The 53,465-nt window shown below is 38.7% G+C and carries 53 protein-coding genes; 35 read left to right on the top strand and 18 right to left on the bottom strand.

Annotated elements, in window-relative coordinates:
* Positions 1 to 10 precede the first annotated feature (10 nt).
* From ADHAQ_RS24050 to ADHAQ_RS0100615, 5 genes are all read left to right on the top strand, one after another.
* Positions 11 to 454: an FMN-binding negative transcriptional regulator gene (locus tag ADHAQ_RS24050; protein ID WP_084523674.1), complete on the top strand. Its 444-nt coding sequence runs from the start codon at positions 11 to 13 to the stop codon at positions 452 to 454.
* Positions 455 to 532: 78 nt separating this feature from the next.
* The gene (locus ADHAQ_RS0100635; protein WP_026461287.1) at positions 533 to 1,159 is read left to right on the top strand and encodes an FMN-binding negative transcriptional regulator; all 627 of its coding nucleotides are present in this window, start codon (positions 533 to 535) and stop codon (positions 1,157 to 1,159) included.
* 896 nt (positions 1,160 to 2,055) lie between these two features.
* Positions 2,056 to 2,331 (top strand): hypothetical protein, encoded by a 276-nt coding sequence (locus tag ADHAQ_RS0100625; RefSeq protein WP_026461286.1) that lies wholly within the window; start codon positions 2,056 to 2,058, stop codon positions 2,329 to 2,331.
* A 304-nt stretch (positions 2,332 to 2,635) separates the two neighbouring features.
* Positions 2,636 to 4,960 carry a TonB-dependent receptor gene (locus ADHAQ_RS0100620; RefSeq protein WP_034256399.1) on the top strand — a complete coding sequence of 775 codons (2,325 nt, stop codon included), beginning with the start codon at positions 2,636 to 2,638 and terminating at the stop codon, positions 4,958 to 4,960.
* 39 nt (positions 4,961 to 4,999) lie between these two features.
* A complete protein-coding gene (locus ADHAQ_RS0100615) occupies positions 5,000 to 5,815 on the top strand; it encodes a DUF4249 domain-containing protein (protein WP_026461284.1) in 816 nt (271 codons plus the stop codon).
* On the opposite strand, the gene ADHAQ_RS0100610 is transcribed toward ADHAQ_RS0100615, so the two are convergent.
* Positions 5,802 to 6,041 carry a hypothetical protein gene (locus tag ADHAQ_RS0100610; RefSeq protein WP_026461283.1) on the bottom strand — a complete coding sequence of 80 codons (240 nt, stop codon included), beginning with the start codon at positions 6,039 to 6,041 and terminating at the stop codon, positions 5,802 to 5,804. The genes ADHAQ_RS0100615 and ADHAQ_RS0100610 overlap by 14 nt on opposite strands.
* Positions 6,042 to 6,884: 843 nt before the next feature.
* On the opposite strand from ADHAQ_RS0100610, the gene ADHAQ_RS0100605 reads away from it, so the two are divergent.
* The 10 genes from ADHAQ_RS0100605 to ADHAQ_RS0100555 all read left to right on the top strand — a co-directional run bounded on the left by ADHAQ_RS0100605 (position 6,885) and on the right by ADHAQ_RS0100555 (position 16,419).
* Positions 6,885 to 7,190, top strand: a complete 306-nt coding sequence (locus ADHAQ_RS0100605) for a hypothetical protein (protein WP_026461282.1) — start codon at positions 6,885 to 6,887, stop codon at positions 7,188 to 7,190.
* A gap of 138 nt (positions 7,191 to 7,328) precedes the next feature.
* Positions 7,329 to 8,033 (top strand): class I SAM-dependent methyltransferase, encoded by a 705-nt coding sequence (locus tag ADHAQ_RS24045; protein ID WP_051359612.1) that lies wholly within the window; start codon positions 7,329 to 7,331, stop codon positions 8,031 to 8,033.
* Positions 8,034 to 8,173: 140 nt separating this feature from the next.
* The gene (locus tag ADHAQ_RS0100595; protein ID WP_051359611.1) at positions 8,174 to 8,944 is read left to right on the top strand and encodes a LuxR C-terminal-related transcriptional regulator; all 771 of its coding nucleotides are present in this window, start codon (positions 8,174 to 8,176) and stop codon (positions 8,942 to 8,944) included.
* A 74-nt stretch (positions 8,945 to 9,018) separates the two neighbouring features.
* Positions 9,019 to 11,355: a TonB-dependent receptor gene (locus ADHAQ_RS0100590; RefSeq protein WP_026461280.1), complete on the top strand. Its 2,337-nt coding sequence runs from the start codon at positions 9,019 to 9,021 to the stop codon at positions 11,353 to 11,355.
* Between the two features lie 363 nt (positions 11,356 to 11,718).
* The gene (locus ADHAQ_RS27920; RefSeq protein WP_157433302.1) at positions 11,719 to 11,889 is read left to right on the top strand and encodes a hypothetical protein; all 171 of its coding nucleotides are present in this window, start codon (positions 11,719 to 11,721) and stop codon (positions 11,887 to 11,889) included.
* Positions 11,890 to 12,381: 492 nt separating this feature from the next.
* A protein-coding gene (locus ADHAQ_RS0100575; RefSeq protein ID WP_425393671.1) for an IS3 family transposase occupies positions 12,382 to 13,481 on the top strand; the annotation gives its coding sequence in 2 pieces (ribosomal slippage) (positions 12,382 to 12,643 and positions 12,643 to 13,481; 1,101 coding nt in all).
* A 50-nt stretch (positions 13,482 to 13,531) separates the two neighbouring features.
* Positions 13,532 to 14,338 (top strand): alpha/beta hydrolase, encoded by an 807-nt coding sequence (locus tag ADHAQ_RS0100570; RefSeq protein WP_026461277.1) that lies wholly within the window; start codon positions 13,532 to 13,534, stop codon positions 14,336 to 14,338.
* Between the two features lie 3 nt (positions 14,339 to 14,341).
* Positions 14,342 to 14,941 carry a hypothetical protein gene (locus tag ADHAQ_RS0100565; protein WP_026461276.1) on the top strand — a complete coding sequence of 200 codons (600 nt, stop codon included), beginning with the start codon at positions 14,342 to 14,344 and terminating at the stop codon, positions 14,939 to 14,941.
* Positions 14,942 to 15,190: 249 nt separating this feature from the next.
* Positions 15,191 to 15,559 (top strand): nuclear transport factor 2 family protein, encoded by a 369-nt coding sequence (locus ADHAQ_RS0100560; RefSeq protein WP_026461275.1) that lies wholly within the window; start codon positions 15,191 to 15,193, stop codon positions 15,557 to 15,559.
* Between the two features lie 113 nt (positions 15,560 to 15,672).
* Positions 15,673 to 16,419, top strand: a complete 747-nt coding sequence (locus tag ADHAQ_RS0100555; RefSeq protein WP_034256398.1) for a CPBP family intramembrane glutamic endopeptidase — start codon at positions 15,673 to 15,675, stop codon at positions 16,417 to 16,419.
* 213 nt (positions 16,420 to 16,632) lie between these two features.
* Here ADHAQ_RS0100555 and ADHAQ_RS29005 read toward each other — a convergent pair whose 3' ends face one another.
* Entirely contained in the window at positions 16,633 to 16,878 is a 246-nt protein-coding gene (locus tag ADHAQ_RS29005; RefSeq protein WP_281172301.1) for a recombinase family protein, read from the bottom strand.
* A 106-nt stretch (positions 16,879 to 16,984) separates the two neighbouring features.
* On the opposite strand from ADHAQ_RS29005, the gene ADHAQ_RS0100545 reads away from it, so the two are divergent.
* The 3 genes from ADHAQ_RS0100545 to ADHAQ_RS28995 all read left to right on the top strand — a co-directional run bounded on the left by ADHAQ_RS0100545 (position 16,985) and on the right by ADHAQ_RS28995 (position 18,303).
* Positions 16,985 to 17,317, top strand: a complete 333-nt coding sequence (locus ADHAQ_RS0100545; protein ID WP_157433301.1) for a hypothetical protein — start codon at positions 16,985 to 16,987, stop codon at positions 17,315 to 17,317.
* Between the two features lie 414 nt (positions 17,318 to 17,731).
* A complete protein-coding gene (locus tag ADHAQ_RS29000; RefSeq protein WP_084523671.1) occupies positions 17,732 to 18,061 on the top strand; it encodes a DUF4386 family protein in 330 nt (109 codons plus the stop codon).
* Positions 18,062 to 18,093: 32 nt separating this feature from the next.
* On the top strand, positions 18,094 to 18,303 hold the full coding sequence (locus tag ADHAQ_RS28995; protein WP_071781071.1) for a DUF4386 family protein: 210 nt from the start codon (positions 18,094 to 18,096) through the stop codon (positions 18,301 to 18,303).
* On the opposite strand, the gene ADHAQ_RS0100530 is transcribed toward ADHAQ_RS28995, so the two are convergent.
* Complete coding sequence (locus ADHAQ_RS0100530; RefSeq protein WP_051359610.1) at positions 18,262 to 18,879, bottom strand: Crp/Fnr family transcriptional regulator; 618 nt, start codon at positions 18,877 to 18,879, stop codon at positions 18,262 to 18,264. The genes ADHAQ_RS28995 and ADHAQ_RS0100530 overlap by 42 nt on opposite strands.
* 305 nt (positions 18,880 to 19,184) lie before the next feature.
* Between ADHAQ_RS0100530 and ADHAQ_RS0100525 the strand changes: the two genes are divergently transcribed.
* Positions 19,185 to 21,617, top strand: coding sequence for a TonB-dependent receptor (locus ADHAQ_RS0100525; RefSeq protein ID WP_026461271.1), 2,433 nt, complete (start codon positions 19,185 to 19,187; stop codon positions 21,615 to 21,617).
* Between the two features lie 387 nt (positions 21,618 to 22,004).
* On the opposite strand, the gene ADHAQ_RS28990 is transcribed toward ADHAQ_RS0100525, so the two are convergent.
* Both ADHAQ_RS28990 and ADHAQ_RS0100515 read right to left on the bottom strand, forming a co-directional pair.
* Complete coding sequence (locus ADHAQ_RS28990) at positions 22,005 to 22,220, bottom strand: alpha/beta hydrolase-fold protein (protein WP_157433303.1); 216 nt, start codon at positions 22,218 to 22,220, stop codon at positions 22,005 to 22,007.
* A 643-nt stretch (positions 22,221 to 22,863) separates the two neighbouring features.
* The gene (locus ADHAQ_RS0100515) at positions 22,864 to 23,655 is read right to left on the bottom strand and encodes a hypothetical protein (protein WP_026461269.1); all 792 of its coding nucleotides are present in this window, start codon (positions 23,653 to 23,655) and stop codon (positions 22,864 to 22,866) included.
* Positions 23,656 to 24,218: 563 nt separating this feature from the next.
* Here ADHAQ_RS0100515 and ADHAQ_RS26980 point away from each other — a divergent pair.
* The 13 genes from ADHAQ_RS26980 to ADHAQ_RS0100445 all read left to right on the top strand — a co-directional run bounded on the left by ADHAQ_RS26980 (position 24,219) and on the right by ADHAQ_RS0100445 (position 38,478).
* Positions 24,219 to 24,788, top strand: coding sequence for a Crp/Fnr family transcriptional regulator (locus ADHAQ_RS26980; protein WP_051359609.1), 570 nt, complete (start codon positions 24,219 to 24,221; stop codon positions 24,786 to 24,788).
* An 83-nt stretch (positions 24,789 to 24,871) separates the two neighbouring features.
* Positions 24,872 to 25,459 carry a hypothetical protein gene (locus ADHAQ_RS0100505; protein ID WP_034256397.1) on the top strand — a complete coding sequence of 196 codons (588 nt, stop codon included), beginning with the start codon at positions 24,872 to 24,874 and terminating at the stop codon, positions 25,457 to 25,459.
* 828 nt (positions 25,460 to 26,287) lie between these two features.
* Positions 26,288 to 26,989 (top strand): MBL fold metallo-hydrolase, encoded by a 702-nt coding sequence (locus ADHAQ_RS0100495; RefSeq protein ID WP_026461266.1) that lies wholly within the window; start codon positions 26,288 to 26,290, stop codon positions 26,987 to 26,989.
* Between the two features lie 136 nt (positions 26,990 to 27,125).
* Entirely contained in the window at positions 27,126 to 28,091 is a 966-nt protein-coding gene (locus tag ADHAQ_RS0100490) for an NAD(P)-dependent alcohol dehydrogenase (protein ID WP_026461265.1), read from the top strand.
* Positions 28,092 to 28,216: 125 nt separating this feature from the next.
* Complete coding sequence (gene bla / locus ADHAQ_RS0100485) at positions 28,217 to 29,125, top strand: class A beta-lactamase, subclass A2 (protein WP_026461264.1); 909 nt, start codon at positions 28,217 to 28,219, stop codon at positions 29,123 to 29,125.
* 139 nt (positions 29,126 to 29,264) lie between these two features.
* The gene (locus tag ADHAQ_RS24035; protein WP_051359608.1) at positions 29,265 to 30,770 is read left to right on the top strand and encodes a serine hydrolase domain-containing protein; all 1,506 of its coding nucleotides are present in this window, start codon (positions 29,265 to 29,267) and stop codon (positions 30,768 to 30,770) included.
* 335 nt (positions 30,771 to 31,105) lie between these two features.
* The gene (locus tag ADHAQ_RS24030) at positions 31,106 to 32,317 is read left to right on the top strand and encodes an alpha/beta hydrolase-fold protein (RefSeq protein WP_071781074.1); all 1,212 of its coding nucleotides are present in this window, start codon (positions 31,106 to 31,108) and stop codon (positions 32,315 to 32,317) included.
* 297 nt (positions 32,318 to 32,614) lie between these two features.
* Positions 32,615 to 32,995 carry a nuclear transport factor 2 family protein gene (locus tag ADHAQ_RS0100470; protein ID WP_026461263.1) on the top strand — a complete coding sequence of 127 codons (381 nt, stop codon included), beginning with the start codon at positions 32,615 to 32,617 and terminating at the stop codon, positions 32,993 to 32,995.
* 160 nt (positions 32,996 to 33,155) lie between these two features.
* Entirely contained in the window at positions 33,156 to 34,358 is a 1,203-nt protein-coding gene (locus ADHAQ_RS24025) for an alpha/beta hydrolase-fold protein (RefSeq protein ID WP_034256393.1), read from the top strand.
* A gap of 207 nt (positions 34,359 to 34,565) precedes the next feature.
* A complete protein-coding gene (locus ADHAQ_RS24020; RefSeq protein WP_169727969.1) occupies positions 34,566 to 35,615 on the top strand; it encodes a serine hydrolase domain-containing protein in 1,050 nt (349 codons plus the stop codon).
* Between the two features lie 204 nt (positions 35,616 to 35,819).
* On the top strand, positions 35,820 to 36,209 hold the full coding sequence (locus ADHAQ_RS24015) for a hypothetical protein (protein ID WP_245590556.1): 390 nt from the start codon (positions 35,820 to 35,822) through the stop codon (positions 36,207 to 36,209).
* Between the two features lie 56 nt (positions 36,210 to 36,265).
* Complete coding sequence (locus ADHAQ_RS0100450; RefSeq protein WP_026461262.1) at positions 36,266 to 36,766, top strand: GNAT family N-acetyltransferase; 501 nt, start codon at positions 36,266 to 36,268, stop codon at positions 36,764 to 36,766.
* Positions 36,767 to 37,008: 242 nt separating this feature from the next.
* Entirely contained in the window at positions 37,009 to 38,478 is a 1,470-nt protein-coding gene (locus ADHAQ_RS0100445) for an ArnT family glycosyltransferase (protein WP_342667251.1), read from the top strand.
* A 902-nt stretch (positions 38,479 to 39,380) separates the two neighbouring features.
* Here the strand turns inward: ADHAQ_RS0100445 and rnk are convergent.
* From rnk to ADHAQ_RS27910, 4 genes are all read right to left on the bottom strand, one after another.
* Positions 39,381 to 39,785, bottom strand: a complete 405-nt coding sequence (gene rnk, locus ADHAQ_RS0100440; RefSeq protein ID WP_026461260.1) for a nucleoside diphosphate kinase regulator — start codon at positions 39,783 to 39,785, stop codon at positions 39,381 to 39,383.
* Positions 39,786 to 40,802: 1,017 nt separating this feature from the next.
* Positions 40,803 to 41,207 (bottom strand): hypothetical protein, encoded by a 405-nt coding sequence (locus ADHAQ_RS0100435; RefSeq protein ID WP_026461259.1) that lies wholly within the window; start codon positions 41,205 to 41,207, stop codon positions 40,803 to 40,805.
* A 244-nt stretch (positions 41,208 to 41,451) separates the two neighbouring features.
* Positions 41,452 to 41,757: a hypothetical protein gene (locus ADHAQ_RS0100430; RefSeq protein WP_026461258.1), complete on the bottom strand. Its 306-nt coding sequence runs from the start codon at positions 41,755 to 41,757 to the stop codon at positions 41,452 to 41,454.
* Positions 41,758 to 41,777: 20 nt separating this feature from the next.
* Entirely contained in the window at positions 41,778 to 41,936 is a 159-nt protein-coding gene (locus ADHAQ_RS27910; RefSeq protein WP_157433300.1) for a hypothetical protein, read from the bottom strand.
* Between the two features lie 301 nt (positions 41,937 to 42,237).
* On the opposite strand from ADHAQ_RS27910, the gene ADHAQ_RS0100425 reads away from it, so the two are divergent.
* The gene (locus ADHAQ_RS0100425; RefSeq protein WP_026461257.1) at positions 42,238 to 42,606 is read left to right on the top strand and encodes a GIY-YIG nuclease family protein; all 369 of its coding nucleotides are present in this window, start codon (positions 42,238 to 42,240) and stop codon (positions 42,604 to 42,606) included.
* A gap of 372 nt (positions 42,607 to 42,978) precedes the next feature.
* Here the strand turns inward: ADHAQ_RS0100425 and ADHAQ_RS0100420 are convergent, their stop codons facing one another.
* Together ADHAQ_RS0100420 and ADHAQ_RS0100415 are read right to left on the bottom strand one after the other, a co-directional pair.
* On the bottom strand, positions 42,979 to 43,893 hold the full coding sequence (locus tag ADHAQ_RS0100420) for a hypothetical protein (RefSeq protein ID WP_026461256.1): 915 nt from the start codon (positions 43,891 to 43,893) through the stop codon (positions 42,979 to 42,981).
* A gap of 138 nt (positions 43,894 to 44,031) precedes the next feature.
* Positions 44,032 to 44,403 carry a winged helix-turn-helix transcriptional regulator gene (locus ADHAQ_RS0100415; protein ID WP_026461255.1) on the bottom strand — a complete coding sequence of 124 codons (372 nt, stop codon included), beginning with the start codon at positions 44,401 to 44,403 and terminating at the stop codon, positions 44,032 to 44,034.
* Positions 44,404 to 44,526: 123 nt separating this feature from the next.
* Here ADHAQ_RS0100415 and ADHAQ_RS0100410 point away from each other — a divergent pair, with 123 nt between their 5' ends.
* Positions 44,527 to 45,321 (top strand): SDR family oxidoreductase, encoded by a 795-nt coding sequence (locus tag ADHAQ_RS0100410; RefSeq protein WP_026461254.1) that lies wholly within the window; start codon positions 44,527 to 44,529, stop codon positions 45,319 to 45,321.
* 48 nt (positions 45,322 to 45,369) lie between these two features.
* Here ADHAQ_RS0100410 and ADHAQ_RS28985 read toward each other — a convergent pair whose 3' ends face one another.
* Together ADHAQ_RS28985 and ADHAQ_RS0100400 are read right to left on the bottom strand one after the other, a co-directional pair.
* Positions 45,370 to 45,561: a glutaminyl-peptide cyclotransferase gene (locus tag ADHAQ_RS28985; RefSeq protein WP_026461253.1), complete on the bottom strand. Its 192-nt coding sequence runs from the start codon at positions 45,559 to 45,561 to the stop codon at positions 45,370 to 45,372.
* Between the two features lie 220 nt (positions 45,562 to 45,781).
* Positions 45,782 to 46,726 carry an alpha/beta hydrolase gene (locus ADHAQ_RS0100400; RefSeq protein WP_026461252.1) on the bottom strand — a complete coding sequence of 315 codons (945 nt, stop codon included), beginning with the start codon at positions 46,724 to 46,726 and terminating at the stop codon, positions 45,782 to 45,784.
* A 651-nt stretch (positions 46,727 to 47,377) separates the two neighbouring features.
* On the opposite strand from ADHAQ_RS0100400, the gene ADHAQ_RS27530 reads away from it, so the two are divergent.
* Positions 47,378 to 47,536, top strand: a complete 159-nt coding sequence (locus ADHAQ_RS27530; RefSeq protein WP_084523669.1) for a DUF4113 domain-containing protein — start codon at positions 47,378 to 47,380, stop codon at positions 47,534 to 47,536.
* 49 nt (positions 47,537 to 47,585) lie between these two features.
* On the opposite strand, the gene ADHAQ_RS0100385 is transcribed toward ADHAQ_RS27530, so the two are convergent.
* The 5 genes from ADHAQ_RS0100385 to ADHAQ_RS27905 all read right to left on the bottom strand — a co-directional run bounded on the left by ADHAQ_RS0100385 (position 47,586) and on the right by ADHAQ_RS27905 (position 52,759).
* Entirely contained in the window at positions 47,586 to 50,744 is a 3,159-nt protein-coding gene (locus ADHAQ_RS0100385; protein WP_157433299.1) for a fibronectin type III domain-containing protein, read from the bottom strand.
* Between the two features lie 197 nt (positions 50,745 to 50,941).
* On the bottom strand, positions 50,942 to 51,787 hold the full coding sequence (locus tag ADHAQ_RS0100380) for a DNA/RNA non-specific endonuclease (protein ID WP_026461250.1): 846 nt from the start codon (positions 51,785 to 51,787) through the stop codon (positions 50,942 to 50,944).
* Between the two features lie 139 nt (positions 51,788 to 51,926).
* The gene (locus ADHAQ_RS0100375; protein WP_026461249.1) at positions 51,927 to 52,352 is read right to left on the bottom strand and encodes a hypothetical protein; all 426 of its coding nucleotides are present in this window, start codon (positions 52,350 to 52,352) and stop codon (positions 51,927 to 51,929) included.
* A 33-nt stretch (positions 52,353 to 52,385) separates the two neighbouring features.
* Positions 52,386 to 52,604 (bottom strand): response regulator, encoded by a 219-nt coding sequence (locus tag ADHAQ_RS28980; RefSeq protein WP_425393673.1) that lies wholly within the window; start codon positions 52,602 to 52,604, stop codon positions 52,386 to 52,388.
* Between the two features lie 11 nt (positions 52,605 to 52,615).
* A complete protein-coding gene (locus ADHAQ_RS27905) occupies positions 52,616 to 52,759 on the bottom strand; it encodes a response regulator (RefSeq protein ID WP_157433297.1) in 144 nt (47 codons plus the stop codon).
* Positions 52,760 to 53,465: the final 706 nt, after the last annotated feature.

Below are 53,465 nucleotides of genomic sequence, written 5' to 3'. Positions count from 1 at the left end.
GTATTAAATTATGTACATTCCAAATCAGTTTGCTGTGACAGATAAGGCAGAAATTATTGAATTTATGAAAAGGTTTAGTTTTGCCACGATTATTACTGCAAAAGACGGATTGCCAATAGCAACACACTTACCTGTTATCGTAACCACCAAAGACGATAATATTATTCTTACTTCACATATGGCCAAGGCAAACGAACAATGGAAAGACTTTGAAAACAATAAAACATTGGTAATTTTCAGTGAACCTCACGCTTATATTTCGCCTAAGCATTACGACAAAGGATTAAATGTACCTACCTGGAATTACATTGCTGTGCATGCTTATGGACAAGGTACCCTCATCACGGATGCGGACAAGGTAAAAGAATGTTTAAATTATGCTCGGCTGACGTGCTTCTCGACGTTTTATGCCTTTTGTTTACTTCAGTGCAGCTCAATATGGAAGTGCTTTTAAGCGGGCACAATATAAACGCTTAACGTTACCTGCCAATTTATAATTAAATAAAATAATACCATTTATAGGTATAAAATTATGTACATTCCAAATCAGTTTGCTGTGACAGATAAGGCAGAAATTGTTGAATTTATGAAGAGGTTTAGTTTTGCCACGATTATTACTGCAAAAGACGGATTGCCAATAGCAACACACTTACCTGTTATCGTAACCACCAAAGACGATAATATTATTCTTACTTCACATATGGCCAAGGCAAACGAACAATGGAAAGACTTTGAAAACAATAAAACATTGGTAATTTTCAGTGAACCTCACGCTTATATTTCGCCTAAGCATTACGACAAAGGATTAAATGTACCTACCTGGAATTACATTGCTGTGCATGCTTATGGACAAGGTACCCTCATCACGGATGCGGACAAGGTCATTGAAATAATTGAAAGAACCATTAATACCTACGACCTTTCCTATAAACAACAATGGGATAATTTCCCAACCGACTATAAACTAAGACTTATACAAGGTCTTGTAGCTTTTGACATTATAATAACGGACTTACAAGGAAAGAAAAAGCTGAGTCAAAACAAGAATGATAATGAACAGCAAAAAATTATTAATGCCCTTTCAAAAAGTGAAGACACAAATGAGCAATTGATCGCAGATTATATGAAAAATAATGCACAAAATAAAAACAGCAGGTAACGGTTTTTATATGCAAAAGTACTTTTTGGGGGCGGTAAGTATATTATTCCTCTTCTACGCGACGAGAATGGAAATTTAGCGGTGGACCCGGCTAATAATCAATTCTGGGATAAAGAAAAAGCTTACGAAACTTCCCTGGGCGCCCTCTCTAGATTTACACTATCGGCTAGTTACAAATGGAATAAAGCCCGGACCCCCTATTAACTATTCCTGAACCTGGAAAATCTTACCAATACGCAAGGCCAGCTTACCGAATACTACGACCCAAATAAAGCTGGCTCCGTGGGACACACCACGCAACGGGGTTGGCTTCCTAATTTGATGTACCGGTTATATTTTTAAAATGAACCAGGAAGCTTGTAAAGGTTTTCTTTTAATTAGGAACCGAGGGAATCTCCTCGGATTGGCCTAAATGGACGCTAACTTGTCCTTTCAGGCCCTGATCTTAAGCCTTACATTTGCATCATACCTAGCAAAGGAATTCCATTAAAGTTGGTTTACATAGCTTTACAGAAATCTTAATAATACATTTTTAACAAAAATTAAAATGAATAAAGGATAAAAATAATTTGGCATTGGGTGCCTAGCTTCTTTTCAAATAAATTCTAATATACTTTAGTTGGCAAATAAAGGTAAATCCAGCTAACACTTCACACCCAATGAATTTTCCCGGGAAGCTGATTAAATAATATTAATTTTTACCTCCCCCTGAAAAATTTCATCATTGTTGATATAGTTGTCATCAGCTCACTTATAGATTGTAAAAAGTAGGAGGCCCGGAGAAATAGTATCCTTAACCCCGGCCGAAACAACCTTTTTTGATCATTCAACCAGTAAATATCTTAAAATAATCTAATATAAAAATACCTCTTTAAACCATTTTATATAATAAAACTATGAAAAATTTAATTTTATCTATCGCCCTTTTAGTAAATGTCACATTTTTATTCGCTGCGGAAACCAAGTCTAAAATTGTAAATGTACGCCACGAAAATGTCAAAATGTATCGTCAATCCAGCACTTCAACCGAAATTTTAAAGTCACTAAAAAGCACCGACGAAGTGGTTTTAGTACGCAAGCATAATGAATTGTGGTCTATTGTAACTGTAAATGAAACAGTTGGTTATGTATTAACCAGTGAATTGGTTAAGCCCAAACGCAAAGTAAATTAAGAATTAAATAATAGTTTGGGTTCTACTGCCCAAACTATTATTTAATCGGTTTTGGTTAATCAAATTCAGTTTTTAGCTAACCTGACACCAAGAAGACTACTCCCAAATAGATTAATAAAAGTGTTTTAATAAATCAGCTTTCATCAAAACCTGATTTAACGCCTTCGTTACACTGCATCCGGTGCCTAATATTATTTACTCCAAGCCCTCACCCCTCAGCAAACTATACTTAAAATTTAATAGGCTATAGTCCACCTTTGTTTAGCTAAATTATTTATAACCAGAACCTAACTCGCTTAAAAATATGAAAAAAATATTTCTAATCCTTCTGCTTTTTTTCCCGCTGGTCCTATTCGCCCAGCAGCGGTTTACCATTAGTGGCAATATTACCGATGCTAAAAGTGGTGAAGACCTGATTGGCGCTACTGTTGGGGTTCAAGGTACTACAACTGGCACCGCTACTAATTCCTACGGCTTTTATTCCCTCACTTTACCTGCCGGAAAATACACGCTGGTTTACACTTATGTGGGTTATGCCAACAGCACTCAGGAAATAACCCTGAACAAGAATTTAACCTTAAACCTGGAGTTAGCGCCAAATAATAATACCCTGCAGGAGGTACTAATCACCAGCAAAAAGGAAGACGCCAATATCCAACAGAACAAAATGAGCAGCGAGGTGCTTTCTATGGAGGTGGTTAAAACCTTGCCGGCTTTTATGGGTGAAGTAGACGTGCTGAAAACCATCCAGATGCTACCTGGCGTGGTATCGGGCGGCGAAGGCACTTCGGGTTTTTACGTACGGGGTGGCAGCATCGACCAGAATTTGATTCAGTTGGACGAAGCCCCGGTTTACAATGCTTCGCACCTGCTGGGTTTTTTCTCGGTGTTTAATGCTGATGCCATTAAAGACGTGGAAATTTACAAAGGCGGTATTCCGGCAGAATACGGCGGCCGACTGGCTTCTTTGGTGGATATCCGGATGAAGGAAGGCAACAGCAAAAAATTTAATGCTGCCGGAGGCATTGGCACCATTGCCAGTCGCTTAACCCTGGAAGGCCCCATTGTAAAAGACAAAAGCTCTTTTATTATTTCAGGTCGCCGCACTTACGCCGATGTTTTTCTGAAGTTGAGCCCCAACGAAAATATTAGCAAAAACAAGCTTTATTTTTACGACCTCAACACCAAATTAAATTATAAACTCGGCCGGAAAGACCGCTTATTTATTTCGGGTTATTTTGGTCAGGATTTGTTTCAATTCAAAGAATTAATACGCATGGACTGGGGCAATGCTACGGCTACGGCCCGGTGGAACCACCTGTTCTCCGACAAACTGTTTTCTAACTTTACGGCTATTTACAGCAACTTCAACTACGAGATTGGGATGCCCAGCGGTAACACCGCTTTCAGCTGGAAATCCTATATTCAAGATTTTAGTTTAAAAGCCGACTTCTCGTACTTTCCGAATAACCGAAATACGGTAAAATTTGGGGGCAGTTCTATTTACCATACATTTAAACCTGGCATAATTAAGCCGCAATCAGAAGAATCAATAATAAAGGATTGGATTCTTGATGAAAAATACGCTCTCGAGAATGCCTTATACATTAGCAATGAACAGGAAATATCGTCACGCTTTTCTTTGACTTATGGCTTGCGATACTCTTTCTTCCAGAATATGGGTGGCCGTGTGCAAAACTACGATGCTGCTGGCCAACAAACCCATGTAGATATATACAACCGTACGCACATTTACAATACGCAGGGCGGTTTAGAGCCTCGGTGGGCGGCTCGTTTTGTGGTTAACGAAAAAAGTTCGGTTAAAGCTTCTTACAACCGGACCATGCAGTACCTGCAACTAGCCTCTAATGCTACTTCTTCTACGCCGTTCGATATTTATGTACCATCCGGTAAATATATAAAGCCGCAATCGGCCAACCAGGTAGCCTTGGGTTACTTCCGCAACTTCCGCCAGAATAGCTTGGAGGCTTCGGCAGAAGTTTATTATAAGGATATGAAAAACCAGATTGATTTCCGCGACAATGCCGAACTACTGCTGAATAATAACATTGAAGCCGAAGTATTGACCGGAACCGGAAAGGCTTATGGTCTGGAATTAATGGTTAAAAAACAAACCGGCAAATTAACTGGTTGGGCCAGCTATACCTTGTCGCATACCGAACGCACCATTACCGGTATTAATAATGATAGGCCTTATTCCGTACGGCAGGATAAACCGCATAACCTGGCGGTAGTAACATCTTACCGGCTATCCGAACGCATGACTTTGGGTGCGAACCAAGTGTATAGCAGTGGCAATGTGGTTACCATGCCCTCCGGCTCTTTCCGCAACAGCAATATTATTGTGCCTATCTACACCGAGCGCAATGGCCACAGGCTTCGCGATTACCATCGCCTGGATTTATCCTTAACCCTGGACGCTAAAAAACGGGTGGGCCAAAAATATGAATCAAGCTGGAACTTCTCAGTATTTAATGCTTACGGCCGCAAAAATGTATTCTCGGTGCAGCTAGCCCAAACCGAAGATACCCCCTCCCGCATTGAGTCGAAAGAGATATCTATTGTTGGCTCGGCCATTCCGGCCGTTACTTATAACTTTAAATTTTAATTAAGCCCACACCATTACTCAACCTGATAAAGTAAAACCATGAAAAATTTCTCAACCTTATTATTTTTATTCCTGGCGCTGGTATTTATCAGTTGCGAAACAGAAGTAGACCTGGACCTGGAACAAAGTAAGCCGGTATTGGCTGTAGAAGCCATTGTTACCGACCAAATTAATATGAACTACGTGCAACTGAACATGTCGGCACCTTATGCCAAAAATGTAGAGCCCGCAGCCGTAACCAGTGCACAGGTAACCTTAACTGATAATGCCGGCACCAGCACCTCCTTTTTGCATGACGCTTATGGTACTTATAAACCAACTACCGACTTTAAAGGAGTAGCCGGGCGAACCTATACGCTCATAATCCAGGCCAATAGCCAAACGTATACCAGCACCTCGGTGCTGAACCAGGCACCAACATTAGATAAAGTAACCTATGAATATGTAGATGGGAAAAACGACGATTATGGCCGCGAAGAGGGATATTATATTACAACAGCCTTCCAAGATATAGTCGGTGTAAGGAATTACTACAAGCTGAATATATGGGTAAACGGCCAGCTAAAGCAACAAAAATCTGAGGACATCATGGTGACGGAAGACAAGTTATACGATGGCGCTTACCTGAATGATTTAAAGATATTCACTCCATTTAAAAAGAATAACCAGCTGGAAGTAAGCTTGTTGTCGCTAACGAAAGAAGCTTTCGATTTTTATTCGGCTTTAAGTAGTTTATCTAGCCAGGGTGGTTTCTTGGGTCGCAATCCGGCCAACCTACCCACTAATATCAGTAATGGCGCGGTGGGTTTTTTCTCCGCCAGTGCCGTCTCTACCAAGTCTGTTATAATTGAATAACTTTACTCCTGAAAAAACAACCCATGGTAGGTACCTGAAAATACTTTAACAGCCAGGTTTTATAATACCGGCGGTTCCAATCTTGTAAGATAGATACTGAAACCTGGTATTGGTTTGTACATTGCCGGATCGTCAGCATCCCAGAACGAAACTCTTCGACAATATTTCTTTTCTTTGCAGACGGGAAATTTCTTTTTACGGTTCCTTTTAACTCTCTATTTTTCATACCTTTACACTTAAAGCGTAAAGGTATTTCAGGAGTTTACCAAAAGTCTTATAATTAACATTATGTTAAAAACCTTTTACTAGAGGTGCTTCCCTGTCACTTAAAACATACTGAACTGATTAGAACTTTTTTCATATGTTATAGTTCTGTTTTCGCTACCTAAAATAAGTATAAATTAATAATTAACATCGATCTACGCTTTTTTTTTAGGTACCGGACATATAACGGGCAAGCTCATGATTAAGATGAAATATATGATTTTTAATAAACTATGATTTAAAGTCTATGTCAAAATAATTTATCATAAGCTGGTAATTATATAGTAGCTCAAAAATTATAGGTTCGTAAAAAACAGTGCACCCATTAATTTGATCAAAATTTTCAACTATCAGGAATGAACCTTTATAGTATTAGTCCTACCAAAATCAAGTACCTTATCTAAGAATTATTACTGTCTATTTAGGCTGCATGTAGGACTTAAAAGTGGAATCCGTTCCTTGAACCTAGGTTTGATTGGATACCTTAAAATATACTAACGCACAATCCAGTAGACGGCCCCACCAGCGATAGCTGATGGGGAGCTCCTTTCACACCAATTTACGTAAGGGTCTCGTATACAGCGGTTCATTCAGTTGTGGGCTACCTTGTGGTAATAATCGAGCAACGGTTCATAACCTCTCTTTACCAAACGCTTCAGCGAGATAGCTGTAATAAGAAACTAAAATAATTCCTAAACGTCGGATTCAAATGAGAATTAAATAAATTCATTTGAAAGACACTGAGACTAAATAACTCTTGAAGAATTTTAATTAACGCTTTTTAACCAAAATCCGAGCGATAACAATGATATATATCACGCAATTAATTTACATTAAAGAAGGCCAAGAAACTGTATTCAATCAATTTGAAAATATTGCCCTTCCAACAATTCTAAAATATAACGGGCGACTCTTGCTAAGAATTAGACCTGAGGAAGGTACCTTTATTGAATATCATATTGACAAACCTTATGAAATACACCTTGTAGAGTTTGATACAGAGAAAGATTTTGAAAACTTTAAAGAAGACGAAGAACGAAAGAAGTTCTTACATTTAAAGGAACAGTCTATCAAGGCATCAATCCTAATTCAAGGGGTAAAACTACAATAACTAGAAAAATGCCAGCAGGCAACATTGTGCATAAGTCATGCTACGGCCTACGCCGCCGTTTATACTAACCATTATAGCCAATGTTAAACATAAAATAAAGATCACTGATTGTACAGATTTAAGTGTAAGAACTAAATAATGAAGAAGCAGCAAAACTGGATGATTGATGAAATAACTTGTGCAGGCAGAGAGAACTTAGATGTTGTTCATGTAGAACGCTATGATAAAAAGGAAGATGCTAAGGCAGACAGGGAGGTCAATCTACTACAGAAGATGGGGTTTAACAGTCAGTCAGAGATTGTTGAGATTGGGGCTGGGACTGGACAATTTGCTTTGATTGCGGCTACAGTATGTGCACGAGTAGTTGCAGTAGATGTATCGCCAGTAATGCTAAAACAGTTAAGGTTAAAGGTAGAAGAATCAGGGTTATCAAACATAGAAGCTGTACAGGCAGGATTTTTGACTTACGAACACAGTGGTAAGCAAGCCGACTTTGTGTACTCCAGGCTTGCTCTACATCACCTTCCTGATTTCTGGAAAGTTATTGCCCTTAAACGTATCCATCGGATGATGCGAACTGGTGGCATATTCCGCTTATGGGATGTTGTTTACGACTTCAATCCTGATGAGATAGACAAACGTATAGAATTGTTTTGCAATACTTTAGGAGAAGACATTAAAAAAGAATGGGTTAGAGAGGAGATGGAAGAACATATTCGAGACGAACACTCTACATTTCGATGGCTTCTTGAAGCTATGATTAAGCAATGTGGGTTTGAAATAGAAGATGTAAACTATTCCCCAGATGGTTTCTTCGGCAAATATATTCTTCGTGCAATCTAAAGAAACACAGGCTATAACATTGTATAGACCTCATGCGTCGGCCGACGGGCTTGCCCGTTGTTTATACTACCCGTTGATAGCAAGTGGAACTAAAGAGAGTACCCCCTGCAACAAAAACAGATCAACCAAACAAATAGAATATGACAGAACAGAGCAGCATTGAGGAAATATTTTTCAAATACCTCTTACAATATAAATTTGAAGAAGAGGATCTGGATTATTCGGTATTACAGAAACATACTGCTGCACTACAGGCATTATCAGATATTGGTAATTCAGGAATAAGTATTTTTGATATATCCAAAAGGCAGATTCTCTTTTATTCTTCCAATTATGGTAAGCTTTTAGGTTACAACCCATCAGATTATGAGAGAAAAGGTCAACATTTTTTTGATGCTAAGATTCATCCCGATGATAAACTTAAGTTAAGCTACAATAGCATAACCACTTTTAAGCTGTTCGATAATTTTACCAATGATGAAAAACTGAATCACAAACAAATTAATGAATACAGAATTTTAAACGCTCAAAATCAATACATCCGCCTTGTGGAGCAACATCAAATTTTGGAATTAGATAAAAAGGGACAGATCTGGTTATTAATGAGTGTTGTTGATATTTCTCCCAATCAGGATGATTTTGAGGGGATTAACAGCCAGATTTTTAATTTTAGGACCGGGAATATAATTTCCTTGGAAACTCCCCAAAAAGCGCAGATTGGGCTAACAAAAAGAGAAACAGAAATTTTGCAACTCGTAAAAGGGGGGTATTTAAGTAAAGAAATCTCGAATAAGCTATCCATTAGTTTGCATACTGTAAATACACACCGGCAACGGTTTTTAGAAAAACTCGGGGCTAACAATTCTATTGAAGCCGTAATTTTTGCTTCCAAACTGGGATTATTAGGATAAACATACTGATAGATCAGTATTTTATAAAACAGGGATTAGAAAGACTTTTGTACTTCTTAATTCCTTTATAGAATATGTTACGATTCATCTTTGTTTTCACCTTAGTGTTTTTTACAACACAATCATTCGCCCAACCCACCCAAACTATTAGAGGCACGGTTATAGATAATGCTTCCAACCAACCCATTCCTTTTGCCTCAGTAATGGTTATTAATACTAATCCTACCCTTGGTTCAACTACAGATAAGGAAGGCAATTTTGTAATTTTAGATGTGCCTGTAGGACGGTACGACATTCAGGCATCATTTATTGGTTACGAACCTTTTATAGTTCGGGAAGTAGCGGTTAGTTCGGCAAAAGAACTTGTTTTGACAATCCGGCTAAAAGAGAATGTTCTTTTGCTTAATGAGGTTGTTATAACCCCTAATGTTAACAAAGAACAGCCCCTCAATTCAATGGCAACTGTGAGTGCAAGAATGCTGAGTGTGGAAGAGGCTAGTCGCTATGCCGGTGGCTTTGATGACCCTGCCCGCCTGGCTTCTTCATTTGCCGGTGTATCAAGCAATACTGAACAAAATGGAATTATTGTAAGAGGAAATGCTCCTAAATTTTTGCAATGGAAAATGGAAGGGGTAGAAATACCTAATCCTAGTCATTTTGGTGACTTAATATCTTTTGGGGGTGGGACCCTTACCGCCTTAAGTAGCCAGATGTTGGCAAATTCTGATTTCTTCACAGGGGCATTTCCCGCTGAGTATAACAATGCGTTGTCTGGAGTTTTTGATATTGCTTTGAGAACAGGCAATAATCAGAAACGGGAACATACCTTTCAGGCAGGTCTCATTGGCATAGATGCCTCCTCAGAAGGTCCCTTTAAAAAAGGGAGCAAAGCTTCTTATTTATTTAATTACCGCTATTCAACGCTCGCGCTCCTGGCTCCTTTGCTGCCAGAGGATGCCAGTGGTTTAAAGTACCAGGATCTGTCGTTCAAGCTGAACTTTCCTACTGAAAAGGCTGGCATTTTCTCCGTCTGGGGCATAGGGCTAATGGACAGAGCATCTGACAAGGCTAAGACTGACCCCGAAGAATGGGTGTATTACAACCACAGTGAAGAAAATAACATCAGGCTACATATGGGCGCGGCAGGCATAAGACATAGCTATTTTTTCCAAAACAATGCTTTTATAGAATCAACTCTGGCTGCAACAGCAAACGGTACTAACTGGTCAACGCAAAAACTCAATCCAGACCTAATTTTAAACCCGCACAGCGAGATCAAAAACAACAATTATAATTTTAGTTTCTCTTCTTTTTATAACCAGAAAATTAGTTTACGGCATACAAATAAAACCGGAGTTTTAATTACGGGAATGATGTATGATATGCTTTTAAAGAAATCGCCGGAGATGAACGTTCCGCCACAAGAAGCTGTCAATGCAAAGGGGTTTAGCACCTTGATGTCGGCTTATAGTAGTTCATCGGTCAACCTTACCTCCAGATTATTAATGAACATTGGTATCAACAGCCAGTTTTTCACACTGAATAAGAAGTATACCATTGAACCAAGACTTGGCTTCCGGCAACGGATAAAAGAAAATCAATCCCTGGGGCTGGCGTATGGATTGCACAGCCGTTTAGAGCGGTTAAATTTTTATTTCAATAACTCACTTTCAACAGGAGAAACCGCGGTTAACAAAAAGCTTGATTTTACCAAAGCGCACCATCTTGTATTAAGCTATAATCGTAAGCTCACAGACTTAATCATTTTAAAAGTTGAGCCTTATTATCAGCACTTATTTTCTGTGCCTGTAACTGCTGATAATTCTTTTTCACTTATCAACCTTCAGCGTGATTGGTTTTTTGCTGATAAACTTCAAAACACAGGTAAGGGGAGAAATTATGGGTTGGATGTGACACTTGAGAAATATATGTCCAGAGGTTTCTATTATTTGGTTACTGGGTCAGTGTTTAGTTCAGAGTATAAAGGGGGAGACGGCATTTGGCACAACACAAGGTTTAACCGGAACTATGCCTTTAATTTTTTAGCTGGAAAGGAATGGCAGCTAGGTGCCAGCAATCAAAATGTGTTGAGTTTGAATTCTCGCTTGACTTATCAGGGTGGTAACCGTTTCTCTCCGGTAAATGAATCAGCATCTCACGCAGCGAGCGCTGTTGTGTATGACGAAACAAGGCCTTTCACTGTGCAGGCAGATCCATCATTGAACGTTCATTTTACTGCCAGCTATAAAATGAATAAGAGCAAATCGTCACGTGAAATAGCGCTGAAAATATTAAACCTGACAGGACAGCCTGACTCTTATGGATATAAATATAACCAGGTAAAAAAAACAATTGAAAGGGATTTGGTTTCGGTACTTATTCCGAACCTGAGCTATAAGATAGAATTTTGATTAATTATATATTCAAACCGTTATAGCCAATATAAAAAATGAAAAGAATCTACTTGTTTGAATTTGAAGATGTTCCATGGTTCCCGAATTGGCTAAGAATTAGTTTGACCAGACTCATGGTGGTGATGCATAATTGATTAGGAACCACTAAGGAATTACCGAATTTGGTAAACAAAGCCATCAGGTATTCACCCAGACTATCTACCATCAAACCCTAACTTACCAACCTTGATTACAGAACATTATCGCATCATCTCAAAGGAGTTAGGTTACCAGGTACTTCCAAATTCCGCTGTGGTCAACAATTTAGGCTACCATGCTTTATTTTTGAAGCAATATAATGTTGCGCGGCAATAGTTTAACATGAACGTGCTTCTTTATCCTAAGGACGCGAACCTCCAGGATTCATTTGGCGATTATTACAGGATAATAGGAGATAAAAAGAACGCTAATGCCTTTTATAAGAAAGCGCTGTCTATTACCGAGATACCGGAAACCAGATCTAAACTAAATGAGTTTTCAAAGAAGAAGTAATTTGCATACGCTTTTTCAACAACTCTTAAAACTTGAATGCCTAAAAAATAATAAGCAACGAAGAACGGTTAATTGATATTACTCTTCATTTTTATATAACTAATAAAACACAGATACATAGAAATTTATGATATCATTCCGATTTTTCACAAAAAGACAGAACCCAATTTCGGTTGACTCCTGCAAAAAAATTAAATTATAATAAAAGCTCTTATTTTCTCTCCGAAAAATTTTTATAAAATATAGCTGAAATTATATAATAGATAAGGTTACCCCTCTCTCTAATTTTGTCCTATTCAAAAAATCCCAACAAGGCGAATCATAAATTAATTTATACAAGTCAAAATTCAATCATTTACAAGTTCCCTACTAAACAGGAAAAAACTTTACCCATTATTAGGCATCCCCGAAATTTAAAACAGTAGTCATGTAAGCTTCCCCGAAAATAGAACTGTTTCTAAATAGAAAAAAACTTAATTTAGAACAGTAGATATGAAAAGGAAGACTTTTACACCCCAACAGATTGCCAAAATTCTCAAGGAGTTTGAGGACGGCAAAAGTGCCGCAGAAATTAGCCGGGACCATGGCGTTAGCCAGGCGGCCTTTTACAAGTGGCGGCAACGCTATAATGGCATGGATGCCACTGAGCTGAAGCGGCTCAAGGAACTAGAAGAAGAAAACCGGCGGCTGAAGTCTATGTATGCAGAGCTGGCTTTGGACCTAAAACTAGCCAAAGAGATTATTGAAAAAAAGCTCTGAAGCCCTGCCAAAAGCGGCAAATAGTGCTTGAGGTTTACCAGCAGTCTCAAGCCGGCATTAGCAGGGCGTGCCGGGTGGTGAATTTGAGCAAATCAGTTTACTACTATCAGTCGCACAAAGATGATGTTGTAGTAGAAGAAGCATTACGGCAAAAAGCGGAGCAGCACCCCAGAGAAGGATTCTGGAAAGCCTATGGGCGGTTGCGAAAAGAAGGCCAGGAATGGAATCATAAGCGGGTATACCGGGTATATAAAGCCATCAACTTAAACATCCGGCGCAAAGCCAAAAAGCGTTTACCCGCCCGCGTGCAACAGCCTTTACAAGTTCCCCAGGCATTAAATCACACCTGGTCAATCGACTTTATGAGTGATGCGTTAGAAAACGGAAGAAAATTCCGTTCCTTCCATGTGCTGGATGATTATAACCGCGAAGCTTTGCATATTGAAGTAGATTATTCCTTAAAGAGCAACCGGGTAGTATGGGTGCTTAATCATTTGTTAAAGCGAAGGGAAAAACCAAAGCGCATCCGAATGGATAACGGACCGGAGTTTATTGCCACGCTTATGGCCGAATGGAGCCAGATGCATGAAGTAGAGTTCATCTATATCCAGCCAGGTAAGCCCACGCAGAATGCCTATGTAGAACGTTTCAACGGGACTTTTCGCCGACATGTACTAAATGCTTACCTATTCGAAAACCTGGAAGAAGTAAGGGATATTACAACCAGCTGGCTAGAAGATTACAACTACAACAGGCCGCATGATGCACTTGGAGGGTTAGCACCAATAGAATTTGCAAAGAAAAAACAACACCAACAATTAGTGTCAATTTAAACAAATTTTATACTTTTAATCAGTTCTAATTAGGGGAAGCTTACAGTCATATGATTATTAAAAAATTACTTTATTTCTTATTTATAACTTTAATAGTAGGCTTCTTCGGATGCAAAAAAGAAGTTGTCAATCCTGACTTTATAAAATCATTCAATCTTTCCTCTAAAGAAACCGGAATTGATTATACAATCTCTATCAAATTACCCGAGGATTATCATACCTCATCTGAAATCTACCATACTATGTATGTTTTAGATGCAGAACAGGTTGAGGAATATGTCAGCAAAGTATGTGAAAAAACCAGCAAGGAACTCAACACACAAAATGTTATTGTTATCGGTATAAAATACCAAAAGGGCAATTATAGAGATACGGACTACACACCAACACCTACTGATCATGGAAAAGGAGGAAGTACTAAATTCCTGAATTTTATCCAAAAAGAATTAATACCAAGGATAGAAAGCGAATTTAGGGCAGCCCCAGCCAGAAACAAACGAACTATTCTGGGACATTCTTTTGGCGGACTATTTGGGGCTTTTGCCCTTACAAAACATAATGATCTTTTTGGTAATTACCTTTTGCTAAGTCCTTCCTTGTTTTATGATAACTCCATCGTTCTCCAATATGAAAAAGAAGCCAGGCCAATAATCAAAAGAAATTCCCAACTGGTAGTTATAAGCTTAGGAGGTACAGAAAAAGGACTTATTCCAGGTAACGACTATCTGCATCAGCATTTAAAATCATTCTACACCAATACTACATCCTATTTTCATTTAGTACCGGGTAAAGGTCATATTGCTTCTAGAAATCCGAGCATCGAGAAAGCAATAAAATTCTATTTTAAAAATAGATAAGTCATGAAAAAGTTGTTAACTCTTTTTATTATTCTTACTACTATTCGGATAGCTCATTGTCAAAGTAAAGGTGAAGTTTGGCAAGACACTACCTGTAAATTAACTATTGAGCCGGGAATTGGTACTAAGTTATATTCGCTTTTAGGTAGCAGGGACATAAGGTTTACTAACCTTATCCAATATAACCTGGCGAATAGCATTACTTTAGTATCTCATAGTGCACTAGCTTTCGACTTTCCTAACAGTAGAATAACAGATGTAGAACAAAACCATAGCTTTACTATTCTCCAGAAGCTCGGAATTGGAACTGCAATCATCTCAAAAGGTGCCTCACACAATTTCTTAGTATTGGGCGGTTTAAAGTACAATAGTTATTCTGGTACTTTGGTAAATAATCACCCTATTGAAAAATTCACTTCTAAAACATCCGCTTTTTCTCCTGATTATGGTATTATGTATAATCTAAAAAAAGGCAAAGGAAAGAAGTTTTTTAGTGGCCGGCTCTATCTTCCGCTAAATGATGGTATTTTCAATATGTTAGAAACAGCTAACATAGAAATTGGGGTTGGTTTCCAGCTACCTGGAGTATTATTAAAAAAATAATCAAACCAGTAAAGCTTATGACAGTTAGGAAACTACATTTCAGGAGTTACCATAACTATTTTCATTGTTTTTCATTTATTTGTCCATGTATTGAGTGTTTTTGGTGCGGACAGCTACATTGCATCAATAAATTCATTACCATACATATACCAATGTTTTTGTGGAATTGTTTTTAATGAATGTAGTATTAGCGGTCATTGTAGAGTTACCTGCAATACTGATGACTAAAACTTAATGATGGGATAAATTATGACACAAGAGGAACAAATAATTGCTTGTGAAAATAGGCTTTTAGACGCTATTAAAAACAGCGATACCCATACGCTTGACGAACTTTTGCACGATAGTTTAATTTTCAATATTCCAACAGGTCAAACAATAACAAAAGAAATGGATATTGAGAACTATCGTTCAGGAATTATGACTGTTAACGATATTTCAGCAACTGACCAAATGATAAAAACCATTGAAAACATATCTACTGTTGTAGTTACTATTCATTTAAAAGCAAAGTATGCTGACCAAATAATAGATGGAAAATTCAGGTATTTACGGGTATGGCAACTATTCAACAATTCGTGGCAAATAATTGCAGGAAGTGGATTCCAAATTCAATAACTGAAATAGAAAAAACGAAACGCTGACAGCATATAAACCTCAATGTGACAGGCATTATAAGTCAGGCTGTTTCTTACTGTCGTACTTCACCGTTGGTGGTAAAATTCTACAGAATGATTGATACTGAGCTTAGATTAACTTGGAATAAATTAATACATTTCAATTGGATATTCGGATTGATATTGTTATTAACCGTTTGTGTACCTAGATTTTGGATGGTTTTACATGCAAACCAAACTGGCAACTATGGTAACATAGGTATCATTATGGCCATTTCTGCCCTTATTCCTTTTATTTTTTTGTCTAAAGATGGACGAAAACAAATAGGAATTACTAAGCCAAAAAATTATTCCTGGATTGTGTATTCCTTCCTGTCTGGCATCGCCATCAGTACTTTAATTTTTGTATTGGGCTATCTGTTATACACAAATTCATTAGATAATTGGTATGTGTATATTGGGAAGTCCTACAACATAGGTACAGATTTAACTATTCAGGATAGGCTAATTTATTTTATAATTTTTGCAGTTACTGGGATGTGCTTTAGCCCAATTGGTGAAGAATTGTTTTTCAGAGGAATTGTGCATGCAAGTTTCAGCTCAAGTTTAGGAGAAAGAAAAGCCACTATAATAGACAGCCTCGCATTTGCCTTAACACATTTAGCTCATTTTGGCATTGTCTACATTTATGGCAGCTGGGGATTTCTGTTTATTCCATCCATTTTATGGGTATTAGCAATGTTCATCACAAGTCTAGTTTTTATCCAGTGTAAGAAAATGACAGGTTCTATAATAGGTGCTATCGCGAGTCATGCCGGTTTTAATGTTTCTATGATATATTTCATCTTTTATCAATTGTAAAAAATATAACCACCTTCACTTTCCTAAAAGTGGCTTTCTTTCCTTGCGGGCAAAGCCAGTGGTCTGCTTCTTTGTTGTAAGTAAAACCTTCAGGTCCGCCTTTGTAAGTACCATGCGGTGGAATGAAAGCTATAATCTCTTTCTGCTCAAGTAGGGCATAGTTCTCGCCCGATTAATAGCCCGCATCGGCTAGTATGGTATTACAGCCCAGACTTAATGCTTGCAGCCGGTGGGCAAGGCCAGCGAGCGGCGTGGGCAAACATTGATTATCCTTCTTATCTGCAAAATCTGCTTGCACGTGGGTAATGGTTTGATGAGCGGTATCAACAGCGAGTTGTGCCAGGTAGCAGAGCTTGCGGGCCCGTAAATTTCAAAGTCTACTCCCCTACTTTTAAAATCCGCAACTAAGTCAATTAAATGATGAAGTGACCGACCCAATCTGTCCAGCTTCCAGACCACTCCTGTGTCTCTACGAAAAATTTATTTTTCTTACCCTTAGTCAATGAAATTAAATGTTTTAAAGCGGTGCTTTGCTCTCACTTTTAAGTACTTTAAACCTAATAAAATGAAAAACTTTAAAAAATTATTGTTCGGGCCAGTGATTATTCTCGCCTTCTCCTCTTGTTCTGTGCAACAGTTTGCTGTGAATACCATGGTTCAGCCCTTTGAAAACGGAGGAAAAATTTTTGGTGAGAAAACACAAGGAAAAGAATTCGCTAAAAGTGGGGATCTGCATATCCTCGGGTTTAACATTCAAGCCAGTAATACGAATGAATTAGTCCAATCCTTAAATGCAAATTCTTATACTATTGAGTCTAAATCCAATCTTTACCTTTATTTATTAACTGGTGGCATAGTGGATTATAAAATTGTTAAAGTCATAAAAAGAACCAATTAATCTTTCCATTTAAATACGGAATCAGCGATTTTAATTTAGACCTCCGGATTCATTGCTGCATTTAAAAACATTTTTGTTTATAAATATGCTTTAATAATTCGGAGGATTTCTATTCACATTAACCATTATCCTGTTGTTTATTATTGCTTTTAAATTAGGTGGCTACCTTAAAATATTTATAACCTGAATTTATTACCTACCTTAACTCAATGGACTTAAAACTGCTTTTCAATGATTTTGCTTCATTAAAAAGCATCTAGAAAACATAAATAATATTATATTTAATAACCACCGTAAAATGGCCCTGATCGCAAGTTTTTGCCTTTTGGTAATGGATGTACTTGCCGGCTATGGCTACGGATATGCTTTCCAGCATATTTATGTACCTAAGGACAGTATGGTTACAGTAATTATCTGAATCATTCTAAAATTTTATTTGAGCTATTTATAATTTGCTTCGTTATTTCCTTAGTATTAGATGTAGTAGTATCCTTGGCTTTGTATGGATTTTTCAAAAAGGCTAATTTCCACATATCAAAGCTTACTGCCGGCTTGCGGCTACTTTATTCGGTTCTTTTTGGGATAATTATTATAAGTTTGTTGGAAGTTTCACCCTTATTGGATCAGTCAAAACTTAATGAAAATCTTATTATGAGTTGCCTGCAGGAATTCTTGGATTGGTTGTCCTGTGCCTTATTAATAACCGGTTTTCATTTATTGGGGGTGGGGTATCTGATGCTCTAAGCTAATTATATTCCCAAAATACTGGGATTTTAATGGTTGTGGCGGGTTTATGCTACCTATTCAGTAACCTGGCAAATCAATTCAGTCTTGATTATGAGATTTATAAATCATTTGTGGAACTCATTGTTAGTACACCTATGGCCTTGGGTGAATTGGGATTTGCAATTTGGTTAATCTGGAAGGGTGGGAAACAAAACAAATTATTTATCCTTCCATATTCGCTTTCTGATGCGGCTAAGTGATTCCGGGCTAACCCCAATATAACTGGCTAATTGGTGTTGGGGAACCCGTTGCAATAAGGCAGGTTTTGTCTTTAATAAATTTAAGTACCGTTCTTCCGGGGAGGAAGAAATAAAATAGGATAATTCATCCTGAGTTTTTCCAAAATCCTGCGCCATCATCATCCGGGTAAGTTGTCCAAGTTTCGGGATCCTCTCATACATGTCTTCCCCCTCCTCTTGGTCACCCACAATAATAATAGAATCTTCTACACATGATAAATAACTTTCCGTCGGTACTAGGTTGGAAAAACTGGTAAAAAATACAGCAGCCTGGTTTTCAGTATAAAATTGTGTAGTTTTATCAACCCCGTTTAGGATAAGGTATTGCCGCAGGCAGCCCTTTATCACAAAATAGCATTTATGGCAAATATCCCCCTCTTGCACGAGCAAGGTGCCTTTTTTATATAAACGAATGGTAAGATTATCAACCAGCATTTGAACCTCCTCTTGGGTAAATAATTCAAACCGAGAAATAAAGGCTATTAACTCCTTCCTTAAAAGCGCTTCGGTTTCTGCTGTTTTTACATAAGGATCCATTGGTAAGAAAGCTAATGATTGGTTTTGGGCAAAGAAGAGAATTTACCTTTTTCTGTCAACTGTATAACTAAAGTACTGTTTTATAAAGCAACATCCTAATTAATTTATTTGCGATTGCCCTTATAATCAAGAAGAACTGATTCCACTACTCAGGTCATCAGCAAAAACTCAGAAAAAAACTTTGGCAAAAGCGGTTCTTAACTTAAGTCAATGAGTTCAGCCTGCTCCTTCCTCTACTTTTGCTACCTCACAACAAGATACATGTAACCTTCTCTGGTTCAAATTTCTAAAAAACAAAAATCAAGATGAAAAGTTTTTTTGCCACAATCCTAATGGCGTTGTCAACCACAATGGCTTTTAGTCAACAACTTACCCAAACTGTCAGAGGTACCCTAACCGATAGTGACAGTAAATCGCCGCTAATTGGTGCAACTGTATTAATTTTGGGATCCAACCCAGTTATTGGTACTTCTACTGACCTGGAAGGGAAGTTCAGGTTAAATAACATTCCTACGGGCCGTATTACACTACAATTATCTTACCTGGGCTATGAACCTAAAGCAATCCCGGATATTGTGGTAAATTCCGCGAAAGAGGTGATTCTCAATCTCTCCATGCAGGAATCTGCTAGCACCATGAATGAAGTGGTTATCACGGCCGATAAAACCAAAGGACAGGCTATTAACGACATGACTATAATCAGTGCCCGGTCTATCTCACCGGAAGAAACAAACCGGTATGCTGGGGGATTTAATGACCCTTCCCGGATTATGTCCAATTTTGCTGGGGTAAACAGTAACCAGGATGGCAGCAATGCCATTATTGTTAGAGGAAACTCCCCTAAATATGTGCAATGGCGTTTAGAAGGGATGCAGATTACCAACCCCAACCATTGGGCCGACCAATCTGGTGTAGGGGGTGTAGTAAGCACCTTAAACAACAATTTATTAGCTGCTTCCGACTTTTATACCGGTGCTTTTTCACCGGAATACGGCGATGTGTTATCGGGGGTGTATGATGTTAAATTAAGGGCCGGGAATAACGAAAAATTTGAGTCTGTTTTAGGAGTTGGATTACTTGGGACAGATTTAACATTAGAAGGACCATTTAAAAAAGGGTATGGAGGATCTTTTCTTATTAACTACCGGTATTCTACGATATCCTTGATTAGTGAGCTTGGTATGGTGAATATTGGAGGTGCACCTAAATTCCAAGATGCTGCTTTCAAGGTGGTATTGCCTACCAACAAGCTGGGCACCTTCTCCCTTTTTTCGTTAGGAGGCCTTAGCAGCTTTTTATTAAAAGATGTTACCCCGGCCGTTTGGGGCACTCCCGGTGACAGGTTTATGATTTCAGATATCCGGGAAGATTTTGACAAAGGCGCACACTTACTCAATAATGGCTTAAACCATACCTTTCAAATCAATCAAAATAGCTTTATCAATACAAATCTTTCGTATTCCAATGAAGGTGTAAATGACAAAACATTTGAATCAAAAATCATAAAATTGTATAATGAAAGGAATGATCTTTTACGGGATTCTGTGGTGAATAGAATTGAAAATTACAATAGTAATTTAAAGAAATCTGCTTACCGGGGTGCCATAACATATGACAACAAGCTGAATGCAAAAAACAAAATACAGGTAGGCACGAAATATGCCTTGTTCAATTATAATTACAAGCAAAGCCAATTTAGAAAGGAAGCAGCAGACAGAGCTACTTTAATTGATTTTAATGAAAATGTAAGTACGGTTAATAACTTTATAAGCTGGAAACACCGGATTAATGAAGATATTACCATAGTATCTGGGGTACATAACATGAATGTGCTTCTTAACAAAAAGAGTACCTTGGAACCACGAATTGCGGTAAACTGGAAGTTGAACAACTCTAACTCCATCCATGGCGGCTATGGCAAACATAGCAATATGGAAAGCATCCATAATTATTTTGCCAAGGTAGAACAAGCAGATGGCACAATCAAAGAACCAAACCTCAATTTAGGCTTGCTCAAAGCACATCATTTTGTTTTAGGCTATGAAAAACGGCTTTCCGAAAATCTAGTTGCCAAAGCAGAAGTATACTACCAGAACCTCTATAATTTACCGGTTGAAAACAGCGACAAGAGTAATTATGCTACTATTAATGAGAACCTTGATTTCAAGTATGTTGATTTGGTTAATAAAGGAACCGGGAAAAATTATGGAATAGAATTAACGTTGGAGAAATTTTTCAACAATAATTACTACTACTTAATCAATACTTCCATTTTCAATTCAAAATATAAAGCCCTGGATGGTGTTGAGCGGAATACTGCTTTTAATAGCAATTATTTGGTGAACATATTATTTGGCAAGGAATTTACGAACCTTGGCAAAAAAGACAATCAAGCCTTAGGATTAAATGCAAAAATATTTTTTGGGGGGGGACAAAAAATAATACCCTTATTACGGGACGAGGCTGGGAATTTAGCGGTTGACCTTAGCAAAAATAAATATTGGGATACAGACAAAGCTTATGAAAAATCCCTGGGAGATACTTATCAAATTCAATTATCTGCCAGCTATAAATGGAATAAACTGAAAACCACTCATGAACTTTTCCTGAACATGGATAATGTAACCAATACGAAGGGAAAAATTTCAGAATTCTATGACGCTAGTGAGCCCAAATCTATAGCCTATGTGACCCAATTGGGCCTCTTTCCAAATCTGATGTATCGGTTATATTTTTAATCTAAAAATAAACTGGATAAAGTGAAAAATATATTTGTCCGATTGATTTTTTAAATTCCCCTTCAATCAAAGCCTTCTTTTTGTTTCAATAACTCCTATTTGTACAGGATTAATTGCCGGATTAACTTTTGCCAGCTTTTTCTTAATCCACCGTTTTACAAAGAAGACAAAGAGAAACTTAATTTAAAAAGCATTTTTGCCCCTTGGTCTTAATTAAGATTCTTTTTAACTATGTATATTTTCACTAGTAATAAGGAGTAGGAAGGATATTCTAGGACATTTGATTAATAGGACAACCCATAACACCATCTATTTATTAGAGGGCAATTTGAGAATGCTCCGATTATTTTTAAATGATCAAACTAAATAGAATGAGTTTAGTTATCATCAGCAAATCCAAGAATTCTTGACTACCTGTAATTTAAATACGAGAAGGCCGAGAAAGGAAAACGGTATATTCGTATTTGGTATTCCAATCACAATCATGGGTGGAATCACTCTACTTTCAATTAAGCGTTCAAATACTGCTGTAACGGAGCGAAAACAATTTTCTCCATCAAGAACATATAAAACCGGATAAGTATCCTTTGTAGTAAGGCTAATTTTTTTGCCGGAATAGCTGCTCTTGTAATATGATTAGACTTAATACTATCAGCAAAACCTAATTTAAAATCAGTTTGCGATTTGACTTCTAATAAGGAAAAGGTAAAAAAAACAAGGATAAATAGGTAATTCATTAATTAGTGATTTGATAAAGGAAATTTCTCCTGCCAATGTTATCAAAATATTCACTTTCTAATGATTCGTATATGTTATGGATTGCCCACCCACCTTTCCATAATAGAACTGAATACCTAAATTTTATTTTCCTTGTTCAATTTCTTTATTTGAACATTATTAATAGAGCTAATAAAAATCAGGGAATAAACGCAAAATACAAGCTTCTTAGATTATGTAGGGTAAAAAAATATTAAATCTTGAACCAACAATTAAATTTCCTATAGGCAGGAAGAATAAAAGTTTAATGTAAATTCAATTTTTTAAATAATTCATTTTGTTCAAATAATGGAAAAAGATGATTTCATTTAAAGATTTTTAATTCTAATGATGACCGTTCAAAAGATTTTTGGAGAGTACCTTATATTTACTTTATTGCAGTAACTGATTTTCTATCTAAATGTATACCTGATAACGGTAGGGCTAAAAAGCGTTTCAAAGCTTTTTAGCTATTGTTGTAGCTAGTATTTTATTGATTCACTATTGGATAGCCTAGGAGATATATTTTTTTAGCTTTGCCTGTTATTATTCCTTTATCCCACCTGTAATCATCAGAAGTTAATCCCTCCAGTAGCACATCTAAATCATCTAAAGTGTAAGTTCGGACATTAGATACTGCGCCATCCCAAGCAAAAATAACTGGTATAATAGGTACCAGGTAGGTAAATAAAATTTGCTTCCACGTTAAAGGCCTTACAAAGGGAGTAATAAAGAAAGTCATGATAAAATTCAAAGGTAGGGCTACCCACCACAAAAGTGTTGGCAAACTATTGTCACTTATTTCATAGATGCAGATAGGCTGTTTTCGGTTTTTTGCATCAACTAGGATTTTCCTTGCTGTATTGGGCTTCATATGATGAAAACTACACACCATTGTTCTTACACCTAATAAATCGGATGGTACTTTTGCTGCGTCAATTGAATCAGTGGCATAAGATATTCCAGAATTTTCTTTCCTGTTGATTCTAGTAGCTAAGTCTTTATTTGGGTACAAATCCGTTAAGGTTAGAGTTAAATCTTCTATGTGATATTCTCCCTTTAAAGTCTCAGCAACTGCTAGCATAGCCCCTCCGCTTCCTGAACATAAATCAATGATAGCTGGTCTGGGTGAATACCTGATGGCTTTGTTTAACAAATTCGCTAATTCCTTAGTGGTTCCTAATAAATTATGCATCACCACCATAAGTCTGGTCAAATTAATTCTTAGCCAATTCGGGAACCATGGAAAATCTTCAAATTCAAATAAGTGGATTCTTTTCATTTTTTATATTGGCTACAACTTTTGCATAAAATAAAGCCCCTTAATATTATAGTGTAACCTACTTTATTTAGGATTTTTAAAAATAATTCCCAAATTAACAATAGAACTTTAGCAAAAATGTTACCTTAGGATAACAATTATAGCTAAGGTTGAAGCTTTACTTTTTTGTTCAAATCCTTTAAAAATAAATTCTTAAAGAGATTTTTCTTTTTTAATTAATATAGCTAGTAAACTATATAATTTTCTAACTTACTAGACAGGTATAAAACCAAAAATCTCCCATTGCCCTTATTTGGGATAATAAAATTTATTACTAAAATTTATTCGAATTCTATTTAATATGATCTAATTCTAACTTTCAGCCCATTAGATGCAGAGGTTCCTGGTATACTAAAGGCAATCTACTACTACATGATTCAAACTTTAAATTAGCAGCCCAAGGAATACTTTTGTTTACTCTACAGGAACAGGTGAGAAACTTAATTAAGGGTAAATGCTAATTGAATCTAATAGCCAAAGTATTCCAAAATCATATTAAGTATATCAAAAGAAGAGTCCTTGCCATGATAGAACATAAGCTTAAGGAAACATTTGACCCTTATTTTAATGCCCCTATTGAGGCTTGGAAAAATTTAGCTGATTTAGGCGAAATAATTTCATTCAAAAAAAATCAAATAATTAAAGGTTCTAATGAAATAGCTAAACACGGATACTTTTTAATTAGTGGTTCATGTGGGTTATTTGTTTGGAAAGAAAATAGCTTTGTTTGCTTAGATTTGTTTCTTGAAAATAATTTTTTTGCCGATGATGTTTCTCTAAATAGTGGAGAGCCTTCACTAATAGAAATTGTGGCCCTGGAAAAATGCTCAGTTCTAAGTATTTCCAAAACCAACATTGAACTTCTCAAACAGACCTCGATGGGCAATAAACTTTTTTTAATTGGTGCTGAAAATGATTATGTGCTAAAACAAAAGCAATATCTTGAATCTTTAACTAAATCCGCCGAAGCAAGATATTTAGACTTATTAAATAATCGTCCTGAACTTTTAAAGAGAATTCATCAAAAACACATTGCTTCTTATTTGGGAATTACCAAACAGAGTTTGAGTAGGATTAGAAAAAAAATTATGTGATTTTGATTTGTTAACCTAGGTGCCCTTTTATGTACAACAATATCCTGAAATTTGGGCATTGTTTAACATATCAAAATCTCGGAATGAAAAAATCACTTTTAACTGCATTATATTTTTCAATTTTACTTTTCACCCAGCAAGTAGTTGCACAAGATATAATTAAGGTTGAACGCAAGGGCTTACTATTTGGGACGTCATTAGGGCCTGGTTACACTTCCTTAAAATTCCCCAATAAAAACCAAACCGATACAGGTTTAGCACTGGATTTAAAATTAGGCTATATGGTTAGACCTAATCTTGCACTTTTGCTTTCCACCAATGTATCTGTTTATGACTATTCAGGGTTTGGCCGGAATAGAAAACGAGATTTTGGCATCGTTGCCCCTTCTGTACAATATTGGGTTACTAATAAACTCTGGTTTCTTGGTGGGGTTGGTCTGGGTGGCGATAACCCAGTATTTTGGGATATTCGAAATCCCGACAATGACCCATTAGAAACAAAATATTATTTTGGATTAGGCGGGGTTGCTGCGGTTGGTTATGAAATTTATCAAAAGAATAATTTTGCAATTGATATTAAAACAAAAATTTCTTACCGCAACGTTGAGTTAAAGGAAGGCAAAACAAATGGAGTATCAGCGGCATTACTGATTGGTGTAAATTTCTACTAATTATCAATTCACTAGCAATTTGCACCATTATTAATCTATGTGCTAGACTGAAAATCAATAAAATTATGGGATTTATAATTGGCAACGCTTTCAATATCCTATTTTTTATAATAGGTTTTACTCTTTTATTCCATACACTTATTTTAATAAAAGTTATCCCCTACCAAATAACCTGGGGAGGCCGGTTAAAGACAGACAGAGAAATGTATTTGTTCGAAGCCTTCTCTATTTTACTCAATATAATTTTAGGAGGTACATTATTAATGAAAAGCAATTTTTTCAGTAATACCATACCGGGTCAAGTGGTAGATGTTATTCTCTGGGTTTTCCTTGGTTTGTTTATTCTGAATAGTATTGGAAATTTATTTGCCAAGACAATTTTTGAGAAAGCCTTAACCATTATAACAGCGTTGTTAGCTTTTTTAATATGGCACATACTACGATATTGAAAATCCATTTTATTAATATTAATTTAAATATCTTGTTTTAACCAATCGATTAAATTTAATATAAGGTACTGTAAGTACCCCCTTTTTAGATATGACATTGTTCCTCAATGGCAAAAAATAGGAAGGATTTTAGCCGAGCAAAATGGTATCTGTTTAGCAGATTGGGTTTTAAGACTTCAATTTATTACTGCTAAAGGAAAACACGTAGACTTTGTCCAAACTTTGAAATTATAAATAGTACACCGAACGCCATTATTTCATGTGACTTCCTTTTTAAGAATTACGCCGCAATCTCTTAGTCGAATAAGAAAAAGCATTTCTTAACTTAAGTCAAGAATTTCAAGGAAAGTAAAATCTATCTTTGCATAAAGATTTAAGTATGAAACAAATAGCAAAAGATGTATTTCAAATACCTTTGATGCCCAGAGATTCCATAAACTGTTATCTTATTGATGATGTTTTAATTGATGCGGGTATTAAAAGTTCTTATACAAAAATCCTCAATGCGGTTAAAGGCAGAAAGCTAAATGCTCATGTCATAACCCATGCGCATGCTGACCATCAAGGCAGCAGCAAAGTAATTTGTGAAAAACTCGGCATTCCATTTTGGAGTAGCGGGGCCGAAAAAAGGCAGGCTGAAACCGGAAATGCAACTAGTGAATATCCATTCCAAAACCATATAGTTACCCGGTTCCAAAGAAAATATTGGGCTGGTGATGGGTTTGCAATTTCAAGGGTTCTTAAAGAAGGCGATGAGGTGGGTGGATTTAAAGTAATAGAAACGCCTGGGCATTCCTCCGGACACATCTCATTTTATAGGGAAAGAGATGGTGTTCTAGTTGTTGGCGATGTTATTCTGAACATGAATCTGCTAACAACATGGGTGGCTTTACACGAACCCCCAGCCTTATTTACAACGGACCAATCAAAAAATAAAGAATCCATTAATAAACTTGCTTCCCTGAAGCCAAAAGTCCTGTGTTTCGGACATGGCCCAGTTCTTATTAATAATGGTGAATTGGAAAAGTTTGTAAGGAAAATAAATAACAAGGAACGCACACAAAAGGGCGAAAGGCTTTAGCCGGGGTAAATGACGGGTACTTTTCTACTAGAGATTATCTTTTATCCGGCATGTGGCGAAGTGGGTTTAGAATGGCCATAGATCATTGCCGGTACTTTAGTGCCAATTGTATGAACACATAATAAAAAAACAAGATATGCAGGCTGTTGTATACACAAAATATGGGCCTCCCGAGGTTGCCAAACTAATGGAGGTTTCCAAACCTATACCTAAAGACAACGAAGTATTAATGAAGGTTTTTGCATCTACCGTAAACCGGACAGACTCGGGTTTTCGAAGTGCGGACTATTTTATCTCACGCTTCTGGAGTGGCCTTTTACGGCCGAAGTACCCCATACTAGGTTGTGAGTTTGCAGGTGTCATAGAAGATGTTGGCAAGGAGGTAAAAAAATTTAAAAAGGGAGACAAGGTTTTTGGGTATAATGATAAAACCTGCGGTGGCCACGGAGAATATTTAACCATTTCCGAAGATGATGCCATTACGACTTTGCCCAATAACCTAACCTTTTATGAAGCTGCCCCAATTACAGAAGGGGCACATTATGCATTGAATAATATAAAAGCCTCCAAAATAAAAAGCGGACAACATGCGCTGGTGTACGGAGCAACAGGGGCAATTGGCTCTGCCGCTGTCCAACTCCTAAAACACCTGGGGGCCATAGTAACGGCGGTTTGTAACACTAAAAATGTAGCCCTTGTAAAATCCCTTGGAGCAGATACGGTAATAGACTACCAGACGCAGGACTTCACTCAGACGGACACAAAGTTCCAATTTATCTTTGATGCTGTCGGCAAAAGTTCCTTTGGCCAGTGTAAGCCTTTGCTGACAGAAAAAGGAGTGTACATTTCTACAGAACTGGGCAAGCATGCTGAAAACATTTTTTATGCCCTCACCACTCCTATTTTGGAAGGTAAAAAAGTTCTGTTCCCCATCCCGACTATAAACAAGGATGATGTCATCTTCTTGAAAGAACTGGTGGAGAAAGGGGCATATAAACCTGTTATCGATAGCTACTATAAATTGGACCAGATTGTAACGGCATACAGGTATGTTGAAACGGGTCAAAAAACAGGCAATGTTGTACTAAAAATAGCAGAATAATTAAAAAGGTTGCCACTAAAACAGTTAAAGGTTAACCTTCGGTCGCAGACAGCTTCGCCCATCATTTAGAAGAGGTGTTGGAGGTAATTTTTGCAGACATTTAACAACCTTCAAATACCCACAACATGATTCGAGTATTTACTTTAGCAATTGTTTTTTTATTATATCTAGCGCGTCAGACATTTGCCCAAACGTCCGATTCTTTGCCAGAAAAAATACAACAGATTATTTCGGCAAAAAATGCAACTGTTGGTGTTTCAATTATTGGCAGGAATGGTAAAGACACTTTGTCAATCAATGGGGAAAGGCATTTCCCCATGCAAAGTGTGTTTAAATTTCATATAGCCTTAGCAGTCTTATCCCAGGTTGATAAAGGAACGTTGTCGCTTGACCAAAAAATCAAAATCAAGAGAAAGGACCTTTTGCCCGGTCTTCATAGTCCCCTCAGAGATAAATATCCGAATGGCGCAACGCTGCCACTAGCTGAAATTTTAAGTTATACTGTTTCCAACAGCGATAATGTGGGGTGTGATGCGCTGTTAAGGCTTCTTGGTGGACCTCAGGCAGTAGAGAAATACTTTATGGAAAATAATTTCAAAGCCATATCCATAAAAATCAATGAAGAAGTAATGCAGCATAACTGGGACCTGCAATTTCAAAACTGGACGACCCCTAATGCTGCCAGCAATGTTTTAGAAGCCTATTATCACAACAAGAATAAACTACTTTCCCCAAAAGGTTATGACTTTGTCTGGAAAGAGATGCGGGAAAACGAATCAGGCAAAAACAGATTGAAAGGACGGTTACCTGAAGGCACTGTGGTTGCTCACAAAACAGGTTCGTCCGGAAAAAATAAAACAACAGGGATAACAGCAGCGGTCAACGATATTGGCATCGTCTTTTTGCCCAATGGAGAATATTACTTTATCAGTGTTTTTGTATCCAATTCAAAGGAAGACTTTAACACGAACGAAAAAATCATTGCTGATATTTCTAAAGCAGCCTGGAACTATATTAACACATACAGTAATTAAAGTTACCCCACCATTGTGTAAACGGCAGCGTCGGCCGGTAGTCTCCACCGCAGTTTACAAAAGGCCGTTATGCGGCAACTTAAATGCTAGCAACAACTTTACAGCATTAAATAAATTTTATTGAATTACAATATCTTACATGAAAACTCTACATCTAACATTTTTGTTTTTTTTAGTATTTAGTTATTCCCATGCCCAGACCAATGACCGAATTAAAGGAATAGAAACTTTGATAGAAAAAGTTCTAGAATCGACTAAAACACCAGGATGTGCCATTGCTATTGTGGAGGGTGAACATATATTGTATGCAAATGGAATTGGGTTTAGGGATATAGAAAATAAACTGAAAGTAGATGCAAATACATTATTCCCAATCGGCTCAAATACCAAGACATTTACCGCAGCTTTATTAGGTATTTACCGTGACAAGAAATTGTTATCTTTTGATGAGCACCCTTCAAAATATATTCCTAATCTAAAATTCTATACCGATGATTTAAATTCAAATCTTACAATTCAAGACATTTTAGGCATGCGGTCAGGCCTTGCTCTTCATGATGCGGCATGGTCTGGTCTACCATTAGACGATAGAAATCTATTAATTAACAGAATTAAATTTCTACAACCAACAAGTAAACTTAGGGAAAAATGGAATTATAGTAACTGGTCTTATTTACTGGCAGGAGCAATAGGAGAAAATATCACTAAGCAATCCTGGGAGGAAAATGTAAAGGAGAGTTTATTCAAACCCTTACAAATGAATAGATCAAATTTTGGGGTACCAGGTTTACTCAGTGATCAAAATGTTTCTTTAGGTTACCAGGTTATAGACAATGATCCTAATAAAGTTGACTATCGTGAGATTAGCGCTATGAGGCCTGCTGGAGCCATTAACAGCAGTGCAACTGACATGGCGAACTGGATCCTGACGTGGGTTAATAACGGGAAATTCAACGACCGTGAAATATTACCTAAAAACTATATTAGCGAAGCAATTTATCCTCAAACGGTGATGCCAACTGGGTATTTGCCTGATGAAGAGTATAATGGTATTTATTCAGCGAATTATGGCTATGGATGGATAGTCACAAATTACCAAGGCCACTATCGGGTAGAACATGGCGGTAGTATAGATGGCTTTCGCTCCACAGTGGTTTTCTTCCCAAATGAGAAAATAGGCATTGTGGTATTGACTAACCAATCAGATTATGAGCCCGCTTTAATTATTAGAAATATTCTCTCAGATAGGATGTTGGGGTTAAAGGATAGAAAGTGGCTTGATGAATATCAACAGCGTTTAGAACCAATTAAAAGTGCCAGCACCGTTTCCAATAAATTTGTTAAGGCTAAAACTAAAACCTCCGTCCCTAAATTGCCTTATGATATTTCTGGGAAGTATCTAAATGGCGGCTACGGTCAGTTAGATATTTTTATGGAAGGCAAAGCTTATTATACCATCTTCAGAAATCGAAAGCTTAGAATAATTCATAAAGAAAATAATGTTTTTCATGCAGTTAGGGTTGATGCTCCCGACCGAATGGGTATGCCTGCATTGCATTTTAAAAGAGATGAGAATGGCTTGAGCAACTTGTTGTTTGTAAAATTTGAGAGTGAATTAGAACCCATTCGGTTTGAACGACAATAAAATGAAAGCCGACCGCATAACATCGACTATATCAAATGCGGGATGTATGATTATTTTGCAGTAACTGCAACTAATAAGCTATCGATGGCGGACAAGAAACTGATTTTAAACCCGCACTTGCTATAGCCTTAGCCGTTAGCGAATATTTATAAAAAGAAGAGGTTATTAGTTTACATTAGCCTACCTGTATTCCGATGTACGCCTACCTCGCAAATCGTACTTGAAGAGCAGCAGGTTTCTGTACGCTTTAATGATTGCTAGTAAATGTAAAAAATAAACAGGTTGATAGTATCAACAAGCATTTGAAATTAACACATATAGTTAAACGTCCCAGTATGAAGTACTTTTTCAACTTTCTCATTTTATTTTTTACAGTTTTTGGTGCGACGGCGCAATCGCAGATGAAGTTCAGCTTAGGCTTTGCGGACAGCGTCAAGTCCTCTGTTCTGAATGAGCAACGGCACTTGCTGGTATACACGCCCTATGCGGGCAAACAGACCAGAGCTACCTCCACCCAGACTTACCCCGTTCTGTATGTGTTAGACGGGGAAAGCAATTTCCGCTCTGTTGCAGTAACCGTAGAGCGTTTGGCACAGCTGGGCCTTTGTCCGCCTATGATAGTGGTGGGCATCGCTAATACTGATAGAAGCCGGGATCTGACGCCAACGGCTGTGGCAAACAATACAAGTGGTGTGCATAATTCCGGAGGGGGCGAGAAATTTCTCTCCTTTATAGAAAGGGAGTTGATTCCGCACATCGACTCAAACCACCCGACTGCGCCCTATAAACTCTTATGGGGCCATTCCCTTGGCGGGTTGATGGTGATGCAGACAATGGCTCATAACAAGGACATGTTCAACGGCTACATCGCCATAGATGCCGCCATCTGGTGGGACAAGCACCGGGTGCTGGATGAAAGCAAGTCAGCGCTTGGAAAGGGCGGATACGAGGGCAAAACGCTGTTCCTTGCCATGGCTAATCGAATGGAGAAGGGGGTGGACACCACGGCGGTGCAGTCGGATACCACCGAGCAGACCGAACTGATCCGCTATAACCTTGACCTGGTCCGCCATATTCGCAGACACCCGGGGAATAAACTGAGGTTCAGGCACGCCTACTACGAGAACGAGTCCCACAACACTGTCCCATTCATTGCCTCTTATGATGCGCTCCGCTTCCTCTTTGACTACTATGCCTTCCCAACAGGGGACTCCCAGATAAACCACCCCGATCTGCCATCGCTGATCGCGGAACATTACCGGCGGGTATCCAAAGAGCTGGGCTACCAGATACTCCCCGGGGCCAACCTGGTCAACAACTTGGGATACTATTCTTTGGGCCAGAAGAAATATGACGTGGCTCGGCAGCTGTTTAACATGAACGTGCTCAATTATCCCAAGGATGCCAACCTCCAGGACTCTTTTGGGGATTACTACAAGGCTGTAGGAGATAAAAAGAACGCTATCGCATGGTATAAAAAAGCACTGGCTGTCATGGAGATACCAGAAACCAGAGCTAAGCTGAACGAATTAACAAAGAAGAAATAATTTTACCCGCTTTTTTAAACAACATTTAAAATTTAAGTGCCTAGAAAAATAATGAGCAACTGGAAGAAAGGTTAATTGATTATTAAATTAAAGATCCAGCAGGGTTTGGCCACAAAAGTGGCCGATAAGCAGGTGTAGTTGCCACTCATTATTTTTAGCAAAAGCAGCTCGGCAGCATAGGCAAAGCATACTATCATCCAGCAACCATCTGCCTGAAATTTACATCGTGCGGGGAGAGTAGATGTATTTTCAGTTTTAATGTTAATTCTGAACTTCGGCTGTCAAACTAAAAAAGATATGGAGGTACAAAAAAAACAAATAGTTGAAAGCTATGTCAATGCTTACAATAATTTTGACATAGACGGAATGACCAAAAATCTCGATGAAAATATTGTTTTCGAAAATGTCTCCGATGGTAAAGTTGACTTGAGAACGGAAGGATTAAAAAGTTTCAGAGAACAAGCAGAATCAGCAAAACAATATTTCAAACAAAGGAAACAGACAATAGAATCGTGGGAGTTTAGAGACTCAATTGCGATGATTAACATTGACTACAAAGCAATACTGGCTATTGATTTACCCAACGGACTTAATTCAGGAGATACTTTGGAATTGAAAGGAAAATCAGAATTTGAATTTGAGGATGGAAAAATTAAAAGAATCACAGACAAAAGTTAAGTACACCATACAACACTGTATATAGCTTGTGGCGGGTGCAATGGTAAATTCAAGGTTTTCTGCTTTTAGCCAAGTATGTTTCGTGCAGAAAGGAAAGCGCTCCGTAAACCACCACAAGCCATATACTAACCGTTAGTTATTATTTACAATTAATTTATAAATGAGATTACTCCTATTTATCCTTTTACTTTTTCCTGCCTTCTGCTTCGGTCAGTCTTCTAATCAAACTAATAACGAAATTTCTATTGGAAAAAGATTTACCATCCATTCTTCCATCTTAGATGAAGATAGAGAAGTATGGATTTATGTACCCAAGTCTGCCGGAGTAGAGCGTTATCCTGTAGTGTACTTGCTGGATGGTAAGGATTTTTTCCATTCCATGACGGGGATGGTGGCTGAACTAAGTTCCATTGGCAGGATGCCCAAGATGATTGTGGTCGGAATCATGAACAAAGACAGGGGAGCCGATTTAACTCCTACCCGCTCCATGTTTAGCCGGGACGGAATGGTAGACTCAGATTTTGAAAACTCAGGCCGAGGAGAGAAATTCATTTCGTTTCTCCACAAGGAACTTATGCCTTATGTTGAATCCAACTATAACACGCATCCTTATCGCATGTATGTGGGCCATTCCCTTGGCGGGCTAGCAGTCCTTCATGCATTAGTTAATTACCCTGCCTTGTTCAACTCCTACGTGGTCATGGACCCCAGCGTCTGGTGGGACAACCACCTCATCATAAAGCAAGCGCAGGAAGCCTTCACCAAACAAGACTACGCTAATAAAAGCCTCTACTATGCAGCGTCTAACACCATGAAGAATGGAATGGACACAGTCAGGGTTATCAAAGACACAGTGTATGCCAATGGCAATGTGCGCAACAGCTTTCAGTTCAGAGAAATTCTCCGAAAAAGTAAGAACCTGCATTGGGCCTGGAAATTTTATCCAGAGGAAAACCACTCCTCGTTGCCGCTTCTCTCTCAGTATGACGCGCTGCGTTTCATCTTCAAAAAGTATGAACTGGGCAAAGACTTACAGGATACTACCATCACGGTGGCCTATATCAAAGACCATTACCGTAGCGTATCTTCCATGATGCAGTATACCGTGCTGCCTTCGCAAGGCACAGTTAACCTATTGGGGTATATTTCCATGGGTAATAAACAGTATGAAAAGGCGTACAGCTTTTTCAAGATGAACATCGACAACTACCCCGCCAGCGCCAATGTGTATGACTCTATGGGGGACTATTATGTGGAGAAAGGCAATAAAAAGCAGGCCATTGAAGCATTCACAAAAGCATTGACGCTGCAGGAAGTAGCTGGGACCAGAAAGAAACTGGATAGGCTACAAGCAAAAAAGTAAAACAGTAGCTAACAGAGTTTATACATAACCTTTCGCCAATGCTTAAGGCTCTGTATGCATCAGTCCATTAGTGGCAATTTTCGCAATTTTGACGACCCTAGATACTGGAGTATAAGTAAGATTATTTAAGCAGCTTCGCATTAAAATATAACAATGATTTTTTATCTACAATTTCTAAAATCACCTAAATTCAGGTTCAATAGAGCATTGGCTTTAATAGTTCTTGTTCTGGGTTCTGGTTCAGTATATTCCCAAGCTCTAAATCTTGCCAAAATTGACAGTCTATTAAATTCTGTTGAACAAAGCAAAAAATTTATGGGGGGAATTGCAATTGCCCAAAATGGCCATGTTGTCTATAGTAAAAACATTGGATATGCGGATATTGAAAATAATTACAAAGCGCATATAAACACAAAATATAGAATAGGTTCGATTACAAAAACATTTACTGCTGTTTTGGTATTGAAAGCAGTAGATGAAAAGAAAATTAAATTAGATCAAACGCTTGAAAAATATTTTCCGATGGTACCTAATGCTAATAAAATTACAATACGAAGTTTATTAAATCATAGGAGCGGAATTCATAATTTTAGCAAAGATGAAAGTTATTTCAAATACAGATTTATAGGTAAGTCTGAAAGCGAAATGGTAGACATCATTATAAAAGCCGGAAGCGACTTTACACCGGATTCAAAGGCAATGTATAGCAATTCCAATTATGTTTTGTTATCATATATACTAGAAAAAATTTATCAAAAAACATATGCAGAAATATTAAAAGAAAACATTGTGCAACCGCTGGGATTACTAAATACTTATTTTGGTGGTAAAATTGAAACCCAGAATAATGAAAGTTATTCTTATGATTGGGCTGAATACTGGCAAAAACTGCCAGAAACAAATCTAAATATTTTTTCAGGAGCGGGAGCAATAGTTTCCACTCCAACGGATGTGCTTAAATTCACGGAGGCAGTCTTTAATGGTAAAGTAATTTCAAAGTCAAGTTTGAAAGCTATGAAAGAAACCCGAGACGAATATGGACTTGGATTAGGTGAAAATAAATTTGAAGGAAGTATTAGTTACGGACATACAGGGCACATTGATGGTTTTAATTCAATGTATGGATATTTTCCAAAAGATAATATTTCCTTTATAATCACTTCTAATGGAACAAGTATCAATAACAATGATATTGCCGTCGGGATCCTTAGCATTTTGTTTAATGTTCCTTACACCATACCAAAAAAATTTGATTAAGGGCTAAAATATTACAATTGCCACTAACACTGGCTATTTAAAATTGCCGCTTTTGTCTGCCGGAAGTTTGTTCAACCATTAATATTTCTTACTTATAGAAAGTACTCAGCTCACCAATAGGCAACTGATAAATAGCCGATTGACGTTGTGCGTCATAAAGATTGAAATTATAAGAATATGGATAAGAGAATTGCAATTAAAATAATGTTGTGGCTAATCGTAGCTATCACGATTTTTCACATAGCTATTCTTTTCAAAGTTATTCCCTATGAAATCACATGGAGTGGTAGATTGAAAAGTGATGCTGAGATGTACGTGTTCGAATTAATATTTTTAGCAATCAATTTCTTTCTGGGTTTTGTTCTTTTGATAAAAGGAGAGTATGTGAAGCAGATTGTATCCCTGAAAATTGTGAACATTGTTTTATGGACTTTTCTGGTGTTGTTTGTCTTAAACACTATCGGAAACATTGTAGCTAAAATAAATTTTGAGAAATACTTTGCTGTTATAACATTTTCTTTCTCTATTCTTATTTGGGTTATTTTGAATAAAGGTAAAAGACTACGAAAGCATAACAAATCTTATAGTGTTTAAAAGCACCATAGTAAAACCGTTAGCATTAATCATTATAAGGTACAATCACAGTTAAAATGAAACTACCACCATACAATTCTTTCCCAAATATCTCAGGTGACAAAGTATTGCTTAGGCAAATTCTAACAGCGGATATCAAAGACCTTGTTGAGATTTCGTTTTATGACTCCGTCCAGGCCACAACTGTCCAACAGGCGACAGAAATGCTGTCAAAAATCAACAGGGACTATTTGGACGGCAATTCAATCCATTGGGGCATATCAGATAAACTGACGGATAACATTGTAGGGACTTGCGGGTACTACCGTGGACTAGACAAGGGGGAAGGCGAACTAGGCTGTGTTTTACTGCCTCAATACCGGGGGCAGGGTTTTATGACTTTTGCCATGTCATTGGCAATTGAATTTGGGCTGAATATTATGGGCCTGAACCGTATTTGGGCTCTAACCAGTCAGCAAAACCAGGACGCAATTAAGCTTCTTGAACGACTCAATTTTGTAAGAATAGCCGATTGGGACGGCTCCGAAATTGAATACGAGTTAAGATTGGGTGTATGATAGTGTTCTAGAAAATCAAGCCTACTGCTAAATGCACCCACCCCTATATGGGTATTTTCTACTTAAATCATGCTTTTTACATCTATTAAAATTTGTGCTTGATTGATTCTGTATTGCTTCAAAATGCCACCTCCCGTTAGCTACCCAATCGTTGGTATTAATTTAAACCACAGTATGTGATGACACGAAAAGCATTAATCCTAATAGGGTGTATCGTCTTAAAATTTCTATTACAGTACATTTTGATAAGCCCTGAATATGATTTGCAACGTGATGAATACCTCCACCTTGACCAGGCGAACCATTTGGCGTGGGGGTATGTATCCATACCTCCCATGACTGCCTGGATTGCCTCTCTCATCAAGATACTGGGCAACGGTGTGTTCTGGGTTAAGTTTTTTCCTGCCCTGTTTGGTGCCTTAACCATTTTGGTCGTTTGGAAAACGATAGAAGAACTAAGCGGTAGTTTAGTCGCCTTACTTTTAGGGGCTACCGGCGTTTTGTTTTCCGCTCTGTTAAGACTTAATACACTCTTTCAACCTAACTCCTTAGACGTTCTGTGCTGGACGACGCTTTACTTTGTTGTCATAAAATACTTTAATTCAAAAAAACCAAAGTGGCTGTATTATGGAGCTATTGTATTTGCCATAGGTTTTCTGAACAAGTACAACATTGTCTTTTTGCTGATAGGCCTTTTTCCGGCAATTTTAATGACAGAACAACGTGAGGTACTGGCCAGGAAGCACCTTTACCTGGCCATGCTTTTAGGGCTGCTGCTCATCTCTCCAAACGTATTATGGCAGTACTTTAACGGGTTCCCGGTTTTCCATCATATGAAAGAACTGACTGCTACCCAGTTAATAAATGTGGACAGGTGGGGTTTTCTGAAATCGCAGTTGCTTTTTTATATAGGCTCTCTGTTCGTTATCCTGGCAGCCCTGTATGCCTTGTTGTTTTACAAGCCCTTTCAAAAGTATAAAGCCTTTTTCTGGGCTATCCTCTTTACGCTTGCTGTTTTTATTTATTTCAAGGCGAAAGATTATTACGCTATAGGCCTGTACCCCATCTATATCGCTTTCGGTGCTGTTTTTCTTGCCGACATTCTGAAAAATGGGTGGAGAAGATATTTGCAGCCCGTTGCCATTGCTATGCCGATCCTGTTTTTTATCCCAATGTATAATTTGGCTTTCCCCAATAAAAGCCCAGGATACATCCTGCAACATGAAAAGCGGTACAAGAACCTGGGATTGCTTCGGTGGGAAGACGGCAAAGACCATTCATTGCCACAGGACTTTGCCGACATGCTCGGGTGGAAAGAGTTGGCCTGCAAAGTGGATAGCATCTATTCGAATCTTTCTGAACCAGGTAATACGTTGGTACTCTGCGACAACTATGGCCAGGCCGGAGCCATCAATTACTACACCAATAAGAATTTCAAAGCGGTTTCCTTCAATGCAGACTATGTTAACTGGATTCACCTCAACCAACCATATAATCATCTGATAAGGGTGAAAAGCTATGCAGGCAGGAACAGCGAATTAGAGGAAACCGGTCCATTTTTCCATACTGCACTCATATCTGACTCCGTAACAAATCCATTTGCAAGGGAATACAGAACCACCATTTACACTTTTTTAGGAGCTAAAGTAAACATCAACAAAAGAATACAAGAAGAAATTAATGAAACAAAAAACTACGCTAGAAACAGATGAATATTAAATTAATAAAAACAGAGGAAAATTATTAATTGGCACTTCAGAGGCTGGAAAAGATTTTAGACGCAGCGCCTGATACGCACGAAGGCGATGAACTGGAGGTGCTTTCTTTCCTAATTGACTCCTATGAGAAGGAACACTTTCAGTAGAAACATCAGACCCGATTGAGGCGGTAAAGTTCAGGATGGAGCAGCTTGGAATAAAGCAGAATAAGCACTATTATTTTATTTGTGATGCCGGTTAGGAGTTAAATAAAGAGAGTAACACCAAAAGTTCTCCGTCTAGGTTTAAAGACGGAGAAAGGTACTTGTATGAAAAGCTTAAAAAATAAACAGAAAAGTTTAACTCATTGCTCGGCCTGATTGCACTAAAGGACTTTATCCGGTTGCTCATCCCCTCTGCTTAGTTTATGGATATACATTTTGTATTTGCCTTTAAATTCATCAATTACAGAGCCCTTCCAACGTTTGGTGCCAATAAAATAGGCAGTTTTTGCACGGCATAGTGCTTTAGGGCATCTTTGCAGTTCATCTATTTACCACTATTGTTTTAAAGTAATATAGGATTAAAACTTTTTGTTTTTATCTTAAACTTAAAGTTAGGATTAACCTGGTTGACCAGAAAACAGGATGGCAGGAAAGCTGCCACCTTGCTTAGGCAACACAAACAGTAAACGCAAAATCTCCTATAAACTACATGTGAAGTTTATTAGAGCACAGGATGATGTAGTAATAATGGATGCTACTTGTTAATATTTAGGAAATTAAATTTAACGAGTATGAGCTCCTTCTCCTCCCATGAAAAGTTAACGCCCTGTAATTCAGAATTTTTGGTTAAGTGAGCACCTCCTAAATGAAAATACAAAATATAGAATTCAGGTATATATGTGCCACAATAATTTAAGTTATTAAACCAGCCGCTTCTGGTTGATAAAGTACTTCCTTGACGCGGTAAATAAATTTGCAATATGGAGCCGTCCAGACTACTTCATCACCTTCCTGGCTGCCTAAAACAGCGGTGCCTAGGGGAGAAAGAATGGATATTTTTCCGGCGTTAAAGTCTGCCTCATTTGGATAAACAATAGTTACGGTCATTTCATTACGGCTATTTAGTTCCTTGACCCGTACCCGCGAATTCATAGTAACCACATTGGGCGGAATAGACTCAGCTGGCTGGAGAAGTGCCCGATTTAATTCTTGTTTTAACCGATGAATGGAAGGGGAGAAATCCTGCTGGTGCTTTTTCACCTGAATAAGTTGAATAAGTTTCTGATAATCTTCTTTTGTTAAATACATTGGATTCATAAGAGCATACTTTAAATGGTGGTTAATTAAAACCTAATCTACCTTGAGGTTTAGGCTCTACTATTTTTAGTTCTGCTAAAACAACTGTTACTCTGTATGTTGATGTGGTAATTATAATAAAAGCTGCACCTAATTAGGAAAAGTATTCATTTCAAAAGCCTTTTAAGGCCATAGAAAATAGTTTTCTAGACCTATTCTTCTAGGAAAAAACCTGACAGATAAAAAATTCTGGTAAATTTATTAGTTGGTACTTACGGCTTTTTTATAAAAATCTTAAGGAGCAGTTCAGATAAAGACAATTGCCATTGAGTACATCAGCTTGAATGGTGTGATGCAATGCAGGTACTAAACATATGTAAGTTTATTCGGCTGGTGGCGTCATTGTCAAACCCCTTAACACCCTTGGATGTAACTTGTTCAGCTAGAAACATTTTAAGGAAATAAGAGCGGAGACCATTAATGCTTTCCAGCTAGAGATTACCAATAGGTTACCAACTGTCTAATGAAGCATTAATGCCACCACCTTGAAAGGTAATACTTTAGAAAAAAAAGTCTTCAACCAGGGAGGACCGCGTGATTCGCAATTATTAGGGAAGATATATTTCCAGAGAAAGGAACAATGGGAGACGTAATTAGCAATTAAAAATAAAGTTACAGCCTTTATAGCAATTGTTTGCGCTGGCGCAAAAGGGGTATTAAAAATATCTTGGAAATGACAATGTTGGTGTTTTTTCTCGAATTTACAGCCGAATCGCTGTAAATCTTCGCTATGTTCGTGGGAATGGAGCGCCAATATTGTTGTTTCTGGGACCAAAATCCGAACAAACAATAGTAATAGAATAGTGGCGATATAAATTCTAAACCGTAGCACTTTAAATGAAAACGCAGCAAATATGAATTTATTATTTAAGTATATTACCCTAGTAATTTACTACCCTAAGACATTCCATTTAAACATTAAATTTTGTTTTAGTTCTTAGGGAAATATCCAAATAATATGGAAAGCTAATTGTTAATTTACTCACCAAAAGGAAATTTAACGAAATTAGTGGTACCCATGCCATCTTTCTCATAGCTGGCTAGCAAATAAGGTTTAAACTGCGAATCGAAATTTTCAGTACCCGCATAAACCTCTTTAGGGGCAGGTAAGCCTTTTTTAAAGAAATAAACCTTCGTATTTCCATATTTTGTATGGGGCATAAAAGCACCATATTTTTTCATCTGGCCCCATAGGGTATCGGTCACCACTACGGCGTAAATCCGAATAATGGGTCCAGTGTTGTTTTCATTGCGATACAGAGCTACTTCCTCAAAATCATCCTTTAAATCCTGTACTCCGGGTTGATTAAACGCATCGGCAATAAACCAGATTAACAAGGCAGCGACTGCCAGACTAATTATATATTTTTTGCTTCTATTCATTTTTAAAGGTATTAGAAATAAGAAAGGCGTAATACAGGTTTGTTACTGCTGATGCTACTATTCTGCTGGCTCTGCAAAAAGTAGATCTATGCTATTGTACGTGCGACCCTTTGTCCTAAACCATCGACTGATCCAGTAATAAACATGCTTGCCATTGCTACAACTTTGCATAGTATTAATAATTTGATTAGGTTAAACCCTTACCTAATTTTCAGGAATACAGTTGTTGTTAGTAACAATTTAATCAACCTATTTTAAGACTTATAAGGACTAGAAAAAGAAATGAAACATCAGGAATACAGACTCCTCTAGCTTCAAAAGGAATCAGGAATGTGGCTAAGTAAGCTTCCAGCAAGTTTTGTCTTTTCCTCCCGCTATACTCCCTTTCTATGAGAAACATCAAATTTTTCAGGACCAGAGCAACATCTTCTGATAAAGCCTGCACATAGAAATAAGGCTTTATCAGCAACACCTTGGATAGAGGGAAAAACTGATTAAAAAATTCAGGAGCCACAGCTAATAAGAATCCATTTTTTATTCCAATTTCCATGGTATGCACCTGATTGGGAGTCAGTATGTAGATCTGATTGGGGAAATAGGATAATTCTCAAAATCAATTGAATGGATTTCCTCGTTGCCAACATCTGTAAACCAAAGAATTTTGTGAAAATGATGCCGATGAAAACCAGTGTAATTACTTTCGTCAGACGTCTCTATTCTCTCTAGCATGTTAAACTCATCTGTTGGTAAGCTGTGAAAGGGAATTGGATTTCATAAGTGGCTATTTATTTTAATCTACAAAGATACCGACTATTTATAATTGTTTAAATCGTTAAATATTTTAGAATGAACTATCATCAACCAGTTGATTTTAGTGATTGGAAAATAAGTTTTTTACGAAATTATTAACATAAATATGTTTATAAATATATAACAATTAATTGATTATTAACGCATTATATCCGTATACTTGTATAGTAATAAATAAATTTTAACTCCAAATAATTATTAGGAAAATAGCATTTATACAATGGTTACTTTATCCAAATTAAGGCTTTATGATTGGTATGCTTTTCAGATGGAAATGAAGCAGTATACCCGCCTCGATTTATTAAGGAAAGCCCGGGATTTATCAAATAATTGTTATTATGTCTATTTTATATTTGAAGGAAAACCGGATACCCCGGATTTTAAACCGGTATATATAGGATGTACCCGTTCCGTTTATTGGAGAATGGTGAAACACACTCACAAAATAAATCAGAAGACAAACATTTTCTTGAAAGCCTTCGACTTTAAAAAAGAAGCCTTACAATATGAGAAAAGAAGTATTAAAGCCTGGAAGCCACGCCTGAATATTCAATATAATAAGTGGTGGCAACTTGATTTAATTGGTTGATCCTTAAGTAGGGCGTGTTTTAGAGAACCAAGCCATTTGCTAAAAGCTCTTACTAAAGTTCCCAATTTTTTTTGTATCCTTTTCGTATATAAGACCATTTAACCGGAAGGTGATCTCTTTTTTTAAAATAGTTTCCCAACTTAATCCAGCCTGTTTATCTCCATTACCAAACGGCCAAATAATTCGTCCTCGTCGTGAATGGGAAAACCTAATGGTTGTCGTAGTATTTTTTATGCAACAGCCTTCTTTCTTCTGGCTGCATGTATTCAATATAGTTACAATAACTCAATTCATTTGTTTTTAAGTCTTATTAAGTTGCGATAGCGCTACCGGTGTTTTAAATCCCAAATTATAATTCGTAGACTCACCAAGTCAGGCCGCATAGAATATTTTTAAGTGCCGCAGCCGTCTTTTTACCAGTTTATGCATCATTGGTTCAAACCTGAATACCTCGTTATTATCCATTTGGACGGTTACATAGAAAGGCTGATTCATTTTTTTTGTAAGATGATAGATTGTTTCCAACTCAGCAATATCTTCAAACCAGCTGGCCATACTATATAAGGAGACAAAGGGTGTTTTTCCCAGCTTTTTGTAAACATCCGGCGCTAACGCAATTGCTACTTTTTTACCGCTTCGGAACCGGGTCTTCTCCAGTAAAGAATCAGTAAAATTGGGAATAAGCACGTTCATTTTATGCCAAATATCCTTCGTAAATAAAGTAGGTTTAACCAAGGCTTCTTTGTTATCCGGATGAGGGGTGATATTTAACACCGCGTCCACTACGTGTGTAGCCTCGTGCAGCAGGACGTATAAGAATGCATCAAGACTGCCTGCTTCAATTTTAACCTGATAATTGGAATTTGCCGTTTGGTCAAAACAAGTGGCTTCTTTCTGAGTGGCCCATTCCGAAGTAGACTCATTAAGTATTTCGGCTCGGAAGGTGATATTGAATAACTTAGTCGAATCGATAGTGGGCACCGGTGATGTCAGCGCGGTATTGGGCATATTATCCATAAAGCTGATGCTGTGTAAATTCTTCTGGAGAATTTTCTGATGCAAGGGAGGTAAAACGGCAAAGGCTTTTTCTACTTTAGCTTTTTCCATTGCGGTTAAGGCATGATTTGTAGGGCTCTTACCCGCTTCCCGGAACATCTTAAAAACACTTTCCGGAGCCACTAAAACTCGCTCGCCAGGATTTGGGTGAACAGGTTTTGTAGGTGCCTGCGCATTTAAATTAAAGGAAAGAACTGAACAAAGGGCAATAATAAAAGATATCCGGAGCATGTTTTTAAAAAGATTATGGAGTTAGTTTGTTAAGTCTTGGTGCTGGCAGACGGTTTGGATATTTTACTTTAAATTATATTGGTGATTAGGAATATGCCCCTAGCTGTTACCGATAAGTATTCCATCTACAGCAAGCCCTTATGGATTAGTGACATTTTCTGTGCGCTTTAAAATAGATGAACGCAGCCGTTCCTGGTGTTCATCGCCCCATTTGCCCAAAGCCGATATGACAGGAATTAAGGATTGCCCGAATTCGGTTAGGCTATACTCTACTTTTGGCGGCACTACCGGATATATAACTTTTGTAACTAATTCGTGCTCCTCTAACTCTTTTAATTGCATGTTTAAAACCCGGCGCGAAGCATCCGGAATTTTGCGTTGCAACTGGCTGGGACGTTTATGTCCTTCATTAATAAACCACAGCAAACGGATTTTCCATTTGCCGTAAAGCACCTCCCCGATTAAGTCAAGGCCGCAATTCAGGCTCAGTGGTATTTTCCTTTCGTACATCTTGTAAAATTATTTCAATGTTTAAAAAGGTGCAATATGGGATAAATTTATCCCTATGCGATTCGTGTTTCCGTACTTGATCGAACTAAACATACTCCTCAACTTTGTACAAAAAATTGGAGTATGGAACAGCAATTTAATTTTAATAGCGAATTATCAGGCAAAATTGCCCTGGTAACAGGTGGTACCAAAGGTGCCGGGAAAGCCATTGCCGAGCGCTTACTTGATGCCGGGGCAACGGTAATCATAACCGCCAGAAACGCCCCCGATACGCTAAACCCAAACCTACATTTTATTTCGGCTGATTTAAGTACGCCGGCAGGCACCCAGAAGGTAATAGCCGAGGTATTCGCAAAATACAGTAAACTGGATATCCTGGTCAACAACCTGGGTGGTTCGGAAACCCTTGGCGGCGGGTTTGCCATGCTAACAGATGAAGACTGGGAAAAAAGCCTGCAAACAAATTTACTCGCACCGGTTAGGTTAGACAAAGGATTTTTACCCCACATGCTCGCGCAAAAAAGTGGTGTAATTATTCACATTGCTTCTATCCAGGGCAAGCTGCCTTTGTACGAATCTACCTTGCCGTATGCCGCCGCCAAAGCCGGGTTAATTAACTACAGCAAAGGCTTATCCAAAGAAGTAGCGCCCAAAGGCGTGCGGGTTCTCACGGTTTCACCCGGCTGGGTTATGACTACTGCTGCTACCCACATGATGGAGCGCATTGCACAGAGTGCTAACAGTACGGTAGAAGAAGCCACGCAAAGTGTGATGACCGCTTTAGGTGGCATACCTATGGGCCGGCCGGCCAAACCCGAAGAAGTAGCCGAACTGGTAGGCTTCCTGGTGTCGCCGAGAGCCAGTTATTTAACCGGAACCGAATACGTCATCGACGGAGGCACCATACCCACTATTTAAAAATCCTAAAACCATAAAAAGATGAATTTACCTAATGTATTAACTGATTTATTTCCCCGTAACAAATATTTTACCTGTAGTCTCATCATAGGCAATTCCATTCATTTCAAGTGAAGCTGGATTCTTGGCTTTTGCATCTATATCAAGGGAAGTGAGGTTCAAATTCGCTATTACTCTTCCACTCGCAGGATCAATCTTAGCAATTCTATTCGTAGTATAGATATTAGCATACTTATACAACCGGTTTTAACCTCCTATTTACAGCACACCAGGGACTAACTTCTTCCATAGCAGTTTAGCTATTTTATCTTTTCGCCACTAAAATAGATCTTATGTAAATATTTTAAACGAATAAAAAGAAGATACCATTCATAAAAAATAGCCGCTTGATTAAATGGCTATTTAATCAAGCGGCTATTGGTTAAGCCTTAGATGCAGTATTTAGCTGGTAATTATTAGCTTACTTTTGAGCTTTCAAAAATTTATTTACATCCAGCCAGTGGATGAAGGCATCGAACCAGCGATTGCTGGTACGGTCAGGATTGCCAAGGCCAAAACCATGGCCGCCATTCTGATAAAGGTGAAATTCTACCGGCCGGCCCGCTTTAAACCAGGAATCTATCACCCCAAACTGGCCGCGGAAGAGAAAGTCATCGGTAGCAATAACATTAAACATCGGCGGCGCATTTTTTGGTACTTCTACCGGTCCCATAGCCCCATAAACCGGACCAATAAAAGCCAGTTTCATCGTCTTGGAGTTAAGCGTTGCGTGCAAGGTGAGCATCGCACCGGCCGAGAAACCAATCATACCTAATCTTTCCGTATCAACGCCCCATTCCTTAGCTCTTTTATGGATCATTGCATACGCCGCCTCAGCATCTGCAAGCTGCATAGACAAATTCATCTGGGGCTGGCTCGGCGGTGTTGCATTTGGGGTAGTACTAGCAGATGCCGTTGGTGCCGGCCGAGGTTGATTCATAGATGCCGCAAACTCATCCAGTGGTGCCGGAGTTGGATTAAGCCGGTATTTTAGTACAAAAGCGGCTATTCCTTTCTCATTAAGCGCCTTGGCAACTTCCCAACCTTCGTTGTCCATGGACAGCCATCTGAAACCTCCGCCCGGGGCAACGATCACGGCAGCACCCGTCGCTTTGCCCGGTGCTGGCAGGAAAGGCGTCAGTGTCGCAGTGGATACGTTCCTGGCCATCGGATCACCCCACTGGCGGAACCAGGACTCCGGGGCTTTTTGACCTTCTACCCCACCTGTGCCAAGCGGAATAGCTTTTGGTTCGGCTGGGGCTTTAAGTGGATAAACAGTACCATCCTGTGCCATTACTGACACAGAAAAAACCAATAAAATGGCCATAATTGCTGCTTTACCTAATTTTATTCTATTATAAATCATGGATTATTAATTTAAAATAAGTGTATAAAATACATTTAAAAATTTTACGGCAATTTAACCTAATTTCTTTACCATTGTAAGAAAGTATTAAATGTTTTCGCGGTGGTAAATTTTTGTTTTGTTTGGTACAAAATTTCATTCCCCTCCATTCCCATTAGTTTTTTTCCATACTACTATATTACCACAAGGAATGGTTTTATGGGTTGTCAGATGATGTGCAAACCATAAAACAACGCTAGGGAAACCTCCCTAAGCATTTTACTTGGATGATTGGAAGCGCGTTGGCATCTGTTAACTGTGTCAGCTTCCCCCAAAACAGAACGGTTTAGGAAGAGAAGAAAGTTTTACTGGGATCCGGGAGCTTTGAAAAAGAAGATCTTTATCCCGCAACCACTAGCCAGCATATTAAAAAGTCTGAGATCAACCGGGAACAGGCCATTTGCCTGTCAGCGTTTTACCAGTAACGTCAACGCCATAATAGCAGGGATGCGACTGCACTCAAGCGGCTCCAAGAATGAGAAGAAAAGCATGGAAAGCTAATATCCAGGTACCCAAAACCAAACGGACGGAGTAGACATAGACCTGATTTCCAACAAGAACGTTCAGTTAAACTTGCTAGGTACTACCGATCATGGTAAGTAGCAATTGTTGATGCAGTTCCTGGATAAGCTGGTAGCTAAGTTTGGGAACGATAAGGTGAAGGTGGCCTGCCAGGGAACACCGCAAAAGAAATCCCGGATTTTGAACAGGGACTACCTCTCGCCCTGCTATCCTACCCGGCTGCCCGATTTCCTCACCATCCGGATTTAAAATCCAGTTGGGAGATCCATGGCTTCAATTTCGCCCGTTGCATCCAAACCTAGGGCGTTGTTTTCACGAACCTAATCTGTTCGTTACCTCCGTCCAGATTCGTTAACTGCAGCACATAGACACCGGTGGCAAGCCTGGAAATGTCAAGAACAAATGGTTCGTTATCTTGCTGTCCCACCACGGTGACTAATACCGTTTTACCTGCTGCATCCAGGATAATGCATTGTTGAACCGGCATTCCTCCGGGCAGAATGGTTAATCTATCAGCAACCGGATTCGGTGCAATCCTGACTTTACTTAGCAAGGCATTTCCCGCCTTGACACTTACCACGCGGGACCGGGTAGATGTACCATCCAAGTCTACCTGTTCTAAGGCGTAGTAGATAACCTCCGCACCCCCAGCATTCGCATCCTGGAAAGAATAATGCTGCATTACTGAACTATTACCAGCGCTTTTCACCCTTCCTATCTTAGTGAAATGGTTACCATCCAAGCTTCTCATAATATTATAATGGCTGCTGTTCTTTTCCGATGCAGTCCGCCATTCCAACAGCACGCTAAAGTTCATTAGCTTCCCTTTAAAGAATACCATTTCCACGGGTAAGGGCGCAATCGTAGAGGCACTTACTGATCCACCGGAGGTATTATACCGGATAAACTCACCGGAGTTGTTGATCTCATACACCCGGAAGAAGTACTGGGTGCTGGGCTGTAAGTTTGTAATAGTAGCACTGGTTTGCGTATTGTTTCCTAGGTAAACCACTTGTTCTCCGGCCGCGGTATAGGCTGAATTCACATTAGTGACCGGTTGCCCGTCTACCGGGATACTAAAGGAATTCACCCGATTGATAACCACTACCGTACCGGTTCCATTTCCTTTCATCCAGGTAAGTGTCAGGGAATTGGCGCCAATGGATTCTTCTGGGAAGGTTATATTAGAAACCTGCTGGGTTGGGGCAGCCGGCTGGGTGGTAAACGGCACTTCATTGCCGTAGGCGGTGCCTGCCGCATTAGTCGCGTAAGCCCGAACATAATAAGTTGTATGCTGTTGCAGGTTGGTTAACGTACTGGTATACCCACCTACTCCCGACCCGTCGGTGGTACTGCTGTTGGATTCTATAGAAGGGTTTGGTGCTGTTCCCCAAACTACGCCCCGGGCCGTTACACTAGACCCGTTATTGGAAGAAATATCACCACCCGTAGAAGCCGATGAAGCCGTAATGGCTGTTACAGGTCGGGTGCTGAGAACCGGAGTACTAATGCCAGAACCACTAACCGCTACGTTAACGGTGCTGGTACTGCTGGAAACAGTTATGTTCCCTACATAAGCCTGTACCACAGTTGGTGCTAAACGCACCTCTATGGTAGCATTCACATTTCCTCCGGAAGGAGTTAGGGTAAGCGGCGAGGTGGTGAACTCACCGGTAGAGCCTGCTAGCCGGATCTGGTATCCAGTGGGTGCTGTAACCGTTACATTACTAGTTAATCCTACCCCGGTGACAGTGAAATTTTGTGAAGGTGATGCCGTCCTTATTGGCGTAGGCCCAAAGCTTAATGCAGTAGTATTTACCCCAACATCCTGACCAGTTCCGGTAACCGCTACATTGGCTGTATTGAGGCTGCTTACGACGCTGATATTGCCGCTGTAAGCCTGGGCTGCGGTTGGAGCAAACCGAACATCAACCATTTGGTTTACATTACCACTCGTGGGAGTCACGGTAAGCGGCGTAGACTGAAAATCAGTTGTTCCGCTTAAACGTATTTGAAAATTTGCTGGCGGAGTTACAGTGATATTCTCCGACACGCCAGTACCCGTGATGGTAAAAGTTTGTACAGAGGAAGTTAGTCCAACCCGGGTTTCTGTAAAAGCAATGGCGGCCGGACTTACCGAAAGGCTTTGCACATTTACGGTTACAGGAGCGCTTTCCCCTGTCACATTACCACAGGCATTGATAGCTGTAGCCCTTGACACAATCTGGTAAATGCCTGCACCTGGAAAATCAGCACCATTAATGGTATAAGTACTGCTCGTGGCATTGGGAATAGGCATAAATGTACCGGAGGTACCAGTACGGTAAAACCAGGCAAAGGTAGATGGAGAAGAAGCTATGGCTCTTACACCACTTCCGGTTCCGGATGGGGTTACGGACTGAACATCGGTGTTATCTAAGACTACCGTATTAGCGGCAGGAGTAGAATTAACCGTAAGTGGCGTAGCGTTGCTATTGCCAAAGCGTAAGGGGTTCGTATTTATTACCCGTACCCGGTAATTTGTACCGCACGGGGTACCTGCCGGTATCTGAGCAGTAATGGGCGAAGTTCCGTTTCCGGTACCAATGATATTAAAAGTCTCATCGGTAGAAAACACACCTTCATTATTGGATAACTGCACCCGCCAATTTCCGGTGAAACCGCCTGTACTGGTATAAGGAACAGTAAAGGTAGCACTGGGGGCGGTTGGGGTAACAGTAAACGTATTTTGGTTAGGCTCGCCGGTAGTGATGGTATTAGGATTGGTGCCTACATAAGTTGCAGTAGCCCGAATATTATCGATCGCTATTCTGGGCCTGGCGCCTGATAAACCATTGTTAGCAGTACCTATTATGGTTTCAATATAGAACCTGATCCTGGCGTTTGGTTTACCACTGAAAGAGCTAGGGAGGTTCACAGTAATGGTTCCACTGGAGGGGCGGTTATTCGTTAAAATAACAGCTGTACCGGGAAGCTCTTCAAAGGCGCTGTTTGTACCTGAGTTGGTGCGTACACTAAATCTGGCTTGTCGAAAGCCTGAACCAGTATTGAGGGAGAACCAGTCAAAACTAAGGGTCCCGGCGGTAGTATTGGTAAAATCCAGGTTTAAATCAAAGGCTGCCGCATTCAAGGTGGTAGTACCAGATGCATAAATAACGATTGAAGCATTATTTGGTCCTCTTTGAACACCACTACCGGAGGAAAACACCGTATTTTGATTGGGTAATCCACCGGTTGTTTCAGGGGTGGCCACACTAAAACGGGTAACTCCGCCGGTACCTGTAAAGTTTGCCCCCCAACTGCCTATCCTATCGAAGTTCTCGGTATAAATCCCCGTTGCCAAAGGGAATGGGGTCTGGGCTTTCGTGCTGGAACTGATAATGAACAGTGCCCAAAGGAGAAAAAAGAATTGTCTGTTTCTGGTAAAAGAGAAAGGAAGTTGGTAAAGGTGCCGCATATACCCGTCTTTGTTTTTTACAATCAATTACAAATAAAACTCAATTACGGGGTAAAGGTTTTGATTCTGCCAGATGATTTTTTCTTCAAGCCATTCATAACCGTGCAAAGCAAAGCATTAATTCCTATACTGTTATGTACCCAGGATGCTCGATAGAGCCACTTTTAATTTCGCCCATTCCGCATTATCCGCATTGATTATTGCGTCGGCCCAATATCAGCTTTGGCTTCTAAAGCATTTTCAATGTTATCTGGTAATTCAGAGAGTAAGTCTAATCCCGTTGCTCTTTCAATAGCATCAACAGTAGTTCGGTAGATTCCCCAATCCGGACCAACAGTATTAATATTAGGTGTGTTTACCGCTATTACTCTTGTACTGGTAGTAATCCGGCTTACATCATTATCTCCTTCCGGTAGTACCACTAATACTTTCCAGATCTGCTTAGGCACAGTTACCCTTCCCTGATCTATTGTTTCAGCATTACCATTACTACCTAATCCCCCCTTTCCATAATTCCCCATGATAACATATACTTCATTACCTGCCTGAACTAACCGGCGGGTATAGCTCTCCAGGTTCTCCCAAGTTTCCCGGTTATTAGTAGGAGCCTGGGGAATCATGTTAGTCATGAGGAAAGTAGCGGAGTTATCCTGTTCTGTTTTGGTTCGATCTGCCGACGGTGTATTGTGGCCCCGGTCAAATCCTGTTCCGGTATAAGCGGTGGCCGGTACTCGATACCAGCCAGCAGGTAAAGTGTTATCAGCCCGGAAATCATCCTGCCTTTGGGCACTTCCTAACCAATCTTTGTTGACATGCCAGCTCACCCAATTAGGCGTACCACGGTCTTTGCTGTAGGATAAGACATACTGTGGCTTTTCAATAAGATAGTTATTGGCATTACTTACATCAATAGTTGCATTGCTGGGATTACCTAATGTAAGATGTAAACTTAAGGGTGTATCAGTTGTTTTTGTAGGAGCTACTTCTGTTTCCTTACAGGCTACTACCAGTATTAATATTAAATAAAGTAGTTTATTTCTCATTATGATTCAAGTAAAAGGTCTGCCTTTTATACGGAGATTACTCTTTTACTTTTCGCTCATTCCTTTGCGCCGTATTACAACCTCCTCATCTTCCCTTACCCAAATTAAACTGTTTTTGATTAGTGGAGATGGGGGATGGCTATATGTTATTTAACATTAACCAATTTATAGCTTCTTCTCGGCTGGTAAAGCTTTGGAACTGATAATTAAATTGAATGGTCTGCGTAAGGTTTCTGGTCAACTCCTGAGTCTTTTCCTCTCGGCTATTATCTAAGGAAATAATACGGGCTGATTTTTTCAAACGGGTTGTGTTTAAATCCAGGGAGAACTGGGTTACCATTTCCTTGTATTCAGGGGAATCCATTAATTCATGATTGGTTATTGTTTTACCAGCATCAATCAACAGGAATTTAATATCATAGTTTTTGACATTCTCCACCAGCATCTGCAAGGCGTACTTTATTTCCGGTAGCAGGTAAAGCGGTGCATTAGGCCAGTCAACAGTTAAAATATCAGTTGCTGGACTATAATCCAGCACCATAAGGCTATTTTGGTATAGAATCATTAATTATATCAGCTAACCGTATGGGGTTTATATTTAAAAAATAGTTTCAATTTTTTCTTTGGTCAAAGGCTTTATCAAATAACCGGCAACATTTAAAGAACTAACTAAAAGCATATCCTTTGGGTTAGATGAATTGGTAAGTACTATTATTCTGGTATTACTAAGGTCAAAAGTCTCCTTTGGCAAACTATTCAGAAAGTCAAAGCCATCAAACACCGGCATATTCAAATCCAAAAGAATCAATTCAGGCAGTTTTACATTGGTTAAAGCATAGCTTCGTAATATTTTAATGCTTCCAATCCATTTGCAGCCTGGACAACATTGCTGGAGATATTATTGGCCTTTATTAATCTTTTAGTTAAATATATGCTGGTAGCGTCGTCATCCACTATTAAAATATTGTCCATGAGCTTCATAGCAACCCTTTTGTTTGAATGACTAAATTCAAATATATGGCAATAACTATTAATAAACTGATATTGTTTATATTTTTATTAACCTAACGAGCCCAGTCAAATGACTTGCTAGAAATAATAATAGATAACAGATTACATATTTACCCAAAATAAGGCGAATACAGGCGTTATAAATAACGATCAGCAATTAACTATTTATACCCACATACCTGTTAAAAGCTTAAAATCTTTTATAGGGTTTCGGAAAATTCGGATTTGCCCCCTTACTTTTATTTTGGCAGCACAAATTTTACTTATTCTTTCGGTTACACTTTTATGTTCTTCTGGTGATTTCACCTGCCCTCTCCCTGGGATAATAAATGCTGGGTTACTTAGGAGAATAGTAAAAGCATGACTACCCGCATAATTACGTGCTATTCCTATTTGCTAAAGGATTGTATAAAAATTATACTTCGACCGACGGCCCTGCACGTTTATTATACTAAACGTTGTGCAAAATTATGAAGTTAAAAAAACTTAAATCTATTGGGCTCCACATCCCGCAATCTGTGACTTGTGGAGTACATGCAGCCAGCTGGTAACTGGTATAATCCCAGATAAAGTAAAAAGTAGCCCTGGCCATAGCTGGGGTTTGTTGTTTATATTTATATTGCTAATAACCGGAACGGACTCCGTTTATTCACCCATTTTTAGGTTG

Source organism: Adhaeribacter aquaticus DSM 16391 (assembly GCF_000473365.1).
Lineage (GTDB): Bacteria > Bacteroidota > Bacteroidia > Cytophagales > Hymenobacteraceae > Adhaeribacter > Adhaeribacter aquaticus.
This window is presented reverse-complemented; position numbering and strand designations above follow the sequence as displayed.

What these genes read in the sequence shown, in the direction of transcription:
- ADHAQ_RS0100415 (WP_026461255.1), bottom strand. Translation starts at nt 44,403, where the DNA reads ATGTACGAAAGGAAAATACCACTGAGCCTGAATTGCGGCCTTGACTTA.
- ADHAQ_RS0100545 (WP_157433301.1), top strand. Translation starts at nt 16,985, where the DNA reads ATGAAAAACTTTAAAAAATTATTGTTCGGGCCAGTGATTATTCTCGCC.
- ADHAQ_RS27920 (WP_157433302.1), top strand. Translation starts at nt 11,719, where the DNA reads ATGAACGTGCTTCTTTATCCTAAGGACGCGAACCTCCAGGATTCATTT.
- ADHAQ_RS0100610 (WP_026461283.1), bottom strand. Translation starts at nt 6,041, where the DNA reads ATGAAAAATAGAGAGTTAAAAGGAACCGTAAAAAGAAATTTCCCGTCT.
- ADHAQ_RS26980 (WP_051359609.1), top strand. Translation starts at nt 24,219, where the DNA reads ATGATAGAACATAAGCTTAAGGAAACATTTGACCCTTATTTTAATGCC.
- ADHAQ_RS27530 (WP_084523669.1), top strand. Translation starts at nt 47,378, where the DNA reads ATGCAGTTCCTGGATAAGCTGGTAGCTAAGTTTGGGAACGATAAGGTG.
- ADHAQ_RS0100400 (WP_026461252.1), bottom strand. Translation starts at nt 46,726, where the DNA reads ATGATTTATAATAGAATAAAATTAGGTAAAGCAGCAATTATGGCCATT.
- ADHAQ_RS0100565 (WP_026461276.1), top strand. Translation starts at nt 14,342, where the DNA reads ATGAAAAAGTTGTTAACTCTTTTTATTATTCTTACTACTATTCGGATA.
- ADHAQ_RS0100430 (WP_026461258.1), bottom strand. Translation starts at nt 41,757, where the DNA reads ATGGAAATTGGAATAAAAAATGGATTCTTATTAGCTGTGGCTCCTGAA.
- ADHAQ_RS0100450 (WP_026461262.1), top strand. Translation starts at nt 36,266, where the DNA reads ATGAAACTACCACCATACAATTCTTTCCCAAATATCTCAGGTGACAAA.
- ADHAQ_RS0100590 (WP_026461280.1), top strand. Translation starts at nt 9,019, where the DNA reads ATGTTACGATTCATCTTTGTTTTCACCTTAGTGTTTTTTACAACACAA.
- ADHAQ_RS24035 (WP_051359608.1), top strand. Translation starts at nt 29,265, where the DNA reads ATGAAAACTCTACATCTAACATTTTTGTTTTTTTTAGTATTTAGTTAT.
- ADHAQ_RS24050 (WP_084523674.1), top strand. Translation starts at nt 11, where the DNA reads ATGTACATTCCAAATCAGTTTGCTGTGACAGATAAGGCAGAAATTATT.
- ADHAQ_RS0100435 (WP_026461259.1), bottom strand. Translation starts at nt 41,207, where the DNA reads ATGAATAGAAGCAAAAAATATATAATTAGTCTGGCAGTCGCTGCCTTG.
- ADHAQ_RS0100635 (WP_026461287.1), top strand. Translation starts at nt 533, where the DNA reads ATGTACATTCCAAATCAGTTTGCTGTGACAGATAAGGCAGAAATTGTT.
- ADHAQ_RS0100620 (WP_034256399.1), top strand. Translation starts at nt 2,636, where the DNA reads ATGAAAAAAATATTTCTAATCCTTCTGCTTTTTTTCCCGCTGGTCCTA.
- ADHAQ_RS0100525 (WP_026461271.1), top strand. Translation starts at nt 19,185, where the DNA reads ATGAAAAGTTTTTTTGCCACAATCCTAATGGCGTTGTCAACCACAATG.
- ADHAQ_RS0100495 (WP_026461266.1), top strand. Translation starts at nt 26,288, where the DNA reads ATGAAACAAATAGCAAAAGATGTATTTCAAATACCTTTGATGCCCAGA.
- ADHAQ_RS0100625 (WP_026461286.1), top strand. Translation starts at nt 2,056, where the DNA reads ATGAAAAATTTAATTTTATCTATCGCCCTTTTAGTAAATGTCACATTT.
- ADHAQ_RS0100420 (WP_026461256.1), bottom strand. Translation starts at nt 43,893, where the DNA reads ATGCTCCGGATATCTTTTATTATTGCCCTTTGTTCAGTTCTTTCCTTT.
- ADHAQ_RS24045 (WP_051359612.1), top strand. Translation starts at nt 7,329, where the DNA reads ATGAAGAAGCAGCAAAACTGGATGATTGATGAAATAACTTGTGCAGGC.
- bla (WP_026461264.1), top strand. Translation starts at nt 28,217, where the DNA reads ATGATTCGAGTATTTACTTTAGCAATTGTTTTTTTATTATATCTAGCG.
- ADHAQ_RS0100410 (WP_026461254.1), top strand. Translation starts at nt 44,527, where the DNA reads ATGGAACAGCAATTTAATTTTAATAGCGAATTATCAGGCAAAATTGCC.
- ADHAQ_RS27910 (WP_157433300.1), bottom strand. Translation starts at nt 41,936, where the DNA reads ATGCTAGAGAGAATAGAGACGTCTGACGAAAGTAATTACACTGGTTTT.
- ADHAQ_RS27905 (WP_157433297.1), bottom strand. Translation starts at nt 52,759, where the DNA reads ATGGACAATATTTTAATAGTGGATGACGACGCTACCAGCATATATTTA.
- ADHAQ_RS0100615 (WP_026461284.1), top strand. Translation starts at nt 5,000, where the DNA reads ATGAAAAATTTCTCAACCTTATTATTTTTATTCCTGGCGCTGGTATTT.
- ADHAQ_RS0100515 (WP_026461269.1), bottom strand. Translation starts at nt 23,655, where the DNA reads ATGAAAAGAATCCACTTATTTGAATTTGAAGATTTTCCATGGTTCCCG.
- ADHAQ_RS0100595 (WP_051359611.1), top strand. Translation starts at nt 8,174, where the DNA reads ATGACAGAACAGAGCAGCATTGAGGAAATATTTTTCAAATACCTCTTA.
- rnk (WP_026461260.1), bottom strand. Translation starts at nt 39,785, where the DNA reads ATGAATCCAATGTATTTAACAAAAGAAGATTATCAGAAACTTATTCAA.
- ADHAQ_RS0100555 (WP_034256398.1), top strand. Translation starts at nt 15,673, where the DNA reads ATGATTGATACTGAGCTTAGATTAACTTGGAATAAATTAATACATTTC.
- ADHAQ_RS24025 (WP_034256393.1), top strand. Translation starts at nt 33,156, where the DNA reads ATGAGATTACTCCTATTTATCCTTTTACTTTTTCCTGCCTTCTGCTTC.
- ADHAQ_RS0100385 (WP_157433299.1), bottom strand. Translation starts at nt 50,744, where the DNA reads ATGCGGCACCTTTACCAACTTCCTTTCTCTTTTACCAGAAACAGACAA.
- ADHAQ_RS0100530 (WP_051359610.1), bottom strand. Translation starts at nt 18,879, where the DNA reads ATGGATCCTTATGTAAAAACAGCAGAAACCGAAGCGCTTTTAAGGAAG.
- ADHAQ_RS0100470 (WP_026461263.1), top strand. Translation starts at nt 32,615, where the DNA reads ATGGAGGTACAAAAAAAACAAATAGTTGAAAGCTATGTCAATGCTTAC.
- ADHAQ_RS0100505 (WP_034256397.1), top strand. Translation starts at nt 24,872, where the DNA reads ATGAAAAAATCACTTTTAACTGCATTATATTTTTCAATTTTACTTTTC.
- ADHAQ_RS28995 (WP_071781071.1), top strand. Translation starts at nt 18,094, where the DNA reads ATGGTTGTGGCGGGTTTATGCTACCTATTCAGTAACCTGGCAAATCAA.
- ADHAQ_RS0100490 (WP_026461265.1), top strand. Translation starts at nt 27,126, where the DNA reads ATGCAGGCTGTTGTATACACAAAATATGGGCCTCCCGAGGTTGCCAAA.
- ADHAQ_RS0100570 (WP_026461277.1), top strand. Translation starts at nt 13,532, where the DNA reads ATGATTATTAAAAAATTACTTTATTTCTTATTTATAACTTTAATAGTA.
- ADHAQ_RS0100380 (WP_026461250.1), bottom strand. Translation starts at nt 51,787, where the DNA reads ATGAGAAATAAACTACTTTATTTAATATTAATACTGGTAGTAGCCTGT.
- ADHAQ_RS0100425 (WP_026461257.1), top strand. Translation starts at nt 42,238, where the DNA reads ATGGTTACTTTATCCAAATTAAGGCTTTATGATTGGTATGCTTTTCAG.
- ADHAQ_RS24030 (WP_071781074.1), top strand. Translation starts at nt 31,106, where the DNA reads ATGAAGTACTTTTTCAACTTTCTCATTTTATTTTTTACAGTTTTTGGT.
- ADHAQ_RS24015 (WP_245590556.1), top strand. Translation starts at nt 35,820, where the DNA reads ATGTTGTGGCTAATCGTAGCTATCACGATTTTTCACATAGCTATTCTT.
- ADHAQ_RS0100560 (WP_026461275.1), top strand. Translation starts at nt 15,191, where the DNA reads ATGACACAAGAGGAACAAATAATTGCTTGTGAAAATAGGCTTTTAGAC.
- ADHAQ_RS0100375 (WP_026461249.1), bottom strand. Translation starts at nt 52,352, where the DNA reads ATGATTCTATACCAAAATAGCCTTATGGTGCTGGATTATAGTCCAGCA.
- ADHAQ_RS0100605 (WP_026461282.1), top strand. Translation starts at nt 6,885, where the DNA reads ATGATATATATCACGCAATTAATTTACATTAAAGAAGGCCAAGAAACT.